Origin of the sequence: Pseudomonas sp. YuFO20, assembly GCF_035064975.1 — a bacterium.
In the GTDB taxonomy this organism is placed as follows: Bacteria; Pseudomonadota; Gammaproteobacteria; order Pseudomonadales; family Pseudomonadaceae; genus Aquipseudomonas; species Aquipseudomonas putida_AE.
In genome coordinates this window covers 1-56,787 of record NZ_JAXDEO010000035.1, presented here as the reverse complement: position 1 = coordinate 56,787, position 56,787 = coordinate 1, and the positions used below count along the sequence as shown (strand labels likewise).

At 59.0% G+C, this 56,787-nt stretch carries 51 protein-coding genes and 6 pseudogenes (1 of these 57 only partly in view); 25 read left to right on the top strand and 32 right to left on the bottom strand.

Annotated features, from left to right (window positions below; genetic code table 11):
- Positions 1–478 carry the final stretch of a dermonecrotic toxin domain-containing protein gene (locus SOP85_RS19915; RefSeq protein WP_323627995.1) on the top strand. 4,055 nt of this gene lie to the left of the window's left edge, so the window shows 478 of its 4,533 coding nt (coding positions 4,056–4,533); its start codon lies off the left edge, out of view; its stop codon occupies positions 476–478.
- 2 nt (positions 479–480) lie between these two features.
- On the opposite strand, the gene pdxR is transcribed toward SOP85_RS19915, so the two are convergent.
- A complete protein-coding gene (gene pdxR, locus SOP85_RS19910) occupies positions 481–1,995 on the bottom strand; it encodes a MocR-like pyridoxine biosynthesis transcription factor PdxR (protein WP_323627993.1) in 1,515 nt (504 codons plus the stop codon).
- A gap of 90 nt (positions 1,996–2,085) precedes the next feature.
- On the opposite strand from pdxR, the gene SOP85_RS19905 reads away from it, so the two are divergent.
- From SOP85_RS19905 to SOP85_RS19890, 4 genes are all read left to right on the top strand, one after another.
- Complete coding sequence (locus SOP85_RS19905) at positions 2,086–2,709, top strand: FMN-binding negative transcriptional regulator (RefSeq protein ID WP_323627991.1); 624 nt, start codon at positions 2,086–2,088, stop codon at positions 2,707–2,709.
- Positions 2,710–2,718: 9 nt separating this feature from the next.
- A complete protein-coding gene (locus SOP85_RS19900) occupies positions 2,719–3,165 on the top strand; it encodes a GNAT family N-acetyltransferase (RefSeq protein ID WP_323627990.1) in 447 nt (148 codons plus the stop codon).
- 17 nt (positions 3,166–3,182) lie between these two features.
- Positions 3,183–3,863 (top strand): GNAT family N-acetyltransferase, encoded by a 681-nt coding sequence (locus SOP85_RS19895; RefSeq protein ID WP_323627989.1) that lies wholly within the window; start codon positions 3,183–3,185, stop codon positions 3,861–3,863.
- Positions 3,864–3,998: 135 nt separating this feature from the next.
- On the top strand, positions 3,999–4,400 hold the full coding sequence (locus SOP85_RS19890) for a hypothetical protein (protein WP_323627988.1): 402 nt from the start codon (positions 3,999–4,001) through the stop codon (positions 4,398–4,400).
- 12 nt (positions 4,401–4,412) lie between these two features.
- Here the strand turns inward: SOP85_RS19890 and SOP85_RS19885 are convergent, their stop codons facing one another.
- The 6 genes from SOP85_RS19885 to SOP85_RS19860 all read right to left on the bottom strand — a co-directional run bounded on the left by SOP85_RS19885 (position 4,413) and on the right by SOP85_RS19860 (position 11,654).
- Positions 4,413–5,411, bottom strand: coding sequence for a 3-hydroxybutyryl-CoA dehydrogenase (locus tag SOP85_RS19885; protein WP_323627987.1), 999 nt, complete (start codon positions 5,409–5,411; stop codon positions 4,413–4,415).
- A complete protein-coding gene (locus SOP85_RS19880; protein ID WP_323627986.1) occupies positions 5,408–6,517 on the bottom strand; it encodes an NAD/NADP-dependent octopine/nopaline dehydrogenase family protein in 1,110 nt (369 codons plus the stop codon). The genes SOP85_RS19885 and SOP85_RS19880 overlap by 4 nt, the downstream gene beginning before the upstream one ends.
- A 95-nt stretch (positions 6,518–6,612) precedes the next feature.
- Positions 6,613–7,587, bottom strand: coding sequence for an AraC family transcriptional regulator (locus SOP85_RS19875; RefSeq protein WP_323627985.1), 975 nt, complete (start codon positions 7,585–7,587; stop codon positions 6,613–6,615).
- Between the two features lie 78 nt (positions 7,588–7,665).
- A complete protein-coding gene (locus SOP85_RS19870) occupies positions 7,666–9,027 on the bottom strand; it encodes a spinster family MFS transporter (protein WP_323607552.1) in 1,362 nt (453 codons plus the stop codon).
- Positions 9,028–9,175: 148 nt separating this feature from the next.
- A complete protein-coding gene (locus tag SOP85_RS19865) occupies positions 9,176–10,420 on the bottom strand; it encodes an OprD family outer membrane porin (protein ID WP_323627984.1) in 1,245 nt (414 codons plus the stop codon).
- A gap of 307 nt (positions 10,421–10,727) precedes the next feature.
- Positions 10,728–11,654, bottom strand: coding sequence for a LysR family transcriptional regulator (locus SOP85_RS19860; protein ID WP_323627983.1), 927 nt, complete (start codon positions 11,652–11,654; stop codon positions 10,728–10,730).
- 119 nt (positions 11,655–11,773) lie between these two features.
- Here SOP85_RS19860 and SOP85_RS19855 point away from each other — a divergent pair, with 119 nt between their 5' ends.
- The gene (locus tag SOP85_RS19855) at positions 11,774–12,253 is read left to right on the top strand and encodes a (R)-mandelonitrile lyase (protein ID WP_274076460.1); all 480 of its coding nucleotides are present in this window, start codon (positions 11,774–11,776) and stop codon (positions 12,251–12,253) included.
- A 21-nt stretch (positions 12,254–12,274) separates the two neighbouring features.
- Positions 12,275–12,484 (top strand): annotated as a pseudogene (locus SOP85_RS19850) (SDR family NAD(P)-dependent oxidoreductase); the annotation flags it as partial.
- Positions 12,485–12,620: 136 nt separating this feature from the next.
- Here the strand turns inward: SOP85_RS19850 and SOP85_RS19845 are convergent.
- The 4 genes and pseudogenes from SOP85_RS19845 to SOP85_RS19830 all read right to left on the bottom strand — a co-directional run bounded on the left by SOP85_RS19845 (position 12,621) and on the right by SOP85_RS19830 (position 16,565).
- Positions 12,621–14,072: a DUF1254 domain-containing protein gene (locus SOP85_RS19845; protein ID WP_323628006.1), complete on the bottom strand. Its 1,452-nt coding sequence runs from the start codon at positions 14,070–14,072 to the stop codon at positions 12,621–12,623.
- 609 nt (positions 14,073–14,681) lie between these two features.
- Positions 14,682–14,873: pseudogene (locus SOP85_RS31430) on the bottom strand (IS5/IS1182 family transposase); the annotation flags it as partial.
- A gap of 230 nt (positions 14,874–15,103) precedes the next feature.
- Entirely contained in the window at positions 15,104–15,514 is a 411-nt protein-coding gene (gene fos, locus SOP85_RS19835; RefSeq protein WP_077182601.1) for a fosfomycin resistance glutathione transferase, read from the bottom strand.
- Positions 15,515–15,608: 94 nt separating this feature from the next.
- Positions 15,609–16,565: a GlxA family transcriptional regulator gene (locus SOP85_RS19830; protein WP_323627980.1), complete on the bottom strand. Its 957-nt coding sequence runs from the start codon at positions 16,563–16,565 to the stop codon at positions 15,609–15,611.
- Between the two features lie 115 nt (positions 16,566–16,680).
- On the opposite strand from SOP85_RS19830, the gene SOP85_RS19825 reads away from it, so the two are divergent.
- Both SOP85_RS19825 and SOP85_RS19820 read left to right on the top strand, forming a co-directional pair.
- Positions 16,681–17,682, top strand: coding sequence for an SLAC1 anion channel family protein (locus SOP85_RS19825; RefSeq protein WP_323627979.1), 1,002 nt, complete (start codon positions 16,681–16,683; stop codon positions 17,680–17,682).
- Positions 17,683–17,746: 64 nt separating this feature from the next.
- Complete coding sequence (locus tag SOP85_RS19820) at positions 17,747–18,073, top strand: DMT family transporter (protein ID WP_323627978.1); 327 nt, start codon at positions 17,747–17,749, stop codon at positions 18,071–18,073.
- A gap of 345 nt (positions 18,074–18,418) precedes the next feature.
- Here SOP85_RS19820 and SOP85_RS19815 read toward each other — a convergent pair whose 3' ends face one another.
- Positions 18,419–19,585: an MFS transporter gene (locus tag SOP85_RS19815; RefSeq protein ID WP_274076457.1), complete on the bottom strand. Its 1,167-nt coding sequence runs from the start codon at positions 19,583–19,585 to the stop codon at positions 18,419–18,421.
- A gap of 94 nt (positions 19,586–19,679) precedes the next feature.
- Between SOP85_RS19815 and SOP85_RS19810 the strand changes: the two genes are divergently transcribed.
- From SOP85_RS19810 to SOP85_RS19790, 5 genes and pseudogenes are all read left to right on the top strand, one after another.
- Positions 19,680–20,573 (top strand): LysR family transcriptional regulator, encoded by an 894-nt coding sequence (locus SOP85_RS19810; RefSeq protein ID WP_274076456.1) that lies wholly within the window; start codon positions 19,680–19,682, stop codon positions 20,571–20,573.
- 276 nt (positions 20,574–20,849) lie between these two features.
- On the top strand, positions 20,850–21,305 hold the full coding sequence (locus SOP85_RS19805; RefSeq protein WP_323627975.1) for a GNAT family N-acetyltransferase: 456 nt from the start codon (positions 20,850–20,852) through the stop codon (positions 21,303–21,305).
- A gap of 119 nt (positions 21,306–21,424) precedes the next feature.
- Positions 21,425–21,649, top strand: a pseudogene (locus SOP85_RS19800) (FAD-dependent oxidoreductase); the annotation flags it as partial.
- A gap of 161 nt (positions 21,650–21,810) precedes the next feature.
- Positions 21,811–23,487, top strand: coding sequence for a class II poly(R)-hydroxyalkanoic acid synthase (phaC, locus tag SOP85_RS19795; RefSeq protein WP_323627974.1), 1,677 nt, complete (start codon positions 21,811–21,813; stop codon positions 23,485–23,487).
- Between the two features lie 47 nt (positions 23,488–23,534).
- Positions 23,535–24,275 (top strand): Mut7-C RNAse domain-containing protein, encoded by a 741-nt coding sequence (locus SOP85_RS19790; protein WP_323627973.1) that lies wholly within the window; start codon positions 23,535–23,537, stop codon positions 24,273–24,275.
- Positions 24,276–24,544: 269 nt separating this feature from the next.
- Here the strand turns inward: SOP85_RS19790 and SOP85_RS19785 are convergent, their stop codons facing one another.
- The 11 genes and pseudogenes from SOP85_RS19785 to SOP85_RS19735 all read right to left on the bottom strand — a co-directional run bounded on the left by SOP85_RS19785 (position 24,545) and on the right by SOP85_RS19735 (position 32,580).
- Positions 24,545–24,778: a hypothetical protein gene (locus SOP85_RS19785; RefSeq protein WP_323627972.1), complete on the bottom strand. Its 234-nt coding sequence runs from the start codon at positions 24,776–24,778 to the stop codon at positions 24,545–24,547.
- A gap of 201 nt (positions 24,779–24,979) precedes the next feature.
- The gene (locus SOP85_RS19780; protein ID WP_274076451.1) at positions 24,980–25,411 is read right to left on the bottom strand and encodes a DNA methylase; all 432 of its coding nucleotides are present in this window, start codon (positions 25,409–25,411) and stop codon (positions 24,980–24,982) included.
- 50 nt (positions 25,412–25,461) lie between these two features.
- Positions 25,462–25,694, bottom strand: a pseudogene (locus SOP85_RS19775) (ZIP family metal transporter); the annotation flags it as partial.
- A 5-nt stretch (positions 25,695–25,699) separates the two neighbouring features.
- Positions 25,700–25,954, bottom strand: a pseudogene (locus tag SOP85_RS31425) (manganese catalase family protein); the annotation flags it as partial.
- Positions 25,955–25,975: 21 nt separating this feature from the next.
- A complete protein-coding gene (locus SOP85_RS19765) occupies positions 25,976–26,320 on the bottom strand; it encodes a LysR substrate-binding domain-containing protein (protein ID WP_323628005.1) in 345 nt (114 codons plus the stop codon).
- The gene (locus tag SOP85_RS19760) at positions 26,212–27,282 is read right to left on the bottom strand and encodes a threonine aldolase family protein (RefSeq protein WP_323627971.1); all 1,071 of its coding nucleotides are present in this window, start codon (positions 27,280–27,282) and stop codon (positions 26,212–26,214) included. Before SOP85_RS19760 ends, SOP85_RS19765 begins: the two co-directional genes overlap by 109 nt.
- A 112-nt stretch (positions 27,283–27,394) precedes the next feature.
- Positions 27,395–28,210 carry an AraC family transcriptional regulator gene (locus SOP85_RS19755; RefSeq protein WP_274076448.1) on the bottom strand — a complete coding sequence of 272 codons (816 nt, stop codon included), beginning with the start codon at positions 28,208–28,210 and terminating at the stop codon, positions 27,395–27,397.
- A 233-nt stretch (positions 28,211–28,443) separates the two neighbouring features.
- Positions 28,444–28,758, bottom strand: coding sequence for a hypothetical protein (locus SOP85_RS19750; RefSeq protein ID WP_274076447.1), 315 nt, complete (start codon positions 28,756–28,758; stop codon positions 28,444–28,446).
- 117 nt (positions 28,759–28,875) lie between these two features.
- Complete coding sequence (locus SOP85_RS19745; protein WP_323627970.1) at positions 28,876–30,039, bottom strand: hypothetical protein; 1,164 nt, start codon at positions 30,037–30,039, stop codon at positions 28,876–28,878.
- Positions 30,026–31,222, bottom strand: coding sequence for an LssY C-terminal domain-containing protein (locus tag SOP85_RS19740; RefSeq protein ID WP_323627969.1), 1,197 nt, complete (start codon positions 31,220–31,222; stop codon positions 30,026–30,028). Before SOP85_RS19740 ends, SOP85_RS19745 begins: the two co-directional genes overlap by 14 nt.
- Positions 31,223–31,290: 68 nt before the next feature.
- Positions 31,291–32,580 (bottom strand): LssY C-terminal domain-containing protein, encoded by a 1,290-nt coding sequence (locus SOP85_RS19735; RefSeq protein ID WP_323627968.1) that lies wholly within the window; start codon positions 32,578–32,580, stop codon positions 31,291–31,293.
- Positions 32,581–32,949: 369 nt separating this feature from the next.
- Here SOP85_RS19735 and SOP85_RS19730 point away from each other — a divergent pair, with 369 nt between their 5' ends.
- From SOP85_RS19730 to SOP85_RS19715, 4 genes are all read left to right on the top strand, one after another.
- Complete coding sequence (locus SOP85_RS19730) at positions 32,950–33,885, top strand: LysR family transcriptional regulator (RefSeq protein WP_323627966.1); 936 nt, start codon at positions 32,950–32,952, stop codon at positions 33,883–33,885.
- A 168-nt stretch (positions 33,886–34,053) separates the two neighbouring features.
- Complete coding sequence (gene tcuA, locus SOP85_RS19725; protein ID WP_323627965.1) at positions 34,054–35,508, top strand: FAD-dependent tricarballylate dehydrogenase TcuA; 1,455 nt, start codon at positions 34,054–34,056, stop codon at positions 35,506–35,508.
- Positions 35,495–36,652, top strand: coding sequence for a tricarballylate utilization 4Fe-4S protein TcuB (gene tcuB, locus SOP85_RS19720; protein WP_323627963.1), 1,158 nt, complete (start codon positions 35,495–35,497; stop codon positions 36,650–36,652). The genes tcuA and tcuB overlap by 14 nt, the downstream gene beginning before the upstream one ends.
- A 47-nt stretch (positions 36,653–36,699) precedes the next feature.
- Complete coding sequence (locus tag SOP85_RS19715; RefSeq protein WP_323627962.1) at positions 36,700–38,001, top strand: MFS transporter; 1,302 nt, start codon at positions 36,700–36,702, stop codon at positions 37,999–38,001.
- Between the two features lie 452 nt (positions 38,002–38,453).
- On the opposite strand, the gene SOP85_RS19710 is transcribed toward SOP85_RS19715, so the two are convergent.
- The gene (locus tag SOP85_RS19710; RefSeq protein ID WP_274076458.1) at positions 38,454–39,950 is read right to left on the bottom strand and encodes a Fic family protein; all 1,497 of its coding nucleotides are present in this window, start codon (positions 39,948–39,950) and stop codon (positions 38,454–38,456) included.
- 504 nt (positions 39,951–40,454) lie between these two features.
- On the opposite strand from SOP85_RS19710, the pseudogene SOP85_RS19705 reads away from it, so the two are divergent.
- A pseudogene (locus tag SOP85_RS19705) lies at positions 40,455–41,345 on the top strand (transposase); the annotation flags it as partial.
- Between the two features lie 307 nt (positions 41,346–41,652).
- Here SOP85_RS19705 and SOP85_RS19700 read toward each other — a convergent pair.
- The 4 genes from SOP85_RS19700 to SOP85_RS19685 are packed head-to-tail and all read right to left on the bottom strand — an operon-like array spanning position 41,653 to position 48,309.
- A complete protein-coding gene (locus SOP85_RS19700; protein WP_323627961.1) occupies positions 41,653–44,070 on the bottom strand; it encodes an efflux RND transporter permease subunit in 2,418 nt (805 codons plus the stop codon).
- Entirely contained in the window at positions 44,067–45,254 is a 1,188-nt protein-coding gene (locus SOP85_RS19695; protein ID WP_323627959.1) for a YCF48-related protein, read from the bottom strand. The genes SOP85_RS19700 and SOP85_RS19695 overlap by 4 nt, the downstream gene beginning before the upstream one ends.
- A 25-nt stretch (positions 45,255–45,279) precedes the next feature.
- Positions 45,280–46,632 carry a DUF1329 domain-containing protein gene (locus tag SOP85_RS19690; protein WP_323627958.1) on the bottom strand — a complete coding sequence of 451 codons (1,353 nt, stop codon included), beginning with the start codon at positions 46,630–46,632 and terminating at the stop codon, positions 45,280–45,282.
- A 24-nt stretch (positions 46,633–46,656) separates the two neighbouring features.
- On the bottom strand, positions 46,657–48,309 hold the full coding sequence (locus tag SOP85_RS19685) for a DUF1302 domain-containing protein (RefSeq protein ID WP_323627957.1): 1,653 nt from the start codon (positions 48,307–48,309) through the stop codon (positions 46,657–46,659).
- A gap of 455 nt (positions 48,310–48,764) precedes the next feature.
- Here SOP85_RS19685 and SOP85_RS19680 point away from each other — a divergent pair, with 455 nt between their 5' ends.
- Positions 48,765–49,451: a GntR family transcriptional regulator gene (locus SOP85_RS19680; protein WP_323627956.1), complete on the top strand. Its 687-nt coding sequence runs from the start codon at positions 48,765–48,767 to the stop codon at positions 49,449–49,451.
- A 74-nt stretch (positions 49,452–49,525) separates the two neighbouring features.
- Here the strand turns inward: SOP85_RS19680 and SOP85_RS19675 are convergent, their stop codons facing one another.
- The 3 genes from SOP85_RS19675 to SOP85_RS19665 all read right to left on the bottom strand — a co-directional run bounded on the left by SOP85_RS19675 (position 49,526) and on the right by SOP85_RS19665 (position 52,742).
- Positions 49,526–51,172 carry a bifunctional 3-(3-hydroxy-phenyl)propionate/3-hydroxycinnamic acid hydroxylase gene (locus tag SOP85_RS19675; protein ID WP_323627954.1) on the bottom strand — a complete coding sequence of 549 codons (1,647 nt, stop codon included), beginning with the start codon at positions 51,170–51,172 and terminating at the stop codon, positions 49,526–49,528.
- A gap of 92 nt (positions 51,173–51,264) precedes the next feature.
- Entirely contained in the window at positions 51,265–51,825 is a 561-nt protein-coding gene (locus SOP85_RS19670) for a VOC family protein (RefSeq protein WP_323627953.1), read from the bottom strand.
- A 41-nt stretch (positions 51,826–51,866) separates the two neighbouring features.
- A complete protein-coding gene (locus SOP85_RS19665) occupies positions 51,867–52,742 on the bottom strand; it encodes a fumarylacetoacetate hydrolase family protein (protein WP_323627952.1) in 876 nt (291 codons plus the stop codon).
- Between the two features lie 103 nt (positions 52,743–52,845).
- Between SOP85_RS19665 and SOP85_RS19660 the strand changes: the two genes are divergently transcribed.
- The 5 genes from SOP85_RS19660 (at position 52,846) to SOP85_RS19640 (ending at position 56,411) form a co-directional block, all read left to right on the top strand.
- Positions 52,846–53,427 (top strand): amino acid synthesis family protein, encoded by a 582-nt coding sequence (locus tag SOP85_RS19660; protein WP_323627951.1) that lies wholly within the window; start codon positions 52,846–52,848, stop codon positions 53,425–53,427.
- A 58-nt stretch (positions 53,428–53,485) separates the two neighbouring features.
- Positions 53,486–54,601, top strand: coding sequence for an alcohol dehydrogenase catalytic domain-containing protein (locus SOP85_RS19655; protein WP_323627949.1), 1,116 nt, complete (start codon positions 53,486–53,488; stop codon positions 54,599–54,601).
- Between the two features lie 69 nt (positions 54,602–54,670).
- The gene (locus tag SOP85_RS19650; protein ID WP_323627947.1) at positions 54,671–55,222 is read left to right on the top strand and encodes a cupin domain-containing protein; all 552 of its coding nucleotides are present in this window, start codon (positions 54,671–54,673) and stop codon (positions 55,220–55,222) included.
- Positions 55,223–55,260: 38 nt separating this feature from the next.
- A complete protein-coding gene (locus SOP85_RS19645; protein WP_323627946.1) occupies positions 55,261–55,833 on the top strand; it encodes an NADPH-dependent FMN reductase in 573 nt (190 codons plus the stop codon).
- A gap of 62 nt (positions 55,834–55,895) precedes the next feature.
- Complete coding sequence (locus SOP85_RS19640) at positions 55,896–56,411, top strand: DUF1097 domain-containing protein (RefSeq protein ID WP_323627945.1); 516 nt, start codon at positions 55,896–55,898, stop codon at positions 56,409–56,411.
- Positions 56,412–56,616: 205 nt separating this feature from the next.
- Here the strand turns inward: SOP85_RS19640 and SOP85_RS31420 are convergent, their stop codons facing one another.
- Positions 56,617–56,787, bottom strand: a complete 171-nt coding sequence (locus SOP85_RS31420) for a helix-turn-helix domain-containing protein (RefSeq protein WP_442967927.1) — start codon at positions 56,785–56,787, stop codon at positions 56,617–56,619.

Here is a 56,787-nt window from a genome sequence, read left to right as displayed (position 1 = left end):
AAAACGGGACGGCGAACCGCTGCCGGTCGCGACCCTGAGCCTCGAGATGCGTGCAGCCGCGCGTCAAATGCGTGAAGAAGGCATCAGCGTTCGAGCGAAGTTATACAAGCTGCGCAAACCGACTCAAACGGCTTTCAAATGGATGCACGAACACCAGCAGGTCGACGTCGCCGCCGACCCACGAGGGCGAATCCAGACCACAGGGATGGGCGACTTCTTTCAGGAGTACCGGATACTCGACAAGGCCAACGGCAAGGCGATCTGGGTGGCGCATTTTCATTATGAAAGCTTGGTCAGCCCCGCCGACCAGCCAACGGCAGCCCACCTGAAAATCGCCGATGACTATCTCAAAACCCTCTCCCCCGACCAGCAAACGGCATTGAACGCCTTCGAGCCCATCGATGGCGTCCTGCGCAAGCTCGTCGACCCCGAGCTGCGCAAGCTCTTCTGGGACATGGAACCGAAGGCCAAAACCTGACGCTAACGACGCCAAGCTTCTTCCAGACGCCCGAGCGCCGCGCTGATCGCCGCCTCGGGCACCGCCGCAAAACCGAGGACCAGCCCCGCACGCTGGTCTCCCGGTTCCCGGGAGTCCGGCAACCAGTAGCTGCTCAGCCCGTTGATTTCGACGTCGACCCTGGCCGCTTTCTCGATCAGTTCACGCTCACGGGCCAGGGAGTCGACCGCGACAGTCAGGTGCAGCCCTGCCGCGACGTTCGGCAGGCTGCCGACACCGGCGATGTCCCGGGGCCAACCCGTCAACAAGGTGTTACGGCGGCTCAATGCGGCGCGGCGCATGCGCCGGATGTGTCGCTGAAAGTGCCCGGCGGCCATGAATTCGGCCATCACCGCCTGGGTGCTGACCTCGGAATGACGCACGTCCACCGCTCGACGTTGCGAGAACGCGTCCACCAGCGCCGGCGGCAACACCAGATAACCCAGGCGCAGCGCCGGAAAGGCGACCTTGCCGAACGTGCCGACGTACAGCACCCGTCCCTGCCGATCGAGTGCTGCCAGCGGCGCCAGGGGTGCGCCGCTGTAGCGGTATTCGCCATCGTAGTCGTCCTCGACGATCCAGCCGTTGGCGCGCTCGGCCCAGGCCAGCAACTCCAGGCGCCGGGCCAGGCTCATCACCACCCCCGTGGGGTACTGATGCGATGGCGTCACATAGGCCAGGCGACAATCGCCCAACCCCGCCAATGCCTGGCAATCGATGCCCTCGCTGTCCACCGCCACGCCGTGCAAGCGCGCGCCGGCCACCGCGAACGCATGACCCGCCGCGCGATAACCCGGGTTTTCAATCGCCACCCCGTCCCCCGGTTCCACCAGCAACTGCGCACAGAGGCTGATCCCCTGCTGCGCGCCACTGGTGATGACGATTTGTTCGGCGCTGCACTGCATGCCTCGGGAACTGCGCAAATACGCCGCGATCATCCCGCGCAACCGCGCGTCCCCTTCAGGAGCGCCGTAACACAGCTGCTGCAGATCCGGTTTGCGCCAGAACGCTGCGTTCAGTTTGGCCCACACCTCGAACGGAAACAGATCGAACGCCGGCACACCGACCCGAAAAGCCCGGGGCGGACCACTGGGTGGCGTGGGCAAATGGTTGTTTTCGACACGCTGCAAGGCGCCGTTGTGGATGACCTTGTCAGGTACAACCACCGGTAGATCCAGCCATTGCGTCGGCGCTTTTTTCGAGGACTTCCTGACCGGCAACGACGCCTGGGGCAATTGCGCGACATAAGTCCCGTCCCCCACCCGCCCCTCGATAAACCCTTCGGCGTAAAGCTGATCGTAGGCGCGCACCACGCTGTTACGCGAGATCGCCAATGCCGCCGCCAGGTCCCGACTGGCGGGCAAGCGCGTACCACTGGCCAGTCGTCCGTCCAGCACCCTCGCCCGCAACGCCTGATAAAGCTGGCGACTCAGCCCCTGACGACGGTCGAGCTCGATGCCGGCGGGGTTGAAGGACAAGGACAGCGGCGTATTCGTCATGACAATGGACCCATGAAATTCGACGTTAATGGCTCTTACAACAGACCAATAGCCTGCCTAGGATGCAGACATTCGCCAAGGAATAATTCCATGTATACGCCCAGTGGTTTCGCCTTCAATGATTTGTCCGAGCTGCAGCAACAGATCCTCGGTACCCGACTCGCCCTGTTGGTCACCCATGGCGAACAGGGTCTGCAAGCCAGTCACCTGCCCTTGCTGCTGAACACCGACGAGGGGCCCAATGGCACCCTGTACGGCCATTTCGCCAAGGCCAATCCGCAGTGGAAGGAACTGCAGAACGGTGCCGAAGCAATGGTCATTTTCGCCGGTGCCGATGCCTATGTGAGCCCCGGTTTCTACCCGAGCAAGGCCGAGCACGGCAAAGTCGTGCCGACCTGGAATTACGTCGCCGTGCATGCCTATGGCAGCGCCGAAGTCTTCACCGACGCCGATCGCCTGCGCTCGCTGGTCAGTGCCTTGACCGATCGCCATGAAGCCGGTCGCGCCCAGCCGTGGAAAGTCGCCGACGCGCCCGCCGACTACATCGATGGCATGCTCAGGGCCATCGTCGGGTTTGCCTTGCCGATCCAGCGCCTGGAAGGCAAACGCAAGCTCAGCCAGAACCGCAGCACCGCAGACATCGCCGGCGTGCGCGAGGGGCTGGCCGCCAGCCCCGATGCCCACGACCAGGCCCTCGCCCACTTGATGCGTTAAGGAATCAGCATGAGTCAACTCGAAATCCGCCAGGTCTACGCCGAGGACCACGCCGCCTGGCTGCCGTTGTGGCAGGCTTACCTGCGCTTCTACAACACCGAATTGCCGGACGCCGTCAGCCAAAGCACCTGGCAGCGCATGCTCGACCCGAACGAGCCGACCCACGCCGCCCTCGCCTGGGCTGACGGCAAACCAGTGGGCATGGTGCATTTCATTTACCATCGTTCAAACTGGAGCATCGAAAACTCGTGCTACCTGCAGGACCTGCTGGTGGTGCCGGAAACCCGAGGCACTGGCGTTGGCCGCCAGTTGATCGAGTTCGTCTACGCCACGGCCAAGGCCGACGGTTGCAACAAGGTGCACTGGCTGACCCACGAAACCAACGCCACCGCGATCCAGCTCTACGAGCGCATCGCCGAGCGTCCGGGTTTGATCCAGTTTCGCAAAGCCATTTAAGGTTCAAGGAGAACAGCATGTCGATTTCACTCGCCGACTGGAAAGGCGTCCCGGCCCCGACCGTCCAACTGATCGAAGGGCGCTTCATCCGCCTGGAGAGACTCGACCCGACGCGCCACGGCGACGACTTGTTCAACGCCCTGCAAGGCCCCGGTGCCGACCCGAAACTGTGGGACTACCTGCCTTACGGGCCCTTCCCGGAGCGCGGCGCCTTCAACGACTGGCTGAACAATCATGCCGCCAGCAGCGATCCCTATTTCTTCAGCGTGATCGACCGCGCCAGCGGCGAGGTGCAAGGCCTCCTCAGCCTGATGTCGATCGTCCCGGCCCAGGGCCGCATCGAAATCGGCCACGTGACCTTTGGCGCGCCGATGCAACGCTCACCGAAAAGCACCGAGGCGGTCTACCTGCTGGCCAAGGAGTCGTTCGCCCTCGGCTACCGGCGCCTGGAGTGGAAATGCAACAACGGCAACGCCCGCTCCAAATACGCCGCCGAGCGGCTGGGCTTCAGTTTCGAAGGGGTCTTCCGCCAGCACATGGTGGTCAAGGGACAGAACCGCGACACCGCCTGGTATTCGATCATCGATTCGGAGTGGCCGGCGATTGGCGCGGGGTTCGAGCGCTGGTTGAGTGATGAAAACCAGGCGGCTTCGGGGCAGGTAAAGGGGCTGGTGGAGTGTCGGGGCACAGCTATTTAAACAACGGCTCCCTAGAACTTTTCTCTGTTTGCCGGTCTATTTGGATAGGCACATCCGCTCGGCAAGTGCGAACCCGCAGCTTGCCGCAGCCGGATGGCCACACGACCAATTGTCAATCAGAGGTTGCCTTCGCGCATGAAATTCCATGACCCTCGGATGGTGCTCTTCGGCCTGTTCGCGTTCGCGGCAATGGGCTCGGCATCAGCCACACAGATAAAGCCCGCAACCCCTGTTTTCCCCACTGAAGCCACAGCCATCCAGGCGCCTGCCAAGGCCGCCGAGAACCCTTGGCCGACCTTGGCCAGCATGGCCGACAAGCAGCCTGGGCCATTGCTGGCCCATGACGACCGGAACTGGCACGATCATCGAGACGATTGGCGCCGGGACCAATGGCGTAGAGACCAGTGGCGCCGGGACCAGTGGCGTCGAGAGCAAGCCCGCCGGGAAGCGGAACGCCATCGTGATTGGGAGCGCCACCACCGGGATCGTGTCATGGGCCACCGCTACGACGACGATCGCCGCTACTATCGTCGCTAAATCAATCCGCCTTCAGGCCTGCCTCAAGGCGCCCTCGAACGCAGGCGTCAATCCCGACAACTCCAGCTTGCGCACGAAGGCGCCGAGACGCTCTTGCCTGTAGGCGTCCACGTCCAGGTCACGGTAATCGTAGAAACCCTGGCCATCGCGCAAGCCATTGCGGCCGTTTTGCATGTTGTCGGTTATCACCTGAGGCGACTCGAAACGCGGTGACAGTGCGCCGCTCAAGTAACGCGAGGCGTAGTAGAGAATGTCGCCGCCGCCCCAGTCGATGAACTCCAGCAGGCCCAGCACCGAGAAGCGCAAACCGAAGCCGACGCGCACTGCGGTGTCGATATCTTCGGCGCTGGCCACGCCCTCTTCCACCATCCGTGCCGCTTCGTTCATCGCCAGTGCCTGGATGCGCGGCACGATATAACCCGCCACCGGATTGCACACCACGGGCACCTTGCCGATGCGCTTGAGCAGTTGCAGCAGCCGCTCGACCACCTGCGGGCAGGTCGCCTCGCTCCGACTGACTTCCACCAGCGGCATCAGGTGCGCGGGATTGAGCCAGTGCGCGTTGACGAAGCGCTGCGGCCCGCTGACCATTTCGCTCAACTCGGTGACCAGGAAGGTCGAGGTGGTCGAGGCAATGATGGCCGACGCCGGGACATGCTCGCTGACCCAGGCGAAGGTCTGCTGCTTGACCTCGATGACTTCCGGCACGGCTTCGAACACCAGGTCGCACCCGCGCAATGCCTCGGCGGCCCGGGATCGGGTTTGCAGGGTCAACCGCGACAGCGCGATGTCCGCCTGTTCCGGCTGGAGCATGCCAAGGCGAACCAGCATCTGCAGTTCGCTGCGGACGTTGTTGCGCACGCGCTCGAAGTAGCCGTGGCGCTCATTCTCGGCGCGATCCTTGATGTCGATGAGGGTGACCGGCAGGCCCGCATGGATGAAGGCCAGGGCAATGCCCTCGCCCATCCGGCCGGCGCCGACCACGCTGACGTGCGGCAGCGCGGCGTTCATCGGTTGCAGCCCTCGGTCAGCAGTTCGCTCATCTGTGCTCGACTCAACCCGGCCAGGCCGAGGTTCTCCAGAGTGCGGCCCTCGGCGTAGAGATCGCGCCCGGCGACGACCGAGGCAATGCTCAACAGGCCTTGGGCAATCGGGGTTGGCACACCGGCCCAACGGCCGACGGACACCAGGAAGGACAGGCCCAGGCGGGTGTCTTCGAGCATGTAGCGATGTGTTTGCAGGTCGATGTCTTCGCGCCAGTCGCCGCTGTCGGTCAGCTTGCCATGGGCGCCGCGACCGTACATCCACGCATCGCCTTCGCTGCGGTTGTAGTGATCGGCCAGGGGAAAATGCGGTGCGCCGTAGGTCAGTGCTTCGCGCACGGCCATGCGCTCGGCATCGAGCTGGTTGGTCACGCGGCGAATCGACGGTTGGGTGCCTTCGTTGTGGATGTCCCAGGCCTCGAAATGCTCCAGGGGACCGGCATTCATCATGATCAGCGGCGGGTGGATGATGGGACCTGCGTTCATCAGCGCACCGCTCAGGGCGTCTTCGATCGGTTCGACGCTCGGGTAGGCCTCGCGCAGCACGGCGAAGGCGTGTTCGGACAGGTTGCCGGGGAATACGCCCGTCGGCAGGCGGGTGGCGTAGCAACTGATCACCAGGTCGCTGGCGCCATGCTTGCGCACCAGGTACGGCAGCGTGCCGGTCTCGGCGAAAGCGACTTTGCTGCGGTTGCCCGCATCGGCCAGGGCCTTGGCGAACACGTAGCTGCCGAAAGTGCCCGGTGGCAGGAACACCACCTGACCGTCGCGCAGGTGCGGCGCCACCTGTTTGGCCAGGTCTTCGTGGGACGTCGAGGGCAGCGGGATGATGATCAGTTGCGCGTCGGCCAAGGCTTCAGCCAGATCGTCGGTCAATGAGAGCTTGTCGCCCGGTTTACCGACCGAGAGCTGACGAGTGCCCCGGTAGTCCTTGATGGTCAGGCTGCCGATCGCCAGCAGCTCCTTGAGCGCCGCCGAGTCGCGACGCCACAGGCGGGTCTGATGCCCTTTCTCAGCCATTTCGACAGCGGCGGCGTAACAGCCGTGTCCACCACCCAGCACGGTAATATTCATCGAGTCACTCCTCTGGTAAGAGACTCGATGCTAGCGAGCGGTGCCGCCCCAGGCTTATCCGAATGCGCAGCCGACTCACGGATTGCGCAGAAGTCTCAATGCTTCTGTCGTCGCAGGGTGTCCGACGGCAGGCAGCCATAACGTTGCCGATAGGCACTGGAAAAATGCCCGAAGCTGTTGATGCCGTGGCGCAAGAGGATATCGGTGACGGTCTCAAAGGCGTTGCCCCGCTGCAGCGACTCGTGGACCAGCGCCAGGCGACGGTCACGAATGTACTCCACCGGTGCCTGCTGGAGAAACTGCCTGAAGCCGTTCTGCAAGGTGCGCACCGAAACCCCACACAGCTCGCTCAGGGTGGCCATGCTGATTAGTTGGTCGATGTGTTCCTCGATGTAGTCACGGGCCTTTTTCACGTGGTGCGGCAGTGGCGCGCGGGAATCGTGCAACAGATCCGTCGAGTAGTTATGCGGCAGCTGTGTGAGCAGCAGTTGCATCAGGTAGTCGGACAGGCCGCTGGCGAGGCGCGAGCCGTCCACGCCGCTGCCGTACAGCCGGCAGATGTAGTCCAGGGTGTGATAGAGGCTGACGACGCCGGCGCCCAGGTGATCGACGCTGACATCGAAGATCACCGATTGCCGCAGGCTGCGGCCGAGAAGATGTTGCAATTGCGTCTGCAGGGCATCACGGTCGACCCGCAGGATCAGGTTGCGGCACTCGCCATCGGTGACGATGCGGCTTTGCGCGAACGGCGAGGACACGCTCAGGCAGCCCGACTGCATCGCCGCGCTGCGCCGCCCGTGGGCCACCTGGCAATGCCCCTGCAAGGTGATGCGAAACAGGTACTGATCGGCAATGTCGCCGATGGTGATCTCCACCGGCGTGCCATAGCGCAAGTCGAGCAGCGCCGAAGTGCCGAAGAACACGCCGTTGAGCCGGGTATGAATCGGCTCGTCACGCAGCACGTTGAAGCTGTGCGGGCACAGGTAGTGGCTGACCTTGTCCTGGATCTCGCGGCAGTCGGCCGAGCTGAGCAGGCTGTGCCGTTCCAGCAGGTGTACGTCATTCAACATCAGAGACTCTCCTGACCTGAAGCGGATCGACCCCGCTGCGTCTAAACGCAGCGGGGTCGTTGCACCGACATATTCATGTCATGCGTGGGTCGGGTACTCCCGGGCATAACTTTCGCGGAAACGCCGGCAACCGCGCCACAGCAAAAGCACGGTCAACGCCGATGCACCGGCGATCACCAGCGACATCGAAGAGCCCACTGCTGCTGGCGATCCGAAGTAGCGATCGGTCAACAACGCCACCAGCGTGGTGCCCAGGCCCAACCCCAGCAGATTGCTGATCAGCAGGAACACCGCCGAGACCTGTGCGCGCACCTGGTTCGGCGCGAGGATCTGCATCGCCGCCGTTGAAGCCGGCATCGGGAACGAAGCGAAGAACATCGCCGGCACCAATAGCGTCACCGACAGCCACAGTTGATCGACTTGCGGAAACAGCACGGCCGGCACCGCCATGCCCAGGGCGCCGATCACGCCGGTGCGCATCGCGGCATCCTGGTGACCTTTCTTGGCCAGGTAATCGGTGAGCCAGCCACCGAACAGCACACCGGCGGTGTTGGCCAGCAACAGCACGGTGCCGAGCATGTAGCCCGCTTCCATCGGGGTCAGGCCGAACTTGCGGATGTACAGCGCCGGGCTCCAGCTCATCATGCAGAACAGCACCATGGCGTAGAACGAAAAGCCCAGGTAATGGCAGGTGAAGGTGGCACGGTGGCGCCCGAGAAAGCGCAGGCCATCGCTCATTCCAACCTTCTTGGCCCTACCCTGCGCATCGACCTGCAGGCCCTTGCGCGCAGGGTCGCGCACGGTGAGCCAGATCAGCAGGCCGACCACGATGCCAGGCAGACCGACGATGAAGAACGCCAGTTGCCAGGCCTTCATCGCACCGAGAAAAGCCACCTCGATGGTGTTCATGTCCTTGAGCATGGCGATCACATAGCCGCCCACCAGGAAGGCCAGGCCACCACCGACGAACGAACCGATCGAGTAGATGCCGACGGCGCGTCCGAGTTTCTCCTTGGGGAACATGTCGCTGAACATCGAGTAGGCCGAGGGCGACAGCGCCGCTTCGCCGACGCCGACGCCGATGCGCGCGAGGAACATGTGCAGGAAGTTTTTGCTCAGGCCGCAGGCGGCCGTCGCCAGGCTCCAGAACACCACCCCGACGGCAATGATCTTCGGCCTGGAGAAGCGATCGGCCAGGTAGGCGATGGGCATGCCCATGAAGGCGTAGAACAAAGAAAAGGCCAGCCCGTGCAGCAGGCTGAACTGGGTGTCGCTGATCTGCAGGTCGGCCTTGATAGGCTCGATCATCAGCGCCAGGATCTGCCGATCCACGAATGAAAAGATGTAGGCGATCATGCACAGGCCGACCACGTACCACTCGTAGATATAGGTTTTCTTTTTCTGTTGTTGCAGGACCGCATTATCGACCTGGATATTCACTAGTGTTTGCTCCTTCTCGAATCCGCTCATGGGCGCAGCGCGCCGGGTGACGGTGCACGGCGCACCGACTGGATAGTTGCGGGGCAGATGCAAAGGACAATGGGTTCGAACATGGTCAGGCCTCTTATTGTTATGGGGGTAGGCACGCTTACCAGAACTTCCAGGTGTAGGTCGTGGCGACACGGAACTCGTTGTAGTCGTAGCCGTACTTCTGTTTCACATCGATGTTGCGCAGGTCCAGCCCGAGGCCTGCCAGCGCCCCGCTCTGCACCACGTAGCTGAGCCCCAGGAAACGTTCGCTTTCCTGGTTGTCGCTCAGGTTGCCGCCACGGTCCCAGTTCGTGCCCTTGATGTAGCGGGTATAGAACTTCAGCCCAGGCATTCCCATCCCGGCAAAGTCGTAGCTGTAGCGTGCGCCCCAGGATTTTTCATCCGGGCGGACAAACCCCAGGGACGACCAGTGCACCAGGTAAGGTTGCGGGATATAGCCGTTCATGGTCGGGAACACGCTGTCACCGAGCATGCGCTGGTAACTGAGGCCAAACATGTGCGCGCCCTTGAGCAGGGAGAACAAGGCACCGTAGGAACGGTTGTCGATCTCACCGTTCAAGGCATTGCCGTCTTCATTGTTATTGAAGTAGCGCAGGTCGGTCTTGAGTTTGTAGCCATTGCCCAAATCAGCCATATGCATCAGGCCGAAATAGTGCTGCTGATAAATGTCGTGCAACACGCCGTAGAAATAACTGGCTTGCAGAGTCTTGGTAATGTCGTAAGTAACTCCGCCAAAATCCAGGCCGTCACTGTCGAGATTGTCGGTGGAGCCGAATTTATAAAGTTTCTCGTGGTTGGAAGATTCCCGTGTCACGGCGGACCAGAACCGACCACCGGTCATCGTCAAGCCGTCCACTTCCTTGGACTCGACCACCGCCCCTTGGTAGATGGTATCCAGCTGCCGACTGGTGTCATCGAACGCCACCGGCAATTGCGGGCGAAGGTCACCGACTTTCAACTCGGTCTTGCTGTAGCGCATCTTGAAGGTGGCACCGGCGCGGCTGTAGTCATCGGCCGTCTGCTGCTCACTGACGCTGTAGGGCAATGAACCGTCGTTGCCCGACGAATCCAGGCGCACGGCGTATTGCGCATCCACATCGAGGCCGATGGCCAAGGCCGTGTCGGTATACCCGGAAGTAAATTGCGCATCGAAACCCTGGGACCAACTGTGGACTTCGGAAACCGGTGCATCGGTGTTGGTGTAGTTGCGATGCAAGTAGAAGTTACGCGTATCCACTTTGAAGTGACTGTCATCGATGAGATCTGCATGGGACGGCGAACAGATCATCCCCAACACGCTGGCAATACCGAGCCCACGGCAAGACTGCTTTACCTGATACATCCAACATCTCCACATCTGTATGTGCCTGGGCACTGTATTTATAGGAGCAGTGTCAAACGAAGAACGAAAACGCTTTCTTGTTGTTATGGCGCCAGGCGAGCCCGATGGAACAATCCACTACGACGGCACGCCCAAGGTCTACGCACGGTAAGCGAGTGGACGCCGCGCCGGTATCAAGACGAACAGCATCCGAAGGGGGGAAATCTCCAACGCGGCTAAAGGTTTCCCTTAGTCGATTGCGAGCGGGCGGCCATTTCCAGACGTACGGCCGCGAGGGAAATCGAGAAGACTCGGTCGTCGCACTACATCAACGGGAGATGTCGCGTATCGGCGATGAGGATGGGTTCTTGTAACGCAACGCCTCCACCAGCAACGCAAACGCGGGCGACGCCTGGCGCCTGCTCGGGTAATAGAGATGAAAACCGGCAAACCATGGCGACCAGTCTTCCAGCACTTGAATCAGGCGCCCGGCTTCGAGGTGAGGCGCGACCAGGTCATGGGGAATGTAGCTCAACCCGAATCCGTCCAGCGCCGCTGCCAACAGCTGATAAACACCGTTGTAGGTCACCTGGCCTGTCACGCGAACCTTGAGACGTTCGCCATCCTTGGCGAACTCCCAGGCATACAGGCCGCCGTTGGTGGGCAAGCGCAGGTTATTGCACAAGTGATCTGTGAGCGCCCGAGGCGTCGTGGGTAGTTCACGGTTGGCAAAGTAGCCAGGAGACCCCACCACCGACATGCGCATGTCCGGCCCGATACGCGTGGCAATCATGCCTTGCGCCACGTCCTCGCCCAGCCTGACCCCGGCATCAAAGCCCTGTGCGGCGATGTCGACGAAGCTGTAGTCGCAACAGACTTCCACCGAGATGTCCGGATACCTGGGGAGGAAGTCTTTGAGCACGGGCCGAATGATCTGGTCCAGCACATGGTCCATTGCGTTGATACGGATATTGCCTGCGGGGGTGTCGCGCAGATCACTCAGGTCAGCCAGCTCCAGTTCGATTTCCTCGAAGTGGGGCCCCACCCTGCTCATCAGACGCTCGCCGGCCTCGGTGGGCGAAACGCTGCGCGTGGTGCGCGTCAACAAACGCAGTCCAAGGCGCGCTTCCAGGCCACGAATCGTATGGCTCAGCGCTGATTGGGAGACGCCGAGCCTGGCAGCGGCCTTGGTAAAGCTTCGCTCCTTTGCCACGGCGAGGAATGCAAGCAGATCACTGGCGTTTTCCCTGAGCATTGATGAGAACCTCACATAAATATTTTCGGATTCTAGCCTCTAATCATATTAATGAGCAGCTGATAGATTTTAGATCCATTCAGGTCGTCACCGACGGCTGGTGCCTCAAGGGAACCGTCATGAAAAATCTCGCGGCCACGGCGTTGTCGCTGTCATTGCTCGCTTTCGATGTAACCGCAGAAGGGGAAAAACCCATGCTCGTCATTAACCCGAACGGCTCGCAGCCTTCCGCCAAGGGACCCGCCGATTACTTTACCGGCACTGTTCGGGTCGACGCGCCGTTCAAGGGGACACAAGAGGCGCGGGTCAGCGGCGCCACCGTGACCTTTGAACCGGGCGCTCGCACTGCCTGGCACACTCACCCGTTGGGCCAGACCTTGATCGTCACCGCGGGATCCGGACTGGTGCAGGCGTTGGGGCAACCGGTTCGTTCAATCAAACCGGGAGACACCGTGTGGATTCCACCAAACATCAAACACTGGCACGGCGCGACCGCCACCACTGCAATGACGCATATCGCCATTGCCGAAGTGCTGGACGGCAAAGTGGTCGACTGGATGGAACAGGTCAGCGACGAACAGTACGCCCAAGGGCGTTGATCGAATTCACATGAGGTCCTCATGAAAAACACCCGCAAAGTCATAGTCGTCATTGGAGCAGGTTCGATTGGCCAGGCGATTGCCCGCCGCGTAAGCACGGGTAAACATGTCCTGCTGGCCGACCTGCGCCAGGAGAACGCTGACGCAGCGGCCAAGGTGCTGCTCGACGCAGGCTTCGAAGTCAGCACGACCGTCGTCGACGTTTCTTCGCGCGAAGCGGTCGAGGCACTGTAGGCTCATCAGCCGCAGCATGATGGGACAATTGTCGAGTGGGCAAGAGACCAATAGCAGCCCTTCATGATCGGCTGCTATTGGCAAAAAAGGTAGCACTGGCCGACACCGACCTACGTGTCAGCAATGGGTCGCACTACTTCGATACCACCAGCGCCGGTGGCTGCCAGCTGCCTTCGCCAGCGGGAAGAATCGAAGGGGGGGCGGTCTTTGGCCAATAGAGGCGCATTACCAGAAAGACGGTGTCGTCAGGCGCGGGCAACCAGTTTGCCTCCTTGGCCTTGCCGGGGGAGTCTTTCTGGATGTACAGCGTCAGTGAACCATCCGTGTTTTTCTTCATCGCCGACAGCATCGGCGAATTGATCAGGTAACGGTTGAGCGGATTCTTGACCAGCAGCTGGCTCTTGCCGTCGTACATGGTCACTGACCAGAAGGCATTGACTGGCGGCAGTTTGCCGGCCGGGAAAGTCAGCGTGTACTTGCGCTTGCTGGTATCCAGCGTATGGCCGGTGCCATCGGTGCGCGTGTTGGGATACATCGCCTCGACGGCGTCGTTGCCGTAAAGGCCGCCTTTCGCAGCACCAGCACGCTTCAGCCAGTCAGCCTTGTAGAACGTTTGGTCGCCGAAGTACGCGCCTACGTTCCAGCCGTTGATTATCTTCGTCCCGCTCGCGAGGAACTTGTCGACCTTCTCGTCACCGGCCTTCATCCCGAGCAGGACCACGGCCTTGTGCTCGAGCGAGAGGTCCTTGAATTCGAAGGTGCGACCAGGTCCCACCCCAATGCTCGCCAGCTTGGCCCGGATCTCCTGGTCGTCGGCCGATGGCGGCACATACTCCATCGCGGCCGACAAGTACTCGTAGAAGTTGGCCTTGATGCCTTCCGTCGTAGCCGGCACGAAATCAATCTTCGGCGCAGTGGGCGGCGCGGGTTGATGGAGGAAGGCGGAGAGCGGCTGGACCTTATAGCCCGCTTGCACCTTCTCGACATTCGGCATGTCCTTGGCATTGTAGAGCTGAGTCCGAATGGCGCTCACGGCAAAGGGGGTGGTCGAGGTGAAGACTTTTTTGATACCGGGAGGGGGCGCGCCTTTCCAATCGGGACCGACCACCATGTAGTCGCCCGCTTCGTTGCCGGTGGCACGGCTGCCGATGTAACCGTAGTTGTAAGTGTTGCCGTCGATCATCTGCACCGAGTAGTAACGCCGCTTGTCCACTGCCGGCACCGAGATAACCATCGGCTCCGCGCGCAGGTCCAGCCAGACAAATGAGTACGGGGTGTCGCTGTTCGGAGTGATGATGGCCGTATCTTGGTAGGTGAAGACGCGAGGCTCGTTCTTGATCTGGTTGAACGGCGCCTTGTATTGCGGGCCGCCCTTGTCGACGGCATATTCGTGCATCACGGCGTAGTTCATCACCAGCGGCAAGCCGTAGATGAAACCTTCCTCGGCGATCGCCTTGGTCTGCTCGAGACTTGGTGCGGGTACGCCCTTGGACACATCGGCCTTGTTTGCCTGTGTGATCGGATCGTTCTTGCTCGCACACCCAGCAAATACCGTTGAACCCACTACGACGAGTGCCGCAGCCATCGTCCAGCCCCGGTTTGACTTCCTGTTCATTTTCACCTCGTTGGTTTAGTGCAAGCTGGCGTCGTGAGTTTTCATGCCGACGGTTAGATACCAGGCATGACACATGAAACGCTCTTGGATTTTTCTCAGCAGCGCCAAGTCGTGTTGGCGGTCAGGGCTTGAATTTAGGCGTTGTCGAACTCGCCTGATACACGATAGCCAGACAAGGTTTTTACTGATCGACTGGCATGCCCCCATCCACACGCCCAAGGAGTGTAGATCACAATAAGCCGGCATCCCCCTTGCGAGCTAAAGGCGAACAGTCAGAAAACTACTGTTGTGTGTCCGATATCATTAATGAGGGCTGCCTGCGACTGCAATGGGTCGATTGTGTTGAAAAAGTCGGATTTTCAATTCACCTGAACTCAGGTACGACCACTACCGGAGAACCGACTCACCACATTGAGTGGTTTCTCGGCCCTTCGTTGACCTTTGCTGCTCTGTTAATGGGTTAGTTTGAGGTTTTTTGCTTCGTGCAGGCGCACCTATCCCGTAGAAGGTGGCCCTTGAGATGCAAGTTTGGCAAGCCGTCGCAGGTTCTGTACCGCGGCCGCCAGCGTGAACTCATCAGGCCAGCATCGGCGCGGTACCGTAAGCGGTGTCGCCAATGAGGCGCTCTGACTTGATGTCGAACTGCGCTTCGACCCGATCGATCATCGTCTTGGTGCTCTCGACTTCTGCGGTTCGATGAGCCGGTGTGGGCTCGACATCCATGATCACGCCGTGCTTGGTATCGATCAGATAATTCGTGGATCGGGCTATAGAAATCGGCGAGGTAATGGCGCAGGTCGCTCAGATCGAGACACCGATCAATGCTGCGTAGAAGGTGATTGGCTGGAATGTGATCTTCAAGGTTGAACGAGTAAAACAGCCGCTCCTGCCCACTCGAAAACTGTCCCATCATGCTGCGTGCTTCCCTGCTGGCCAATGTAGAGATTTTGCCGCAGGCCAGATAGCAGAGCTACTTTTTCAATAAAATCAGACGAAACCGGTCAGTCAAAAAACTCCATACCTGCATACGGATGGCGCCGACATTGCTCAAGCCTTGAAGCGAGGCTGCCTACATGCACTTCCAGACGATGCCCATCGGGATCCGAAAAATAAAATGAGTTACCTTCGCTCGAATTGGATTTCCACTCAATAACGTTACGAAGCCGCAAGTAAGCGGTGACTTCTTCAAAATCATCCTGCCCCACCGAAAACGCATAGTGGGTGTAATCAGGCTGTTTTTCCGCCACACGGCTCTCATCGAGAGACAGACAAAGCCAGAGATCACCGAGGGAAAGATAAGCCCCCGTCTCCCAGCGGGCAGCCAATCTAAACCCGGGTAGCGCCACATAAAACTCAATGCTGCGAGAGAGGTTCACAACCGCCAACGTAAAATGATTCAAGCCAGTCAACATGAGCATCTATCCAGAGTCAGTCCACGAGAACCGTTGAGGATATCAACATCGACTTTTTCAACACAATCGGCCAAAAGCGGACGCTGAAGTAACATCACACCGATGAAAAACGCTTTCGATAATCACTTGGTCCCACTCCGAGACGCCGCATAAATGCCCTTCTGAACCCATCCGTATTGGCATAGCCGACTGTATCGGCCAAGCGTTTGAGTGATACGTTCGAGTCTTCGATCAGCCGTCTGGCCGCATCAATGCGCGCCAGTTCGACAAATTCCGCCGGGGTCGAGCCGGCTTCGGCCTTGAAAGTTCGGGAGAAGTTGCGCTCGCTCATACCGGCGCGGCTGGCCAGGATGGGAACGCTCAAGTCGGCCTTCAGGTGCTCCACCACATAATCCTGCACGTCTCTGATCACGCTACGTTCGGCGGTTTGCGCTGCCAGTTGCGCGCTGAACTGCGATTGCCCGCCAGGTCGCTTGAAGAACATCACCATTTCACGGGCAACGCTGAGCGCCAGTTCTCTGCCGTGGTCCTCTTCAACCAGCGCCAGCGCAAGATCCATGCCTGCCGTCACACCCGCCGAGGTGTAGACGTTGCCATCCTTGATAAAGATGCTGTCCGGATCGACGTGGATTTGTGGGTGTTCTCTGGCCAGCTTTGCGCTGGAATTCCAGTGAGTGGTGACACGGCGTCCGTCGAGCAGCCCAGCGGCGGCAAGCAAGAATGCACCACTACAGACGGAGCCGATACGACGTACGGATTTCGCCTGTCGGCGTAGCCAATCTTGCAACACAGGGTCATGCGCAATTTCGACGATGTGTGGGCTGCCGGCCACGAGCAAGGTGTCGATCTTGCCTTTGTAAGTTTCGAAGGTTTCGTCGATGCCAAGCTTCAAACCACTTGAGCCTTTGATCAACCCTCTGCAGGTACCGATGACTTCGACCCGATAAGCGCGTGGATTGCCCAGTTGCCTGGCTGCTTCGGCGAAGACGTCGGCAGGTCCGACGACGTCCAGCAGTTGCACGCGGGGGAATGCCAGGAGGGTTATGCGCATGATGTCTGTCCTCGTCGAATCATTGGCTGAATACGTCGCTTTATGACTATTTCAGCCAGCGGTTGTTTGGCTGAAAATAGCTCCAACAGCAAATTCAGTCAAACGAGAGACTGCCATGAACACTGCATATACCCCCCCCGTCGCTGCAGCTCAATCGGTACAAACCGGCACGACGTCCATCAAAAACTTGCCTATTAATCTGTTCGGCTCTGTCATGGGCTTGGCCGGCCTGGGCCTGGCATGGCGCTTGAGTGATCAGTATTACGGCGTCGGTGGCGTGTTGGGTGAAGCGATTGGCGCGCTGGGCGGCCTGGTATTCGTGCTGCTGACCTTGGGTTACCTGACCAAATGGGTGAAACATCCAGAAGCGGTAAGGGCCGAGTTCAACCATCCGATTGCCAGCAACTTTTTTGGCACCTTCACCATTGCAGTGTTGCTGCTTTCGGCAGTCGCGGCGCCCTACAATGAATTGCTCGGACAGGCTCTATGGATACTGGGAAGCGCACTGACAGTGTTGCTCGCGGGCCTCGTAGTTTCCCGCCTGTTGTCGGGTAACCAGGATTCGTTAAATGCCGTACCTGCCTGGCTGATTCCAGGTGTTGCCACCCTCGATATCGCGGTAACCGGAGCGCACATGCCTATGGCTTGGGCTGCTGAGTTCAACAAGTTTGCGCTCGCCGTGGGTGCGGTGCTGGCGCTGGTTTTCTTTACCCGGATCTTTTCGCGACTGGTGCATGAGGCAACTCTGGCCAAAGGCATGGTGCCTTCGCTGATGGTCCTGATTGCACCGTTTGAAGTCGGTTTCCTGGCGTACACCAACGTGTTCGGCGAGATCGACCGATTTGCCAGCGTGTTGTTCTACTTCGGCCTGTTCCTGTTCGTGGTGTTGAGCTTCAAAGTGTTCCGACGCGATGTGCCCTTTGCTCCTTCGTGGTGGGCAATCAGCTTTCCCATCGCTGCCCTGAGCAATGCCGCGCTGAAATATGCACATGCCCAGGACAACACCGTGCTGATGATCATCGCCGCTGTGATTCTGCTGTTCCTCACTGTGGCACTTACCGTGTTGTTGGTGAAAACCCTGATCAGCCTGTTCAGCGGCAAACTTTTGGCCAACTGACCTTTTACCTCACTTTGGCGAGCCTTTATCGGCTCGCTTTTTTTGCCCATACAGGTTTCATCGAATGACTTACAACACATCGTGGTTACTGCTGATCGTTGCCGGCTTTCTGGAGATTTTCTTTGCGGTCGGCTTGAAATCTGCAAACGGCTTTGAACGACCCTGGCTGCTGGCCGGCACGGTCGTAGTGTTGGCCGGTAGTTTGTGCTTGTTGACGATGGCGCTGCGGGTGCTGCCCGTAGGAACCGCCTATGCGGTCTGGACCGGCATCGGCGCTGCTGGCACAGCAATCGTTGGAATGTATTGGTTGGGTGATACGGTATCGTTCTGGAAACTTGTCTGGATTGGCTTGATCCTCTTGAGTGTCGCCGGACTACGCTGGGCGACCTGAACAGAGCGAATACTTAATTGAATCAATAAATAACCCTATGTTGAAGAGCATTGTGAAAGAAGGACTGTTCTCGCTCCTGACAGGAAGCAACGGCCAAAAGCATTCCTTTGGCGAACGGCATATGGGTCGATTGTGTTGAAAAAGTCGGATTTTCAATTCACCTGAACTCAGGTACGACCTCTACCGGAGAACCGACTCACCACATTGAGTGGTTTCTCGGCCCTTCGTTGACCTTTGCTGCTCTGTTAATGGGTTAGCTTGAGGTTTTTTGCTTCGTGCAGGCGCACCTATCGCGTCGAAGGAGGCCCTTGAGATGCAAGTTTGGCCAGCCGTCGCAGGTTCTGCTCACACCACCGCAGCTGCAATCGTTCTGGAACGCCAGGCAAAAGCCAACACCATCAGCAGCCCCAGACCCGCCACTGCCGCTCCGGCCAGGGAAATCGCCGGATAACCCAGACCGGCATTGATCACCGCTCCACCCAGCGCCGCACCAATCGCGTTGCCCAGGTTGAAGGCACCGATGTTCACCGCCGAGGCCAGATTGGGCGCGTCCTTGGCAGCCTCCATGACGCGCATCTGTAGCGGCGGCACCAGGGCGAAGCTGGCGATACCCCATATCAGGATGGCAACGGCGGCCGGCAGCGGCCAACGCATCAGCACGGTGAACGCCAGCAAGACGAGAATCAGCACACTCAGCGAAACGATCAGTGTGCGATCTATCGAGCGGTCGGCGGCCTTGCCGCCCCACATGTTGCCCAGCGTCAACCCCACACCGAACAGCACCAGCATGGCGGTGATGTAGGCGGTGGACGCATGGGTCTCGCTGCTGAGGATTGGCGCGATGTAGGTGAAGACGGTAAACATTGCCCCCGAGCCGACGACGGTCAGGGCCAACGCCCCCAGCACCGGGCCACGGCCCAGTACCCGAATTTCGGCCATAACGCCGACGCTTTTCGGCGCCGGCAGGTTCGGCAGGGCGAACCACAACGCGGTCATGGCCACCACGCCGAGGCCGGTGATACCCCAGAATGCGGTGCGCCAGCCGAACAGTTCGCCAAACCAGGCGGCCAGCGGCACACCGCCGATGGTTGCCAGGGTAAGGCCCATGAACATCGCCGCAACCGCCCCGGCTCGTTTCTGCGGAGCGACGACGCTGGCGGCGACGATGGAGCCAACGCCAAAGAACGCCCCATGGTTCAGTGAAGTCACCACTCTGGCGACCATGAGGCTGTAGTAATCGGTGGCCAGGGCTGACATCAGATTACCCAGGGTGAAAATCGCCATGAGTCCGATCAGCAGATAGCGCCGGGGAATCCTGCCGGTGGTCAGGGTCATCAGCGGCGCGCCGAGCAGTACGCCCAGGGCGTAAGCACTGACCAACAGACCTGCGGCGGGAATGGAAACGCCGAGATCCGCAGCGATGCCTGGCAACATGCCCATGGGGGCGAACTCGGTAACGCCGATGCCAAAAGCACCGATGGCGAGTGCGACAAGTGGTGGATTGATACGCATGGAAGGCTCCTTATCTATGCCGCCAATGCTACGATCCAACCTTTTCAGGCGGTAGATAGCATTTTCGGCAATCACCTTTGCGTAAGAGGCACAAATGGACTTCAACGGCAGGTCAGGTGAAATGGAAGTGTTCGCCACCGTGGCGCAGGAAGGCAGCCTGTCGGCCGCCGCGCGTGCATTGGGGCTGACACCCTCGGCGGTCAGCCGGATCATCGCGCGTACCGAACAACGTCTTGGCACGCGCCTGCTGTTGCGCACCACCCGAGCGATCACCTTCACCGCCGAGGGCGAGGCTTTCCTGCGCGGCGCCCGGCGTATCCTGGCCGACATGGCCGAGGTTGAAGAAGCCATCGCCGACCAGGGCGTACCAAGGGGCCGATTGCGGGTCAGCGCTGCCCTTGGCCATGGGCGACTGGCCATCGTTCCCTTGGTGGCAGCATTCAGCGCCCGCTACCCGAACATCGTCGTCGACCTCACCCTCGGCGACGAAGTGGTCGACATTCTCGGCGGCCAGGCCGACGTCGCGGTGCGCTTTGGCCATCTGCCCGACAGCCCGCTGACCGCGCGCAGGATCGGCAACACCGGCCAGGTAGTGGTGGCATCGCCCGAGTATCTGCAGCGGCACGGCATCCCCCAGGAACCGGAAGACCTGCTACGGCACAACTGCCTACGCTTCAACTTCCGGCGTGCCGAACCCAACTGGCCGTTCATCCGTGACACAAGAGAGTTTTCCCTGAAGGTCAGCGGCAACATCGAATGCAGCAGTGGTGAAGCGCTGGCACAACTCGCGCGAGTAGGTGCCGGCATTGCGCGTATCGGCGAGTTCAGCGTGAGCGAGGATCTGCAGCGCGGTGACCTGATACCGCTGCTGGAAGCCTGGAACCCCGGCGACCAGGAGCCGATTCATGCGGTGTTCGTAGGCGGCTCGGCAATGCCGGCTCGGGTGCGGTTGTTCGTGGACTTCTTGTTGGAACATCACCGGATGTAAGCGGTGGCGTCACTTGATTCTTCCGGCTGCTCGTGAAGCTGTACGTATCAAGCAAGTAGTGAACAGCCCATCGTTGGGCGCGCTATCAGTGGGTGGTCTGCCTGACTGGAACAATCGGGAGTCCATAACAAACAAAAAAAAACGGCCAAAAGCAGTCATCTGAACGAGTCAATGTCCAATCGATGCAGCGTTCGCAATACATCAGGCGCCTTTCATACTCGCCAGTAACGCCACATCTCTTTACGATCAAGGGATCACACGCAAGGAGCCACCTGAATGAGTTTCCTGATACGAAACGCAACGAATGCAGATGCACTGGCAATCAGTCGGATCATCATTGGCACCCTTCGCGAGTCCAATACCCTGGACTATTCATCCGCAATCATCGATCAAGTGGAGTCAAGTTTTTCTCCATCGGCGATCCTTGATTTGTTGACCCGGCGTCAGGTGCTAGTAGCAACAACCGACAGTCATATCGTTGCAACAGCCAGTCTTGATAAGGACGTCGTCCGAAGCGTGTTTGTCGACCCAACCTGGCAAGGGAAAGGCATCGGAAGACAGTTGATGGCGATGATTCAATCGATCGCCATAAAAGATGGCGTCAGCCTCCTGCGTGTCCCCTCTTCAATCACTGCGCAAGGTTTTTACGCTGCGCTTGGCTTCAAGAAAATCCGCGACGAATTTCACCAATCCGAGCGCACCATCATCATGGCGAAGACATTGGAGCACTAGCCCGGATCCAGTACTTTAATCAGGCCAACAGAACGGAAGCTGTCATGGAAAATAACGCAGGCAAGCGAGTGGTCGTCATCGGGGCAGGCATTGTGGGCGCGTCCCTGGCGTATCACCTGGCTGGACTCAGGCCAATGCCTGTCGATGGCATCCCCATCATCGGCTATCTGCCCGATATCGATGGAGTGTACGTTTGCGCCATGCATCCTGGCGTCACGCTGGCGGCGATCGTGGGCCGACTTGCCAGCGAGGAAATAGTCGACGACAAGGTATCCCCTGCCCTTGAATCCTGTCGTCCCGAGCGATTCAGCAAATCGCGGATAAAAGGTCATGGATTGTCATGAAGTGAAAAGGCGTTGTCGTCAAATGAAATGTTTGCCATTCCCCCCTCGATAAGCTGCTGCTCAAGATCTGCGTGGCCAGCCGTGCCTTTTACGATGCACGGCTTGCTCGCAGCCCTTTAACTGCCGGGCGCCCGTCTTCGGGGCCTTTCCGGAGCAGCACAATGAACAAGAAAAATAAAGAACTCTCCCAGCAAGCCGCAATGCAAACGTTGAACCTCAATCCGGCGGTCGGCCCTCGCGGGCGCGACCTGCTCGGTACCGCCCGCATGGTCCTGCGACAAGTGTTGAAGCAGCCCGTGCACAGCGCTCGGCACATGGCCGCATTCGGTATCGAGCTGAAAAATGTATTGCTCGACCGCTCGCCGCTCAAGCCCGCGGCGGGAGACAAGCGCTTCGACGAGCTGACCTGGCAGCGCAACCCGCTCTACCGTCGCTACATGAAGACTTACCTGGCCTGGTGCCAGGAGATGAACGACTGGATCAGCACCAGCAGCCTCAGCGAACAGGACGCTCAGCGTGGTCAGTTCGTCATCGGCCTGCTGACCGATGCGATGGCGCCGACCAACACCCTGGCCAACCCGGTCGCACTGAAGCGCTTCTTTGAAACCGGCGGCAAGAGCATCCTCGATGGCTTCTCGCAGCTGACCCGGGACCTGCTCGAAAACGGCGGCATGCCCAGCCAGGTGGACAAGACGGCGTTCGAGGTAGGCCACAACCTGGGCATCACCGAAGGTGCGGTGGTGTTTCGCAATGAGGTGCTGGAGTTGATCCAGTACAAGCCCCGTACCGAGCAGGTGCAGGTGCGTCCGTTTCTGGTGGTGCCGCCGCAGATCAACAAGTTCTACCTGTTTGACCTGACGCCGGAGAAGAGCCTGATCCGTTTTCTGCTCGGCAGCGGTATCCAGACCTTCGCCATCAGTTGGCGCAACCCGGGCAAGGCCCAGCGCGAATGGGGTTTGACCAGCTACGTGGAAGCCCTGAAGGAAGCGATCGACGCGGTGCTTGCGATCACCGGCAGCGCCGACCTGAACACCTTCGGCGCCTGTTCCGGAGGCTGCACCCTGTCCTCGCTGCTGGGTCACTACGCCGCCCTGGACGAGAAAAAGATCAATGCCTTTACCCTGGCGGTCAGCATGCTGGACATCCGCCCCGACACCCAGGTCGGGCTGTTCGCCGACGAGAAGACCCTGACGGCCGCCAAGCGCCGTTCCTGTCAGGCGGGCGTGCTCGAGGGCCGCGAGCTGGCCAAGGTCTTTGCCTGGATGCGCCCCAATGACTTGATCTGGAGTTACTGGATCAACAACTACCTGCTCGGCAACGAGCCGCCGGCCTTCGATGTCCTCTACTGGAACAACGACACGACCAACCTGCCCGCCACGCTGCACGGCGAATTCATCGATATGTACCAGACCAACCCGTTCGCCCGCGCCGGCGCCCTGGAGGTCGGCGGCACACCGATAGACCTCAGCCAGGTCACCAGTGACTTCTACTGCATCGCAGGCATGAGCGACCACATCACCCCGTGGGACGCCTGCTATCGCTCCATGCATCTGTTTGGCGGCAAGGGCGAGTTCGTGGTGTCCAACAGCGGGCATATCCAGAGCATCCTCAACCCGCCGGGCAACCCCAAGGCGCGCTTCATGACCAACAGCAACCTGCCCGTCGAGGCTCAGGAGTGGATGGATACTGCCAGTCAACAGGCCGGGTCCTGGTGGCCCCACTGGCTGGCCTGGCTGCAGGCACGCTCGGGCGATCACAAAAAGGCTCCGCGCAAACTCGGCAACAGGGCCTATGCCGCTGCCGAGGCTGCGCCGGGTACCTACGTGCACCTGCGCTGAATCGGTTGGCAGGGCTGTGTGCCTGCAGCCCTGCCATACTGTTGAGCATGACCAGCGCAACCTTCCGCTTCTATGAGGAGCTCAACGATTTCCTGCCCGCCGAACGGCGGCGGCAACCCTTTACCTGCGAGTGTGCGCGAGGGGCGACGGTCAAGCACATGATCGAGGCCCTCGGGGTACCGCACACCGAGGTCGAGTTGGTGCTGCTGAACGGCGAGTCGGTGGGCTTCGAGCGGGTGATCCTCGACAGCGACCGGCTGGCGGTGTATCCCAAGTTCGAAGCGCTGGACATCAGCCCGCTGCTCAAGGTGCGTGCGCAACCTTTACGGGTGCTGCGCTTCGTCGCGGACGCACACCTTGGCGGGCTGGCCCGGCTGCTGCGCATGAGCGGCTTCGACACCCTCTACGACAATGGTTTCGAGGATGGCGAAATCGCCGAGATCGCTGCGCAGCACGGACGCATCGTGCTGACGCGCGACCGCGACCTGCTCAAGCGCCGAATCATCAGCCACGGCTGTTATGTGCATGCCCTTAAACCATCGCTGCAGCTGCGCGAATTGTTCGAGCGCCTCGACCTGGCGCGTTGTGCGCGACCCTTCAGCCTGTGCCTTCACTGCAACCTGCCGCTGCACGAGCTCAGCCCGGAACGGGCTCGGCCACGGGTGCCGCCACGCATTGCGGCCCTCCATTCGCACTTCCTGCACTGCGACGCCTGCCAACGGGTTTACTGGGAGGGGTCGCACTGGCGCGATATGAGTGCATTGCTGGCAGCTCTGCTGAAACGATAGCCGCGTGCATCGGGCCGACTGCGCAGCTTGGGAAAGCAGGGCGCGGCAGACGCATCGGCCAGCGGGGCATTTGCGATTTTCCGACCCCGGGCACGTCCAGCGTAATGGTCCTGAAATCCATCAGTTCATCGCGCAGGGGATCGAAGGTACGGATCAAACCACCCAGGCCGTTGAGCAAGAGCAGCGGTGAGCCTTGGCCGCGGATTGAAACATTCAACTGCAAGCCTTCAACGGTTATTTTTTGCGTTGGCATGGCTTGCGCGACCCTATCAAGGCACCAGTAGCGCCTCATGGATTTCAATTGTCGGAATAGCATCCTCCAGACGCCGGCCATTGAGCATATCCCTCGTCTTGCTGACGTCGAAGATCTGCCCCTGATCAATCAAGGCCAGGATGAGCTCATCTGAAACACGGTAGCGACCACAGTCCGGACAGTCTCTTTCTTCCCATGGGCCGTCGCATTGAATGCGCTGTGCGACACCGACACAAATAAGACAATTCATCGCGATCACCATTTTTTAATATTTGTTCTGGATCCATCGCGAGCCACTAGCCAAGGCTTGCGCACCCTCTACTGTTGCGCATGAGGCTGATAGCTAATCGACTTGGTAGATCGAAAGAAAGTTCGCCATGTTGAGATTGTCTCCGGTGCTTTTTTTGAACGACTTGCTCTGCCAGGCCTGACCCTCGTCGCTATTGCGCGTTCACAGGATCACTCGTGACGCCTCGCGCATGAAAATTTCGACCGTCTTGGGACCAATACCTTCAAAGGCAATGAGCCGATTCTCAAAGTCCCGGCGATCCGCGCTCGCGCTGACGATATTACTCACCTTCCCTGCGTACTCATTGTTGAGTTTGTGAGCCAAGGCCAACAGACGCGCAGAGGTAGTTTCGTCATATCGCACATAATGCGCCTCGCCCAACATGGCGACGAGTTCCCGATGGGTACTGTGGGCGAGCTTGCCCGGTGTGTCACGCTTATGCTTATCGACAATCACTCGATACGCTTGCGCGGCAATTCGGGCCTGAATCCTTTTGCCCATTAAAAAACTGGCGACCAGCCATTTGAACAAGCCCTCTTCATTGGCGCTTTGCAGGTCAATATTCAAATCCTGTGCACTGATAATCTCGTGCATTGAAATCTTCCCCTCTCAGGCGCCTTATCCGGTTCGAACGGGTAAGGCGGTCAGCCCAATGCCGTATCGAGAAACATCATGACCCCGAACCCCAGCATCAGCCCCAACGTCGCGGGCGTTTGGTGGCCAGCGATGTGTCTCGGGTATGACCTCATGGGAGACAACAAAGATCATCGCCCCCTGCTGCAAGGCCTAAAGCGAGGGGGTAGCCCAAGGCGAAACTGGTTGAAATGCCGAGGCCGACAACAGCGCCTAAAGGCTCCATCAGGCCTGATGCAACGGCAATCAGGACGGTTCGGACATGAGACCGGTATCGACGTAAGCTGCCGACCATGGCACTCCAGCAGAGTTGGTCAGTGGTGCACCGGCGCCGTACAGCAGACAGGTGATGTGCGAGTCATTACCGGCGCCATTGATTGCGCGATACAGCTCGCCCTCCTCTTCCACGCCTTCGGCCAGGCGGCCTTTGGCACCCTTGTTGAGCATCACGATGATTGAACCGACGATCTCCAGGTGACTGAGTTCTTCGGTGGCAATGCGTGGAGCTACATCGCCCCTCCATCATCAACCCCGACCAACCACCGGCGCATGCTCAGCCATCAATTCCATTACCCAATCGATAAAAACCCGTACCTTGGCACTGACATGGCGATTCGGCGGGAAGGCCAGGTACATCGGCATCGGCACCATGTGCCAGGCCTTGAACAGCGGCAGCAGCTCGCCGCTGACCAGGTGCGGTTTGGCCATGTACTGCGGTAGCCAGAGCATGCCCAGACCGACACTAACGGCGCGGCAAACGCTTACGTGCTCAGCGTATCGATCACTCGCCGGACCTGACTCAGCAGATGATCGACATCCTCGGCAGTGGTCGCGAACGAGGTGACAAAGCGCACGATGTTTGGCCCCCAGCGATCATGGTAGAACCCGAACCCGGCCTTCAGCAGGGCTTCGATGATTGCCGAATCCAGCTTGCAAAACAGGATGTTGGCCTCGGCGCCGGCCATGACTTCAACGCCTCGCAGACCCGCCAGCCCACGGGCCAGGCGCTGGGCGGCTGTGTTGGCCTGGCGTGCGTTACGTAGCCACAGGTCGTCGGTGAGGTACGCATCGATCTGCGCCGATATAAAACGCATCTTGGAGAGCAGATGGCCGGAGCGCTTGCGGCGATAGCTCATCTCGGTGGCAAGCGTGGGGTTGAACAGGACGATCGCTTCGGCGGCCAGCGCACCATTCTTGGTAGCCCCGAACGAGAGCGCATCCACCCCGGCTTTCCACGTCATCTGCGCCGGGGAGCAGCCCAGGGCAACCAACGCGTTGGCGAACCGCGAACCGTCCATGTGGAACCCCAGGGCGCTTGCCTTACACACCTCACCGATGGCGGCGATTTCGTCCAGGCTGTAGAGGCTACCGACTTCAGTGGCCTGGGTAATGCTGACGCAGGCAGGTTGAGTCGTGTGCACGTCTCCAACCTTTTCACCTGTCCGTTCGCGCAGGCGGGTGACATCCAGCTTGGCCGAGGGGCCGTCGATGGTCATCAGCTTTGCGCCGTTGGAAAAGAACTCGGGGGCGCCGCATTCATCGTTGTTGATATGGCTGGCGGGATGGCAATAGATGTTGCCCCAGGGTGGCGTCATCGCACTCAGGCACAGGCTGTTGGCGGCGGTGCCGGTAGGGACGAGAAAGACCTCCACGTCGCGCTCGAAGATCTCGCTGAGCTTGAGCTTGACCTTTAGGGAGAGTTCGTCCGTGCCGTACGCACTGGCCTGGCCGGTGCTGTGCCTGATCATGGCCTGCGCCACTTCCTTTGAGGCCCCCGCGATGTTGTCGCTGGCAAAACTCAATGCGAGCGGTTGGTTTGATTCAGCGTTCATCTACCTGTCCTCGGCTGCACGGGCGAAGAAGAGTCGCCCGGTTTTGCGCATCCTAGGGCGAGGGACAGTGCCCAGGCTTGTAAAAAATTGACGGCCAGCGAAACGCCGACACTCAATGCCTGTAGCGTGAAGGCGCGACGCCGAATGCGTGTCGAAACGCACGGTTGAAGTGGCTTTGATCGTAAAACCCGACCGCGTGGGCGACATCGATGATCGGCAGTTCGCTGCGCGACAGCAGGCCACAGGCTTGTTCAAGACGCAGTCGCAGCAGCCATGCGTGCGGTGTCATGCCGATGGTCCGTTTGAACTGCTTGAGGAACGAAAACCGGCCCAACCCGCAAAGACCGGCGAGGTCATCCAGGGTAATGCGCTGATCGATGTGGCTGAAACAATAGTCCCTGAGGCGTGACCATTGCAGGGGCGAGAGCGCTCCAGAAATCGCCTCGGGCACGATCACCCGCGACTGACGCAACAGACCCTCGACAAGGGTCAGCCATTGCGCCTGCACCGCGAGACCGCCAGGGCCGATGGCCTGCTGCATGGCCTCGTGCAAGCCGCGCAGGTGGCCGGCAAGCCCGGTGTTTTCGAGCAACATGCCGGCCAGCTCCAGCTCACTGGGCCGACCACTGATGTCCTCTGCGAGGCTCGCGACCAGCGCCTGGGACAAACGGAATGTCTTGAGCGTGTAGGCGCCGCCGCCTTCGGCCACACCGTCGTGGATTTCGCCCGGCGGCATCAGGGCAACATTGCCCGGCCCCAGCAGAAACGACTCGCCTTTGGATCGATGACGCTGGATGCCTTCGGTCACGAAGCCAACGTGGAAGTCGAGGTGGTAATGGCGATCGAAACCGGCATCCGTCAGGCGCGCCGAGCCCAGCACGAGGCCGGGAACTTCACTAACGTGGTGGTAACTTGCGTGCTCAGTCATGGAACCCGTACCAGGATCGGCGGCGAGGAAGGCCAACACATTCTAGATCTGCGCAAGATATGGATCTACAGGTTGTCAGCTAGTAACTGCCGCGAAGCACTGCTTATGGATGCCCGGAAAGTTACCCATTAGCTGTACTGCTGACCACTCAACAGTAAGGGCAGTTGTCACATCGCCGATTAATTCTGTTTTTTGGTGAATATCAGTGCAAGTTTAACTGAGAAATAGCTAATTTACGGTCTGACTTTTTTCATGATTTCCTCTATCATTTTAAGCGTGTCCGAGCCACGACCCTCGATAAGTTCAACATAAAAATTGCTATAAGCATCCGAAAGCTCCCGATATTTCCGAAGGCTTGACTCATCCATGATGCGATGGCCTGGTATATCCCTTGCTTCAACTTGGGTATTGATCTCACCACGCTCAGCTGCGGATATCAAATATTCCATTTGCCCGTACAAAGCCAGTGCTGCCGGCTCTTTGTCCTTATACAATTCCAGTTGTTTTCGCAATTCGATTGCGGTCTGTTTTAACGCTTGAATATCCATACTAATTCCTAATTGTCGATTTCGCCAATGAGCTTTGCTGCAGACCACTCTTGCCGATTAGGCACCAAATATTGTGCCGCCTCTCCCGTTCTCGTGATTCCACCCATTGTTGTTATTTTACTTAATGCTCAAATGCTCAGATGCCGCCAGATCCTCTTCGACGAAGCGCAGCATCGCCTCCGCCAGCGCCTCGCGCGGATAGGCATTCTGTGTCACCAATAGTGAACCGAGGGTCGAATGCGTGCGGGCGATCGGCACTGCCAGTGCCCAATGATCGGCGTTGATATAGCCCATCAGGCGGCTGCCCGGCACTATCTGATCGTAGAAAATCACTTGGCTGTCGTTACGGGCATCGATCTGCGCCAGCTTGTTGTAACTCGATTTCAGTATGGCCGAGATGTGATCCGGCTGCGGGAAGGTAACGAGCGAATAGTAGTTCAGTTCGGACGGCAGCCGGTGCTGCGCCAGCCAGTTCTTGCGCGTTGCGGGTCGCAGGCTGTCGATCGCGCCACCGTCGCCCGAATCGCAGGTCGAACCGGGAAAGTGTCGCAACAGGTCCGCCTGGTACTGCTCGGCATCGTTGGCCAGCGCCGAGCCGCCGACCGAGCCGGCTGCGCTGACCACTGCCGCCACGCGGCCGCGGATTTCCGGGTAATTCACCATCGCTTCGAGAATGTCGGGCGCGCCCTTCGAATAACCGATCAGGACGAGGCGCGGCGGTCCGGCTTCGGCTGGCATCGCCATGATTGCGTCGCGTATTTGCCGAGCGTTCTTTGCGGAACTCGACAAGGCGTCGACCTTCATCTGCACCAGGTCATAGCCGAATTGACGCAGATGAACCGCTACGCTGCCGGGCGCTTGCAGCCATTGCTCGAAGCATTCGTAGCCGACGCCGGCCACCATAGCGCCGATCAGACGGCGTTTCGATTGACCGAGATCGACGGGCTTGCCAGTGCCAGCAGGTTCGCTGCCGACGCGTGTCAGTGCCTCCTCGCAAGGGCGGCTATCGGGAATCTCGCTTCCTCGCGTATTGAGGATCGAGCAAAAAATCTCGCGAAAGCGCCCCCGCTTGTCCTGCACGCCGGCCTGCGACGCAGGGACCAGCACCAGCGGCGGTGTGTCCGGCGAGTAGGCCATCAGCGGCGCGGGTGCGCAGGCGGTGAGCCCATGGCAGGCAGCGATCATCAACCATGCCATGCCAGCGCTGCGCAACAGTGGGCAGGCACCGCAAAAACGGCCGGCCGAGTCATCCGGCCTGCCGAACAGTTTACTCGCGGGCATTGTCGACCTCCTTGCGTGCAGGCGATTCTCGCCAGTCCAGATACGGTTCCCAATCGAGCATCTGCACCTGCGACAGGCTCAGCGGTCGCGTCGCAAAGAACATGACCGCACGCAGACCGTCGCTGAAGTAATGGGCGCCGCTGAACGTCGTTCGCGGTTGTGCCTGGGACGCGGGACCGACGCCGGTGACGAACCCGAGCTTGTCCAGGCCGGCCGAGTACATCATGTCCTGGATCAGCAAATTTCTCGCCTCATCGACGTCCTCATGCAAGACCAGGGCTTGCGCCTCGCGCGGTGCAAAGCGTCCGCCGGTCGGTCGTGCGACCTGCGCGAGATAGACGGAGAGACCGTCGAAGCGCATAGGCGTTTTCCACACACGCACCCAGGTCGCCGGCGCACCGCCTTGCGATTGCTTGCGAACCACGGCATCGGGCATACGGCCGAATGCACGCTCGGTCGCATCCGCGGGGTGCGCGGCACGCCGGTAGCCGCGACGTACAAATGCGGTGGCGATATCGGCAAACTCGCCGATGAGAATCGCATTGAGCGGATCGCCGTTCGCCCTGCCGTTCGCGTCAGCGGCGCAGCAGGGAAGGCGCTCCAGCGCGGAACGCAACGCGGCCAGATCGTCATAGTCCTTGATCTCGGAACCTGGATGCTGGAACAAGCCTTCGGCAAACCATTTTTCCCCGGCATCGTCCGGCACGCGCAAGAAGAAGGAAAACGGAATCAGCGTCTTTCTCTGCAGCAGATCGATATTCAGCAGCCGCGTAACGCGCTCCGGGTTGATGAACAGCAAGCCCGCTTTCGTTTCGCCTGGCATGACGGGATTCTTGAACCCCAGTTGGTCCAGGTGTGCATTGATGCGCGCGTTCGCTGCCGGGGCGAATATCCCGTGCATGGACCAGGCGACTTCCAGTGGCGAGAAATAATCGGGATCGGTTCCCGGCCGCAGCAACAAGAGCGGCTCGGCAGACCGGTTCTGGACTTCGACCCACACGGGCTGCACACGCGTCCTGTCCAACTCGACCCCCAGCATTTGCCGCCTGTCTTCGGCACTGAGCACGGCGGCGCTGACGCGTATCTCGTGATGGGTGGCCGTCTGCGCACGTTCACGCAATCCGGAGGTACTGAAATCGGCAGGCGCCTGCCAGGTCGAACAAGCAACGGCGAGTGCAAGCATCGCTGCACAACCCAGGGTGCGCAAGCAGCGTATTGCACATCGCAGAGTCTCCCCCGACGGCAAGCGGCTCATGGCTTGACCCGCCCCGGTGGTTGTCCGCCCTTCTCGTAGATGCCCTGTGATAGAAAGAATTCGATTTGCCCCAGGGAGGTGTGCGTGGGGTCGAATACCAGGACACAGCGCAGTCCATCCGTGTAATAAGGATCGGTCGTCAGGTTCTCGCGCGGCGCGCTCTGGGGCGCGGCCCCCACCCCCTTCACAAAGCCGAATTTGGCCAGGGTCACCGAATACGCCATATCCTGTGTCAGCGCGCTGCGCGCTTCGTCGACGTCAGGGTCGATCTTGTGCGTCGTCAGCGTCGCAGTATGCACGGTCATCCGGCTGCCGATATCACGGCTGATCTGTCCGACCCACACCTGCTTGCCGTGATATTGCATCGGGCTCAGCCACAGCCTCAGGTGATTGCGCTGGTGGACGTTGTCACGCGCCTTTTGCAAGGCAAGGTCCTGAGCCCGCCCGAACAGATAGAGATCGCTCACTGGCGCATAGGGATAGCGCTCGCCGGAAAGCGCCGAATTGACCACTTTCATGATCGACCCCGACCACTTCTCCTCGGTCCCACGCCAGCCGCGACGTGCGAATGCAGGGAAGGCATCTTCGAGCCCGCCGACGACCACCAGGTTCAGCGGATCGCCGTTGCTGGAACCCTCCTCGTTGGTGACACAGCACGGCAGCGCCTCCAGCGCCGCCTGGAAACTGGCGTCATCCGTGTAATTCACAATGTCTTCGGGCGCGATGCCCTGCCTGAACACTTCGCTGATGTGGTAATCGGCGCGCAGCCCCGGCACGAGGGCCAGGACAGAGAAATGCCTCGACCGCCCGTTTGCCACCAGATCGAGGTTAACGAACTTGAACCCCTCGTCGAGATTGGTCAACACGAAGCCCGAGGTTGTCGTGCCAGGTGCGATAGGGTTGCGCAAGGCCAGCCGACGAAAGTGCCGGTCGAGCGCCGTCCGCTCGTCCTGAGGGGTCCCTGAGAAAAATGCTTCGGCCGCCTCGGATGTGGGGAAGAAATTTGGATCCAGGCCCGGCGAAAGCAGATAGTAGGCGCGATCTTCCTGATTGTTGACTTCGACCCAGACTGGCTGTATCGATCTATTCGCCAGGGGCACGCCGTAGACCGCCTCGCTCTCGGCGGCCGACAGTACGGCGGTCGACACGCGCAAGCCTCCATCGCTGCGCGTCACGGCGCGGCTCTTGTAGTCAAGGCTCGGCGTTGGCGCAGGCTGGGAGGCGCAGCCGGCGAGCGCAGCTGCGATGGCCGTTGCTGAGAGAACGTGTCTCACCATGCGATGCATCGCGTAACCTCATCAACTGGGGTTTACCAATCTTCGCTGGCCTGCCTACGTAATCCGTAGCGACTATGGACATTGGTTTCTACGTCGCAGCTTTTCATCAGGAACCGCACCGGGAGTTGCGCAGGCTTTTTGGGGTGAGTTTCGCCGCCATGGAAGAATAGTCGAACTATCGATAGCAGGCCGCTTCGGCCAGGAGCAGTCAATCGACACTCCCCGTGCGAACCGTCAAGTTGACCCATTCAGTTACGACAAAGCGCACGTGCTCAACGGTCAACCCAAACCTGCGACAATGCTGCCTCTTCGGGCTTCGTAACTTGCGTGGCAAAACGTTCAGGTATTTGAATAACAAATTCGCGGGGAGCAGCCACATTGGAATTAAGACAACTGCGCTATTTCGTAAAAATCATCGAGCTGGGCAGCCTGGGGCGTGCGGCACTTGAACTGGACGTTGGTGTGTCAGCCCTCAGTCAGCAAATCTCCAAGCTGGAAATCGAACTGTGCACCCGCCTCCTGAATCGAACCTCCACCGGCGTGACGCCCACTAGCGCCGGATTTGCGTTTTTACACCATGCCCAATTGACGCTACGCCAAGCGGAAAACGCAATCATGGCCGCCCATCGCGGGCGAATGAGCGGTTATGTCAGCGTCGGCTTACCGCCGACTACCGCGACGGTGCTCGCGTTGCCGTTGATCAACGCAATGCGTGCGCGTTATCCGGACATACAACTGCATTTGGTGGAAATGCTTTCCGGCCACTTGGCGGCGCAGCTCAACGCACGGCAAATTGACCTGGCCATCCTGTTCCAGCTCGAAGGGGGTAAACGCTGGAGCGTTACTCCGCTGCTGGATGAAAAACTGTTTGTCATTGCCTCGCCCAGCCTGCCTCAGGCGCCATCTGGTGACAGCGTGCAGTTAGCCGACCTCGGCGGCCTGCCGCTGGTGATGCCCAGCGCGCAACATGGATTGCGCTCGGCATTGATGAGTGCGTTCGAGCGGGTCGGGCTAACACCCAATGTCATTATGGAAGTCGACGGTCTTGCTGTTTTGATGAACGCCGTCCGGGCCGGTCATGCGGCAACTATACAACCGGGGGCGGCCGCTGCATTGAAAGACGGGTCCGGACTTTCACTGATCAGGATTGCCGACCCCCATGTGGGCCGGCGTAATCTTCTGGCGACGCTGGCTGACGACGAACTCTCTCCGGCGGCGCTGGCAACGCGGCTGGTCATCGTCGATGTGGCCCGACAGTTGGTCGTCGACAAACAGTGGCCTGGAGCTACGTGGATAGAAGGGGTCAACGCGTAATCCTCGTTCAACCCCGGACAAAAGAGTCTCTCCTGACGAAAAAGCCTTTAGAAAAACTAAACACCCCGCGTCAAAAGCAGCCTTTCGGCCACTCCGTCCCCACCCTATCGTTCTCCCCACTCGCAAGGAGCACTTCGTTCCCGCTTCCTTGCCAATCGAGGAGCGATAATGATCGATGTCTTAATCATAGGGGGTGGCAACGCTGCCTTGTGCGCCGCTCTGATGGCGCGAGAAGCGGGCGCCAGCGTGATGCTGCTGGAGGCCTCTCCGAAAATTTGGCGCGGTGGCAATTCCCAACACACCCGTAACCTGCGGTGCATGCACGACGAACCGCAGGACGTGCTGATCGATGCCTATCCGGAAGAAGAATACTGGCAAGACCTGTTGAAGGTTACCGGTGGTCTCACGGATGAAAAGCTTGCACGCATTGCCATTCGGGCATCGTCTTCTTGCCGCGACTGGATGCGTTCCCACGGCGTGCATTTTCAGCCACCGCTGTCCGGCGCACTGCACGTGGCGCGGACCAATGCATTTTTTATGGGCGGCGGCAAAGCGCTGGTCAATGCGTATTTCCGCAGCGCCGAGCGCCTGGGTGTAAAAGTTCGATACAACACGCAAGTGACCGACATCGAGTTGGATGAGGGGAAATTCGTCGCCGCCCATGTGGGTGAACACGAGGTCGATGGTCAGCGTTTCGCCGCAGAACGCATTGAAGCCCGGGCCTGCGTGTTGGCGGCCGGCGGCTTCGAATCCAACCGTGAATGGCTGCGCGAAGCCTGGGGTCAGAACGAACGCGGTGAATGGCCATCGGACAATTTCCTGATCCGGGGCACACGATTCAACACCGGCATTTTGCTACGGCGCATGCTCGACCTTGGCGCAGATGTAATCGGCGATCCAACGCAAGCACACATGGTCGCGATTGATGCCCGCGCGCCTCTCTACGACGGCGGCATCTGCACCCGAATCGACTGCGTATCGCTGGGTGTGGTGGTCAATCGTGATGGCGAACGCTTCTACGACGAAGGTGAGGATTTCTGGCCGAAACGTTATGCGATCTGGGGGCGTCTGGTGGCTGGACAACCCGGTCAGCAGGCGTATTCGATCATCGATCAACAAGCCATCGGCCGCTTCATGCCGCCGGTCTTTCCCGGAACCACCGCCAATACTCTGCAAGACCTTGCCCGCCAGTTGAAGCTGCCTCAAGAAAAATTCGTCAAGACTGTCGAGGACTACAACAGCGCCTGCCGCGTTGGCACGTTCGATCACACGGCGTTGGACGACTGCCACACCCAAGGACTGACGCCCGCCAAAACCCATTGGGCGCGGCCATTGGTGAAGCCACCTTTCTACGCCTACCCGCTTAAACCGGGTGTCACGTTCACCTACCTCGGCCTCGCCACCGACGAAACCGCTGCCGTGCATTTCAACGGCAAAGCGAGCCCCAACCTGTTCGTCGCGGGAGAAATGATGGCCGGCAATGTTCTGGGCAAGGGCTACACCGCTGGCATCGGCATGGCCATCGGTACCGCGTTTGGCCGCATCGCTGGCGTGCAGGCGGCCGCTTCGGTGGGCTTTGGCGTTTCATCTGTAAACACGGAGTCTCGACATGCAACTGTTTGATCCCCAAGCATCGGGCGGGTTGATCCCGGTGTTGAATCTTGACGAAAGTGAAGTCCAGCGGCAGATGACCATCTGCAATGCCTGCCGTTATTGCGAGGGTTTTTGCGCGGTATTTCCGGCGATGACCCGGCGCCTGGAATTCACTCAGGCCGACATCCATTACCTGGCGAACTTGTGCCATAACTGCGGCGCGTGCCTGCACGCCTGTCAGTACGCCGCCCCACACGAATTCGCCGTCAACATACCCAAAGCCATGGCCAAAGTGCGCCTGGATACTTACGCCGAATACGCCTGGCCGCAAGTGATGGGCAGGTTGTATCAGCGCAACGGCCTGACCCTGGCGCTGGCTTCCGGTGGGGGACTGGCGTTGTTTTTATGCCTGACCCTGATGCTCATGGGCAACCTGTTCACGGCCATTCCCAGTGGCAACTTCTACAAGATTTTCCCGCATAACACCCTGGCGCTGATGTTTGGCTCAGTGTTCGGCTTTGCGGTACTTGCCCTGACCATGGGTGTGCGGCGTTTCTGGCGCAACGTTTCACCGGTCGCAGCGCCACTGCCGTTGAAAACTTCCGCTGCATTGGAGGCTACGGCCAACGTCGCGAAGCTCAAGTACCTGGACGGCGGCCATGGCGAAGGGTGCAACAACGCCGACGATCAATTCACCTTGTGGCGACGTCGATTCCACCACCTCACCTTTTACGGTTTCATGCTGTGCTTCGCCGCCACCAGTGTCGCCACACTCTTTCACTATCTGCTGAAGTGGTCGGCGCCTTATCCGATCTTCAGCTTGCCGGTGATGTTGGGTATTGCCGGTGGCATCGGCCTGCTGATCGGCCCGGCGGGTCTTCTTTGGCTGAACCTGCGTCGCAACCCTGCGCACGGCGATGAGAACCAAAAACCCATGGATCGCGGCTTCATCGCGCTGCTGTTTCTGGTCAGCGCAAGCGGCCTGGCGCTACTGGCTTTGCGTGAAACCAGCGCCTTGGGCTTGATGTTGGCTATTCATCTCGGCCTGGTCATGGCGTTTTTCCTGACCATGCCCTACAGCAAATTCGCCCATGGAATCTTCCGCAGCGCAGCGCTGCTCAAACACGCCATCGAGAAACGTCAACCCAACCCGATCAACGCCGGCAGCGACTGACGGTTAAAGCACTCATTCCAAAAACAATAGTGAGCATAACGGTAGCCATGATGAAAACGACAACGGCAACAACCCGAACCAAGGGGTCCAAATTGGGCGCCATTTTGCGGGTCACCAGCGGTAACTTTCTCGAGCAGTTTGACTTCTTTTTGTTCGGTTTCTACGCGACCTACATTTCCCAGACCTTCTTTCCAGCCACCAGCGAGTTTGCCTCGCTGATGATGACCTTCGCGGTATTCGGCTCCGGGTTCCTGATGCGTCCGTTAGGCGCCATCGTGCTGGGGGCGTACATCGACAAGGTGGGCCGTCGCAAGGGGCTGATCGTGACGCTGTCGATCATGGCCGCCGGTACCGTATTGATCGCGTTGGTGCCGGGCTACGCCGCCATTGGCGTGGCGGCACCGATTCTGGTGTTGTTGGGCAGGCTGCTACAGGGCTTCTCCGCCGGCGCGGAAATGGGCGGTGTTTCCGTGTACCTGGCGGAAATTTCCACCCCCGGTCACACCGGTTTCTACACCAGTTGGCAATCGGCCAGCCAACAGGTGGCGATCGTCGTCGCGGCCGCGTTGGGCTATACGATCAATGCCACGATGCTAGCCGCTGAAATCGCCGATTGGGGCTGGCGTATTCCGTTCTTCATTGGCTGCGTGATCATCCCGTTCATTTTCATTATTCGCCGTTCACTGGAAGAAACCGCTGCCTTCACTGCTCGCAGCCATCGCCCAACCACTCGCGAAGTTTTTCGCTCGATGCGTGACAACTGGCGCACCGTACTGGCGGGCGGATTGCTGGCGTCCATGACCACCACCACGTTCTACCTGATTACGGTCTACACACCGACGTTTGGCAGGACAGTACTGAACCTGAGCACCACCGACAGCCTGGTGGTCACATTGCTGGTCGGCATCAGCAACTTTATCTGGCTGCCTATCGGCGGCGCCCTCTCCGACCGCATTGGCCGTCGGCCACTGTTGCTGGCGATATCGTTGCTGTGCATCTTCACCGCCTATCCCGCCATGCACTGGCTGGCAGAGGCGGCAAGTTTCGAACGACTGCTCGCTGTTCTGCTGTATTTCTCGTTCTTCTTTGGCATTTACAACGGCGCCATGGTCGCGGCACTGACCGAAGTCATGCCACAGAACGTGCGTGTAGTCGGGTTTTCACTGGCCTTCAGTTTGGCCACCGCGGTGTTTGGCGGTTTTACCCCAGCAATCTCGACGCTGCTTGTCCAGGCCACGGGCGACAAGGCATCACCCGCCTACTGGCTGATGTTCGCGGCGGTGTGCGGGTTCACGGCGACGACGATTCTGTATCGTCGGCAAAAAGCTTTGACAGTCAGAACCGTTTAGTTCCTCGATCGGCGACGCTTACCACGCGTCGATCCACGGCGGGAACCGAATTAGAGGGGCGATTACAGTCGTCAGGGCAGTAATCGGCCGCATCGGATTACGAGATCTAACTTGCGCATATTCGTATGGCCCACGACCGGCTGCTTTGGGTCGATTCTGTTGAAAAAGTAGATCTCCTGCCTGGCCTGCTTGAGCTATGAAATAAAGTCTGTCGGGAATAAATGGAGTCTGTCGCAGGCTGCTGATTGCTTTGATCAGCGCCTGTTACAGACTTGAGGTATTCCAGTGATGGTCACGTGGGTGAACGACCGCACGCTTTGGGCCTTTTCAAAGCTGAGGAGTTTGAAAGGTTGGGCCGCCTGATAGCTAGTGGAGATGGCGGGACTGAGATGGCCATGGCTTCACCCAAGGGATCTGCCACCGGTCATTCAACCGCCCCGGTCGCTAGACTATTAGTCGTCGGGCTCTGCGTAGGCTTCTGCCAGAAGGGCTTGGGCGTGACCTTCCAGGAAGTCGAAAACCTCCTCTTGGATATACCCGTTGTATTGCTTCCGCCGGCCCTTTGATACGACCCCATTCTGGTCTAAGCACTGCATTATCAGCTTGCTCAAGAGGCTGCCGCGCACGTCGTAGTTGTCATTAACCACCTTGAGCAACGTGTCGTATCGTTGCAGATACTCGGTTTCTTCCCTCAGTTCAATTTCCAATGCCCGCTTGGCCATTTCCAGCGTGAAGGCCACACATTCAGTCGCATCCCAGTAGCGATAGAGGCTTGGGTCGCCGGTGAAGTTAAGCGACATGTTGTCGGCATCGATCCAACGAACGTCCCAGAATTGCCGGGCAGGTTTCGAGAAGCTCTGCAGAGCTTCAAGGTAGCGTTGCTCCTCTCGCTTCATGGCAACGGAGACAGGGAGTAACAAACCGTTCTCCAGCGCACCGCTGCAGCACAATGCCTGGTGTATCAAGAAGCGCGACAGTCGGCCATTCCCATCCATGAAGGGATGCAAGAACACGAACCCGAATGAGGCAATGCCGGCGGCCACCAGCGGGTCAAGCTCCAACGGTGCACGGTTTGCGAAGGCCATGAGTTCGAACATCAGATCCCGGCAAAGGTCTGGAGGTGGGGGGATATAGGTGACCCCTGCCGCTCCTCGAAAGGAGTTGGTCAGGTGGTTTTGTTCATGCCGGAAGGCCACCGCCCATTCAAGCGGTTGGGAAATTGCATTGTTTTGCAGAGAGACCAAGTAGTCTTCGGTAAGCGGCTGGCGGTCATGTGCCTGGCGCAGCAACTGAACGAAACGCTCTGACTTCTGCTGGCTTGGTGCTTCCTTTTCAATCGCAAATGAGGAATCTGTTTCGCTCAGGTACGCCCAGTTGATGGTGCGATCCATCATTTCCTTAGGCAAGGAAGCAATGAACTCTTTCGAGCGCCCTAGAATGTCGTATTCAAGCAGGGCTTGGACCTCAGGCGTGCGCTCTACCGTCGCGCAATATTGGAGTGTCCCCAGCCCATTGAAGTCCACGCGCCAGCGGTTGTTTCGCACCGATGGGCCAGTGATGTAGCGCTCTGGATCAAAAAGGAGGACGCCGGGGCCCCGAGGCTTGTCCGTGTAGTCCAGTAAAGCGCCGGAGTAGACTTCCCAGAGGAAGCAGACTTTACGCAGATAGCCACTGCTGGGAGATTGGGTTATGGCCTCGACAAGGAGTTGACCTTCAATGCGAGGCAGAGCCTGCGCCAAAATAGAGAGATTGACGCCCTCATGTTTGAGCGCAAAGATGATGTGGGCGAGAAAATCCCCAGCCTCCGGTGCAACCGCTTGCGGCACTGCAAGCGCGCCGTTGATCCGCTCAATGCGGGTGACGGGTTGAACGAGTGCGGGCTTCTTTACCCCGATAGCCTTCAGCCCCATCGCATTGATCAAATGGGCGTAACCCACTAGATTTCCCATTTTTTCCCCAGTCGTTGGCTAGATTTTTTTAACCGAGCCAAGATTTTCTTAAAATACGCGCCGAACACTCAGAAAATATTAACCGAAAATGGCTGCGTAACCACTATTTTCGGGCTTTCTGATTTTCGGCGCGCCGGGAATCTGTGTAGTGGTCATCGTGTGTTGTTCTGTTGGCTGTATTACGGCCCCGGACTCTCAGCGTGGCAGCCTGAAGGTAGGCTCATCAGCGAAACCAGAGCCGGGGACGTGTTTTGTTTCGCGTCCTCCCAGGCCCAATTCTCGGCTGCTCGGCTGAGCAACTTGCACAGGGTTGATGTGCCCAACCTAAGTGTCGGTACATTGGAAAACTATTTTTAACCAATAGCTTGGCATGTCCCCGACAGGCTTCATTTCTGATTAGCCCGCTGACTAGTCCCTGAAATTGCTGAGCACAATCCGACAGACTTTATACCGTAGGATCACTGCGGCAAAATCAGGTCATCGGCCAGCGGGGGGATTCGCAGCATGATGGGACAATTGTCGAGTGGGCAAGAGGGACTGTTTTACTCGTTCAACATTGAAGATCACATCCCAGCCAATCACCTCCTGCGCAACATTGATCGATGCCTCGATCTAAACGATCTACGCCATTATCTCGCCGACTTTTATAGCCCAATCGGGCGTCCTTCGATTGATCCTGAACTGATTATTCGCCTGCTGATCGTGGGCTACTGCTACGGCATTCGCTCCGAACGCAGGTTGTGCGAAGAGGCTCATTTGAACCTGGCATATCGCTGGTTCTGTCGGTTGAGCCTCGAAGACGAAGTCCCCAATCACTCTACGTTTTCCAAGAATCGGTACGGTCGTTTTCGCGACAGCTCCTTGTTTCGCTGGCTGTTCAACGAAGGGCTGCGTCGTTGCATGGACGCAGGTCTGATCAAGGGCGAAGGTTTTGCTGTGGACGCCAGCCTCATCAAGGCGGACGCCGGTCGGCAACGTGGCGTACCCGGAAATGAAGAGATCAACTGGAGCGATCCGTCGCTTAGTACTCGCGCCGTCCGTGAGTACCTTGAAGCGCTGGATGAAGAAGCTTTGGCCGAAGCACTGCCCAAGCGTCTGTCGCTGACTGATCCGCTTTCTCGTTGGACCGCAGCGCCAGGAGGCCCGGCGTTCTTCGCTTATTCGACGAATTACCTGATTGATGTCGAGCATGGCGTGATCATGGATGTGGAACCGACGCCAGCTCATCGAACCGCCGAGGTCGAGAGCACCAAGACCATGATTGAGCGGGTCGAAGAGCACTTCGATATCAAGCCGGATCGACTCATCGGCGATACCGCTTATGGAACCGCACCGATGTTGGCCTGGATGGTCGACGAAAAAGACATCGAGCCGCATGTGCCGGTTTGGGACAAAAAACTGACCTCACAAGGGCCGCCGGCCACGGGATAGGTACGCCCGGAATCAGCAAAAACCCTCAAATTAACCCACTGACCAAGCTGCAAAGATCAACGCAGAACCCAAAAACCACCCAGCGTGGTGAACAGGTTCTGAAGTGACGGCCAACCCTAATGTCTTCCAGTCTGAAATTTCGACTTTTTCAACAGAATCGGTCGTTTTCCGCCTTGAGAGACGGGCTGAAAACGGCCAATTGCTGCCTGTCGAGAACGATCGCAATTGGCCGTTCATGAATGCTTCAACGTACATGCAAACAGGGGGCGATTCAGGCTTCGCCCCCCTTTCTGAGAGCTCGCTGCAACTGCGGCTTGAGCAGGAAGTGTCCGAGCGCTGGAACCAATATCAAGGCACCTACCATGTTCCAGATGAACATGAACCCAAGCAGGATCCCCATGTCTGCCTGAAACTTGATCGGAGACAGCACCCAGGTCAGAACCGCAATCCCCAGCGTGATCCCCGTCATCACCACCACTTTCCCCGTGGACAGCAGGGCCAGGTAGTAAGCATCGGACAGACTTGAGCCATTGCGCAGGTTGGCGAGCGTGACGCTGAGAATGTACAGCGCGTAATCCACACCGATGCCCACCCCCAACGCGATCACCGGCAGCGTCGCCACCTTGACCCCGATGTTCAGCCCCACCATCAAGGCCTCGCACAAAATCGAGGTCAGCATCAACGGCAGCACTGTACACACCACTGCGCGCCAGGATCTGAAGGTAATGAAACACAGGGCGATAACGGCGGCGTACACCATGAACAGCATCTGCACGTTCGACCGTTTCACGACGATGTTGGTGGCCGCCTCGATCCCGGCATTGCCTGCCGCGTTAAGGAACTGGATCTGATCGGTATTGTGGGTCGCCGCGAATCGCTCGACGGTCTGCACCACGCTGGTGAGGGTGTCCGCCTTGTGGTCCTTGAGGTAGACATACACTGTCAGCAAATCGCAGTTCTGGTTGAACAGCTCCCGCGGGGCGCGGGTGATGATCGCATTCAACAACCCCTGGTTACGGGGAATCTCGTACCAGGTCATGCTGCCTTCATTCATGCCCGCTGCAGCCTGCTTGCTCAGCGCCGCCAATGAGGTTGTGGACACCACCCCGGGCAGCTGTTGAAGCTGAGCCTCCAGCGCATCGACCGCCACCAGGGTCTGGTAATTGGCGCAGAAGTACTGCGGGGTTTTCACCATCACCACGTACTTGTCGCTACTGGCGGAAAAGTTGCTGACCATGAAGCGGTTGTCGCTGTTGTAGCGCGACTCCGCTCGCAGCTCCGGTGCCCCGGGATTCAGGTCACCGATCTTCACGTGCAGGCTGACGGCGAAACCGGCTACCCCCAGAATCACCGCGATTATGATTGCACCGCTGGCCCATTTGCGTTCGGTGAATCGATCCAGAAACGCCCAGAACGGGTGCCGCGCGTGTTGCGCGTCCAGCTGCGAGAACTTGTCGTTGGCCGCTTCACGTAGCGCCGCCGCTTTGCTGACGCCGGTATACGACAACAGGATGGGCAACAGAATCAGGTTAGTGAAAATCAGGGTCAACACGCCCAGTGTCGCGGCGACGGCCAGGTCCTGGATCACCGGAATCCTGATGATCATCAGCACGGCGAAACCCACGGCGTCGGCCACCAGCGCCATCAGCCCGGTCAGGAACAGCCGGCGAAAGGTGAAGCGCGCCGCCACCAGCTTGTCGGCACCGCGTCCGATGTCCTGCATGATGCCGTTCATTTTCTGCGCGCCATGGCTCAGGCCGATGGCAAACACCAGGAACGGCACCAGGATCGAGTACGGGTCCAGATCAAAGCCCAGGGTCGGCAGCAATCCCAACAACCAGACTACGGCGATGATCGAGCACAGCAACACCAACAGCGTGCTGCGAATGCAGCGGGTGTACCAGAACAACACGATGCCGCAGATCACCAGCGTTGCGGCGAAGAACAACTGCATCTGGCGCATGCCGTCAATCAGATCGCCCACCACCTTGGCGAAACCGGTGATGTGGATCTTGATGTTGTCGGTTTCGTACTTGGCACGAATCTGTTCGAGCTGGCTGGAAAGTGCGTTGTAGTCGAGCGGCTGCCCCTCATCGGACGCCGTTTCCTGAAGCGGCAACAGGACAATGCTGGACTTGAAGTTGGCGGCGACCAGACGGCCGATTTCGCCCGAGCGTTCGACGTTCTGTCGCACCTGTTCCAGGCTGCCGGCAGAGCCATCGTAGTTGTCAGGGACGACCGGGCCGCCATCGAAGCCCTCTTCCGTCACGCCAATCCAGCGGGTCGCCGGCGTCCACAGGGACTTCATGTATGAGCGGTCGACGCCGGGGAGCAAAAAAACCTCATCGTTGATTTTCTTGACCGTCTCCAGGTACGCAGCATCAAAGATGCTGCCCTGTCTGACCTCGATCGCAATCCGCAAGTTATTGCCACCCTCCCCCAGCTGGCCGCGATTCTGCAGGTAGTTCTGCACATACGGGTGATCGGTCGGGATCATCTTTTCGAAGGCGGCGTTGAGCTTGAGACCCAGTGCCTGGTAGCCGAGCAACAAACTGAGCAAGACACAAATGCCCAGAATGATGCGCCGGTGATTGAACAACAGCCGTTCAACCAGCGTGCCGGAAGCAGGGTCGAAGGTGCTGGTATCAGGGACGGTGTGAGGCTCGGCAGTATGGGTAAAACTGTTCATTGATCGTGCTCCGACGATTGCACTGCAACTGCGGACGACAACATGCCCCGTGCACTGCTGATGATCAGGTCGCCATTGGCGGCTTGCGCCATGCCGGTGAAGTAACCGGGTTGCGTCACTGGAAGCACTGACGCTGTACTGGCGCCATCGGTGAACCGCAGCACTCGGCCTGATTCGTCGGTGAGCAGTACCGAGCCATCGTCAAGCCGCAGGCCGCTGGTCAGGGTGATTGGTTGCAAGGTGTCCAGGTGCTGCCAGGTCTGGCCGCGATCCCTGGATTCGAAGGCCTTGCCGCGCAGACCGAACGCCACTATCGAGCCGCTGCCGGTCGCCTGCAGTCCAAAGGTTGTGCCCTCATAAGGGGACGCCAGCGACTCGAAGGACTGGCCCTCGTCACTGGAGCGCAGCAGCGTGCCCTGTTCGCCGGCGATGAACAGGTCCGGCCCTGCCCGCTCGATGCTGTAGAGGTGCAAGCCGTTGGGGTTATCGATTCGGGAACGGATCGATTGCCAGCTGAGTCCGCCATCGTGGGTGGCAAACGCCAGGCCGTAAGCGCCTGTCACCAGCCCGTTTCTGGCGTCGAGAAACAGCAGGTCAAGCAACGGTTTGTCGGGGCCATCGTCCACCAGCTGTTGTGCCTGCGAAAGCCGTTCGCGGGCTTTTTCCGCATCGCCAGGGTTCTCCAGGGCCTGCCTGGCCTCCTGCAGTTCAATCTCGGCCGCCTGCACGCCATCCAGCTGTTTGTTCCAGCTCAGCCCGCCATCCTGGCTGTGCAGGATCACACCGGCATGGCCGACCGCCCAGCCTTGGCGATCATCGATGAAACGTACTTTGACCAGGGTCATGCTGACCGGAGAACTGACTTGCCTCCAGGTGCTGCCATTGTCGTCCGAGACGATGATGAAGCCTCTTTCGCCCACGGCGACAAGTCGTTGCCCTGCCCGCGCAACGCTCAGCATCACGGACTGCACCGCCATGGCGCTGGTGATCGAGGGTTGCAGCGGCAAGCCGTCGCTGGGTGCCGCCATTGCCGGACCAGCCAGCGTCGTCACGATCGACACGCTCAGCGTCAACGCCTTGAACAGATGCCGGTGAAAAAACCCGGGAGTATGAATACGCATTTTCGAGCCTCGATGATGCGGTTTAATGAACGCCGCGTCAGTGCCACGGCGTCCATTGAACACAAAGTTGAACAAGTAGTTGCGAGGCTCAGCGCACCGATCCGGATGCTACCGAGTTACCGGTGAAGAAGTTCTCGGGCTTGCGCGGTATGACGCTGTAGGTTTCGCCGTTGAGACCCTGAACGACGCTGTAGGTCTTGGCTTGCAGGTTGTAGATCACCACGGGTTTGACCACCACCGCCGGAATGGAAGGCACTACGAATGGCAGCACCTGGGACACGCGCCACAGCTTGCCTTCGGCGTCATAGCCGTCGACCAGCGACACCGTCCAGCTGTCTTCATCGATGAAGAATTTGCGCTTGGGCACGGCATGGCGTTTGCCCGGGGCGACCGTAGCCTCCAGCTCCCAGACGCGATGCAACTCCCAGCGCACCTTGTCCGGATTGATGTGGTTGGCGACAAAGGCATCTTCGCGTTTTTCGGCGTTGAATTTGTTGTCGTTGTACGGGATGTACATCTCTTTCTTGCCGACCAGCTTCCAGTCATAACGATCCGGATGACCGATGAAGCCATGCACCTCATCGAAGTAGTTGGCACCGGACGCGACGAAGTCCGGGGTGTCGTAACCCACGGTCGGGGCGCGGCGCACTCGACGCTGGCCGACCAGATACTGCCAGGCTTCCCGAGGTTCCTGGGCGTTGATACTGTCGTGTGTCACCAGGGATTCGCCGGCCTTGAACGGGGGTTCGTTGGTCAGGAAACGCAGCAGCGCATACTGCCCGTTCCATTTTTCCACTGCGCCGTCTTTGAAGTAGTACGGGTATTGCCAGTTCTCGACGCCACGGCTGGCCAAGGTGCGAGTGCCGTCGGCATTGCCGATGATGTTGGTGTAGCCCATCTGGATGGATTCGGCCTCGACGCGCAGCAGGAAATTCCAGATGACCTCATTCCCGGTTTTCGGAATCGGGAACGGAATACCGCCATAACAGCCCTCCACCGACAGGCCGTTACTGGTGGTCTTGCACCGAGTCGCGTTAGCGAAGGTGTTCTGATAAACGCTGTCGGGGGCCGCGGCAGTTCGATGGGTCGGGTACACATCAAGGTGGAAGGTCTCGGGGTATTTGGCCAGCAAGGCTTTGGTCCCTTCACTCAACTTGTCCGAGTACTGCGCCGCGTTTTTCGCAGTGATCTGCAACAGCGGTTTTTCACCTGGGAACGGATCGACCGGCACATCGCCGAATTTGGCCCCGGCCACGTCCTTGGTCAGCCCGCCTGTCCAGGCCGGAATCGAGCCATCGGCATTGCCGGCTTTTTCTGCCCCAAGGGGGGTCAAGCTGGTCTTGAGCTTCGCCGCCTCGTCAGGACTCACCGCCGCAAATGCGCTGTTGGCGCACAGGGAGATCGACAGGGTGGAAAGCAACAGCAGTTTAATTTTTGTCATTATCAGAGCCCGCCTGTTCTTTGCTTAAAAAGTTCGCTGGATCGAGAACGCCACGAAGTCCCGGTCCTTCATGTTTTGCTGGTAGGTGTACGAATTGGAGGCGTCGATGATCGGTCCGGTCTCACCGAAAAAGTTGGTGTAGGTCAGCGAGGCGTACCACTGTTTCTTGTAATCTGCCTTGAGGCCCAGGGTCAGGTCCCCGCCGTGTTCCGGGCCGAACGCCTGGGGCGTGACCGAAGAGCGCCCGGAGGGGTTGTAGCCGACGGTGACAGGGGCCTGGATGTCGATGCCAGGAAAGACCTGGAAGTATTGCGGTTCGAAAGTGAAGCGCAGGGCAAAGGCATCGCGCGTGCTGTTGGGCTCCAGCTGATCGGCATTTTTGGTCACGCTCAGTCGCCGGTTGAACGCCAGCTCACCGATCAACGATGCACCATCCCACAGCGCCGAGCCTCCGTAGACATTGACCATCGACACCTGGGCATGCCACGACCGGCCAATGGGATAGGCCGGGTTTGAATCGTTGTCGGAACCCAAGCCGGTAATGATCGTGCCGCCGACGCCGGCTAACGGCGTATCAACCCGAATCGAGGTTTCACCGGCAATGTTGGCTTCGCCGACCAGGGTGCTGAAACTCGCGCCAAAGACCTTGACGTCTTCGGGATACACGTTGACGAAGGTGTCATCGGCACCGGGGACCAGCGCGGCCGGGCGGAAGTAGAACACCGGGGTCTTTTCGTGATACTTGGCGGCGTACAGGCCGAACTCCCAGTCCTCGACAGCGAATTTCAGCTGTGCACCAAACTGCCCTGAATCCTTGGCATCGATGTCTTTGCCATGGCGCAGCTCGCCGGTAGGGAAGAACACCCGCTCCCCGCCTTCGCCGACAAAATCCGCACCGCTGAAATAGCTGCCAGCCGCAGGAAGTCGCGTCTTGTTCCACTTGAACTGGTAGTAGGCGCCGATGCTGACCGTATCGTTGAGCTGCCAGTTGCCGGAGACCTGCTGGGTGGGCATCAGGATTTCCTTGAACTGCGAGCTGGGTACGGATTGAAGCTTCACCAGGTCGACAGTGGACTGCGCATTGGCAATACCATTGGCTCCGTAGAACAGGCTTTCACCATAGATCTGGGTGAACTGCCCCAACCGCCCAGACAACGAAGTGCTGCCGATTTCCCGGGAGCCATAGACAAAGGCATCGAGGATTTCAGTGTGCTGTTCGTGGATGCGCCGGGTGTCGCTGGTGAACTCGTCGTACTCGACACTCAACGAGTTGGCGGTGCCGGGCGAGTCGTTGTCGTTATCGTGGCTGTAGACATCGTCGTACCAGGAGGCCGCGCTGAGACGGGCACCAACGTCCTTGTACTTGATGTCGAATTCGGACAAGACATCCAGCCGATTGGAGATCAGCCCGCGGTCAAAATTTCGATCACCGTCGTCCAGGTTGGGATTGCTGTTGTTTGTTCCTGGGCCGACCGCGACTTTGTGATCGAGTTTGTTCACGCGCCACGCGTTGCTGTACTTGATGGTGTTGTCCCAGGTCGCCGAAAGATCCGGGTTCCCCGTGTCGATCTGAAAGGCCTGCGATGGCGTCGAGAGGCTCAGTAGTACCGTGGCGCCGACTGCACAGGCGAGGCTCGAAACCGGCAATGGGCAGAGCCACTGGTTGGCTGTTTTCATGAAGATGTTCCTGTTTTTTTGTTTTTGTAAAAGGTCATCCACTCGCAGCGTTTGGCTGCGAATACCACGGGTGTTGCGGGGTTTCTTCCCTATGCGTTCCGGTCAGCTTCAAGAGCCGAACCATCTGTGCGTAAAATATGTTTTATTGCATTTCAAATGACTTTGTGCACAAAACGTAATCCTGCACAAATTCAATGTCAAGCAGATTCGGGAACCTATTTCGGATGATTGCGGCGGTCGGGCGGTCCATGGAGGCCGCAAAGGCGCGAGCATTGAAATGGATGGCGAGAAGGCGTTAGGAGGCAAAGGCCCGGTCTAGAGCGCCGGAAAAGTCTGCTCTTCAATTTTTCCCTTGCGGCGCAAGAAAATTTGTGCGCAAGGCGATATTCATCCTTTGCACCAAACAACTTTTTGCGCATAAAATCCGTTTAGTGCAAATTCCAGGATGACCGACCATGATCCCCTCCCCCAACAGTCCGCTGATCGAAGTCGCATTGACGAAGATGAAAAAGGCGATTGTTTGTTGCGAGCTGGCCCCCGGCGAAAAACTCAAAGTCGCCGAACTATCCAAAACCTACGGGCTCAGCAGTTCCCCTATCCGTGAGGCGCTAAATCGCCTGACGCAGGACGGCGTCGTCGAAGCCAGCGACAACAAGGGGTTCAGGGTTGCTCCGATTTCCACCACGGACTTTCGCGACATCACACGTATGCGCTGTCTACTGGAATGCGAGGCGTTGGGCGATGCCATCGAATACGGCGACGATGCGTGGGAGGCCGATGTGCTCGGCGCATTTCACCGCTTGAATCTGATTGAGAAAAAGCTGGGAAGTGGCGTGCTCGTACTCGACGATGAGTGGTCTACCCGGCACAAGGCTTTCCACTTCGCGTTGTTTGCGGCGTGCCCATCACAATTGATGCTGAAGATGATTGACTCGCTCTTCGACCGGGCCGAGCGCTACAGACGTTTCTCTGCCAAGCAGCGAATCCGCCAGAGGCATAAGGGCAACGAGCACCAGGACCTGATGGATGCGGCGCTTGCACGCGATGCAGACAAGGCGGTGACGCTGCTGCGCAACCACATCCAGGACACCCTGGAGCGAACCATCGAAGCGATAGAGCGCCAACAAGCCACGCTTCAATAACGCGATTGCAAAAAAAGTCCTTCGCCCTGCAACTGCTTTCGTGGACAGTGCAAGGCGAAGGACTTTTTTGTCCGTTACTGGCTCTGTACCTGCGCAAACCTGATCATCGGGTCGCTGGTGCCACCCTCGCTTCGGGCAGCCTGTTCGGGCGTCTTGCACCACAGCGCCAGCTCCATTGCTTCCAGCAGCTCCATCGCCCAAGCAACGGTGACCGCCCCGCCATACACGTAGTGATCCGGCCGCACGATGACGACATTACAGCCTCGACGCTCAAGCCATTGCGCCAGCAATCCGTCGACCTCCTGGTAATCATCGGCGGTGCATGGGCCTGACTGTTCAGGACCGACCAACCGCACGACATGGATGGGCAGGCCTTTAAGCGATTGACTGCTGTGCAGGCACCTCAGTAACGCGCTGGCATCAAACCCTGGGGCAATGACCACCCGGAAGGACTGGCCGGTGAACTCATCCAGTAGCGCCTTCTTGCCGGCATGGTTAATGACCATCGGTTGCGGGAACAACTCACCGGCAGGCGCGACCTGGGAGACAAACCCCTGGGTCAATCCTGGAATCAACGATTGCCTGATCGTACCTGCGGGGTTCTCGGTCATTTGCTGGATCATCCGCGTGTCGCGGATCGCAGCTTTTTCGCTATCGCGTTCGCAGATCACCACACCGAACTCTTTGGCCGCCAAAGTAGTTTGGCGGACATGAGGAACCCGTTCGGCCTGGTAGGTGTGCAGGAATGCCGGCGCTGCCAGCCCTCCTTTCACCAGCGCGAGTTTCCAGACCAGGTTCAGTGCATCGCGAATCCCCTGGCACATGCCCTGCGCGAGAAACGGTGGCGTCATGTGCGCCGCGTCCCCAAGGAAGAACACCCGTTCGCACTGCCACTGCTCCAGGATCAGGGCGTGGAATCGATAAGCGGATGCTCGCCATAACTGATAATCGCCTTCAGGCAACCAGCGGGAGATGAGCTTCCTGATCGCTTCGGGCTGGGAAATTTCCGTCGGCTGTTCGTCGGGATTGATCATGAATTCCCAGCGCCGATGCTGCCCTGGCCCGACGACAAAGGTACAAGGCCGGGCCAGTTCACAAAACTGCACGTTAGTCTTCGGTAGATGCTCGCCCGCCCCTTCGTTGAGGATCACATCGACCACAAGCCACGGCTCATCGAAAGCCAGATCCTCCATCTTTAACCCTAGCCGGGTGCGGATCGGGCTGGTGCCGCCATCACAGGCCAGCACATAGTCTGCCGTGACCGTGCGCTCGGTCCCGTCCTTGGCCAGAATGCGTACCTCAGCTTGCGAGCTCTTGGAATCGACCGACAGAACTTCTGAACCGAGCTCCACAGTGACGGACTTCAAATCGGCAATCCTGCCGCGCAGTGCACGCTCGACGGGGGGTTGCGAGAACACATAATTGGGTGCCCAGCCCAGCGCAAAAGGAGGCTTGGCGGCATCAATGCGCTTGATCAGCCGAGAACCCGTGGTGTGGTACTCCGAGGGACGATAAGGCATGACGTGTTCGGCAATCTTATCGGCCAGGCCAATGTTGCCAAAGACACGCATCACTTCATGATCAAAACCCATGGCCCTGGGGTTGGTGTACACCGTTTCGGACTTGTCCACGACATGGGCCTTGAGGCCCCACATGCCAGCCAGGTTCGCGCACAGGGCACCCACCGGACCCATTCCAACAATGATGACATCGTAGTCCATCGTCTACTCCGCTTTTTGTTTTATCCCGTGCGGCGCAGGGTTGATGAACAGGCCTGCGCGCGCCCATCAACCCTTCACAGATCAGCACATTGTCAACCGATTCGAACCCGCTGCTCTTCGATCTTCGCCCGAATGGAATTCTTCCATTGCTCTCGCGTCTGGAAGCCAGGGCGGCGCTTACACATGGCTTCGGTCTGGGCCAGGATGACCTCGCTCGGCAGTTCGAGATCAAGGGGTTCCTTGCAGGGTTGTGCGGTGTAGAACGGTGCATCGACATACATTTCGATGGGGTTGCCTTCAGGGTCTTTGAAATACATCGACCAGGCGTTGCCGTGGTCCACTTGTGCGATCCCTTCAATGCCGCTTTTTTTGGCGAACTGGTAGTAGGTTTTCAGGTCATCCAGCGAATTGAGCAGAAACGACAACTGATTGATCGGGTTGAAGGGCAGGTCGATGGGTTTACCATCGAAGAGCACGACCTGGTGATGCAACTCGGGATTCTGCGTCATGAAAAACAGCCGATGGCCCGTTGAGGCGACACCTTTGTCACTGACGATGAAACCCAAGGTGCGGCAGTAGAAATCGACCATACGATCGAGGTCTGCGCAAAACACGCCGGAGTGGGTGAAATTGATGGTCGGTAAGGCGGGCATTTGGAACCTCCAGATTCTTATGATTGTGCAGAGGACGACGCTCAGGCTTCGTCGATAACGCCGTTCGATAGCGTGCCGATCTCGGTAATAACCACTTCGAAAACGTCACCGGGTTTGAGAAAGATCGGCGGATTGCGCTTGAAGCCGATCCCGCTCGGCGTACCGGTTGCCAGGATGTCGCCCGGGTTCCATGACAGTGCTTTCGACACATAGGAAATCAGATGCGGAATGTCGAAGGCCAACTCTGAAAGACTGCCCTCCTGCAACTGCTCGCCATTGAGTACGCCCCTGACTACCAGCTTACGGTAATCGGAAATTTCCGAGGCCGGAATGAGCCATGGGCCCAACGCCCCGGTTTTCCTGAACGTCTTGCCCATGCCGTATTGGTGCGTATGGAATTGCCAGTCGCGAACGCTGGCGTCGTTGAAGCAGGTGTACCCGGCGACATGGTTCATCGCATCGGCCGGATCGATATGTGCCCCCCCCTTGCCGATCACCACCGCCAGTTCGGCTTCGAAATCGAACTGCTCTGACACCTGCGGCCGCACCAGTGGTTCGCCATGGGGCAGCAACGTTTCGGCGAAGCGCTGGAAAATCACCGGGAACTCCCCGACCTTTCTGCCGGCCTCCTCTGCGTGGGCTACGTAGTTGATGCCCACGCAAATCACTTTGCCGGGATTGGGTATGACCGCTTCCAGCTGAACGCTTGAAAAGGGGTAATCAGGTTGAGCGGCTTCTACTATCTTGCGTGCCTCCTGCAACAGGGCAGGCTCGGCCAGGAAGGAAGCGAGATCCGCAACCTGCGCAAATCGACCGGTCAGCTCGACCACCCCATCCCCGGACACGGCGCCGTAATGCGCCTTTCCCTCTTTGCGGTACGAAATAAGCTTCATCTTGCTCTCCTGTTTTTTATGCACAAAAACTAATTTCTTGCACCATACATCATTAAATGCATAATGCGGAAGACCGGTACAAAAAAATAACGAGCTGCATGAAGCTCTCGGTTCTGGAGATGACGGTATGTCGCTGGTGATGGTTCGCAAGATCAAGCTGGACGTCGAAGAGGTATTCCACGAAGGCGGGCCGCGCTCGTCGGTTCCCCTCAGGATAGCGGTCGCCACCGCCGTGGTCGCCAACCCTTATGCAGGTCGGTATGTCGAGGATCTGCTGCCGTTCATGCAGGAATTAAGGGGGCTGGGCGCGCAACTGTCCGAGCAACTGATCCACGCCCTGGGCGGCGCCGGGCATGTACAGGCTTATGGCAAGGGCGCCATCGTCGGCGAAGACGGCGAGTTGGAACATGGGGCGGTCTGGCATGAAGCCGGGGGCTGGGCCATGCGCGAAGCGCTCGGCAATCCGAAGGCGATTGTGCCGGCGGCAAAGACCATCGGCGGCCCCGGTTGCCGGGTGATGATCCCGCTCGGACACGTCCAGGCCGCCTACGTTCGTAGCCACTTCGGCGTGGCGGAAATGACCGTATGGGACGGCCCTCGTCGTGGCGAGATCGCTTTTGGCTTGGCCATGGCCACCGGCGGGAGGATTCATGCGCGACTGGGTGGCCTGGCCGCCGCCGACGTGAAGGGCGAAGACGGGTTGCGTTGAATGCCGAAGATTTGAAGCTTGCACCACTACAAAAACAATATGTGTGTTGGAGAACATCATGACAGCAAAAACTATGCGCGCCGCACGTCTGTATGAAGGCGGTAAACCCATGGTCATCGAGCAAGTGGCCGTACCCGCAATTCGTCCGACCGAAGTATTGGTCAAGGTCAAGGCCTGCGGGATCGTGCCGAACCTGCACAACATCCTCACCAACTGGGTCAAATGGTTCCCGCAGAACCCGCTGCCGAAGCTCCCGGCGATTTTCGGGCTGGACCCCGCAGGTGTCGTCGAAGCCGTCGGCGCCCAGGTCTACGACTTCAAGGTCGGTGACCGGGTCTATGTCAACCCTGGCCGATACTGTGGTTCATGCCGGGCCTGCCGCGCAGGCAACACCATTGCCTGTACCGCCTATACGTTCAATGGCTATTTCGGCTTCACCCCCAAAAGCCCGCGCATGTTCGAAGACTACCCCTATGGTGGCCTTTGCGAGTACATCCCCGCACCGCAATACAGCCTGGTCAAACTGCCGGACAACATCAGTTTTGAAACCGCCGCACGCCTGGGTTACATGGGCACCGCCTACAAGGCCTTGCTCAAGGCCAACGTCGGCCCGGGCAGCACGGTGCTGATCAACGGGATCAGCGGCACACTCGGCCTGGGCGCCGCCGCGCTCGCGCTGGCCATGGGCGTTCGAAAGATTCTCGGCACCGCCAGAAACCAGGACCTGTTCCAGAAGGTGAAAGACCTGGCCGCCCCGGGCCGGATTGAAATCCATACCTTGGGTACGATTCCCACCAATGAATGGGCCTATGAAGTCACCCATGGCGAGGGCGTCGATGTGGTCATTGATGCCCTGGGCCCTGGCGCCCCCCATGAGAGCCTGACCCAGGCGTTGAAATCCCTTCATCGCGGCGGGCACCTGGTGAACGTCGGCGCCATCGCCGGCGAAGTCCCCATCGATCTGCACTGGATCATGGACAACGACATCCAGATCAGCGGATCGGCCTGGTTCACCACCGGCCAAGGCCAGGCTATGGCGGACATGGTTGAATCCGGAGTGCTCGATCTCTCGTTCTTCGAAAACACGGCTTTCCGCCTGGAGGACGTCAACAGCGCCATAACGGGTATCGAAAACCGTCATGGCGGCTTCAGCAACTACGTCATCTGCCCTTGATCAACTCCGGCGAGGGAAGCGGTTCGCCCTCCCCTCGCCAGCTCCCTGACTGCTCGTTGAGTACTCCACATGAAGATAAGAAGAATCGTGACCGGCCACGACGAACAGGGCAACTCGGTGTTCGTTTCAGATGACTTTGCCCCAAGGGCACAATCCTTTGCCTCGATACCGGGACACGCAATGGCGCAGCTGTGGACGACTCCCGCCCAGCCGACACTACTTGAAAACGAACGCGACCCGACGCTTGATCATGCGTCACTGATTCCCCCTCAGGGAGGCACCAGCATCGCCATGTTCGATTTCCCACCCGACACCGTCATGCACAATCCCGTCGACGGCGCCCAAGCTTTTGACGAGTTGGGTGCCGCACTGCCCGGCCTGATCGAAACGTTCGAACCGGACAACCCCGGCATGCACACCACCGCCACGATCGACTACGGAGTCATTCTGGAAGGTGAGATGTGGCTGGAGCTGGATAACGGTCAGAGCCGGCTCGTCAAAGCAGGCGACATCGTCATTCAAAACGGCACACGGCACGCGTGGCGCAACAAAAGCAAACGGATTGCCCGCGCACTGTTTGTAATGATCGGTGCACCGCTCTCAGAGAAACAAACCGGGTAGCTTTGCTGATTATTCATCGCTCGGATTCGAGGATTTCCATGACCACCGTCGCTTATCGTCTACTCGGTATTTCAGGCAGCCTGCGTTCACAGTCCACCAATACAGCGGTGCTCAAGACGCTCTCCACTCGATTGGATAATCGGGCAAGCATGAGCCTTTTCCCCCTGAACGATATCCCCCTGTACAACAGTGATCTGGAACAAGAGTCGTTGCCAGCCTCGGTGGTCATGCTGAAAGAGCAGATATCAAAGGCTGATGGCTTGATCATCTGCTCACCTGAATACAACTACGGCACCTCTGGCGTGCTGAAAAACGCGCTGGATTGGGCCTCGCGCCCAGGCTTCCAGTCACCACTGAAAAACAAACCGGTGCTGATCATGACGTCCTCGCCTGGCGTACTCGGCGGCGTACGCGCACAAGCACAGCTGCGAGAGACCCTGTCGGCCACCTTGTCCAGGGTCGTTTATAGCCCGCAGATTGTCATTGCGGGAGTCAATCAGAAGATTCATGACGGCCGCTTCGTCGACGAAATAACCATCGAATTCATGCTGGCAGCTGTCGATCATCTGGTAACCGAAATCAGGATGTTGGCGAGCGGTCCAGTCTCATAAAAGTGCCCGACAGGCTTTCCTCTACAAACTATCGATTAGGTGACATTGCCATGAGCCAATCCATGAGCATGAATCAATTCAAAGCCATTCTCGGCGAGTCGATTGTGGCTTGTCTCGCCGCTACCGTCTGTGCGCTGTTGATTGAGGGCCCGGTCTGGGCCATGTTCATTGGCTGGATCGCGTTTTTTACCCGCGGCATCACGGCGCGCGACGCAGCGATCAATCTGGCCTGCGTGCTCATCGGCCTGGCCATCGGCATCGTGGCCGGCATGGCCGGTGCCGCACTGGCCCCCCATCTCGGCGCTTGGAGCATCACCCCGCTGGTACTGGTTGTGACGCTGGTCGTGCTATCCCTGCAAATACTGCCCCTGATCAATAATGTGCTGGCATCCTTCCTGGGCCTGGTCGGCTACTTCGCCTCGCAGCTGCCGGCGACACTCACCACCTTCGTCGAGCTTTCCACGGCCTCGACGCTGGGCGTCATCGCCGGGCTATTAGCCAGCCTGGTGAAAAAATACTATGACAAACGAAAGGCCAGTCCCAACAATCTCGATAACAAGATAACGCTACCTCATTAACGTTTGAGGCGCGGACGAGGCATATTGATCGGCAATAGAACCTGCATCTGATCTCGAGGCGCTGGAAGAGGGTTTGCGTATCAGTGTGCAAGCCGTCGAGTATGAAAAATCCAACCCCTGCAGGCCCTTCGCGAGAGGCAACAATCGGCCAGAAGCGGACGGTCACGACTTGGCCGATATGGGCCAACCGTTTGCGCCGTAAGCCTTATGCGTTAATACGTCGCCATTCGCTTGGCGAAATCTTCTCCCACTGCCGGAAGGCCCGGAAGTAAGAATTGGCGTCTTCGTAACCGAGCAGATAGGCCACCTCTTTCAGTTCAAGGCTTGTATCAGCAAGCAAGTGAAACCCCACCTGGCGCCGGGCCTCATTGAGCAT

Excerpts from the sequence above, each read along its gene's own strand:
- pdxR (WP_323627993.1), bottom strand. The coding sequence starts at position 1,995 with ATGACGAATACGCCGCTGTCCTTGTCCTTCAACCCCGCCGGCATCGAG.
- SOP85_RS19905 (WP_323627991.1), top strand. The coding sequence starts at position 2,086 with ATGTATACGCCCAGTGGTTTCGCCTTCAATGATTTGTCCGAGCTGCAG.
- SOP85_RS19900 (WP_323627990.1), top strand. The coding sequence starts at position 2,719 with ATGAGTCAACTCGAAATCCGCCAGGTCTACGCCGAGGACCACGCCGCC.
- SOP85_RS19895 (WP_323627989.1), top strand. The coding sequence starts at position 3,183 with ATGTCGATTTCACTCGCCGACTGGAAAGGCGTCCCGGCCCCGACCGTC.
- SOP85_RS19890 (WP_323627988.1), top strand. The coding sequence starts at position 3,999 with ATGAAATTCCATGACCCTCGGATGGTGCTCTTCGGCCTGTTCGCGTTC.
- SOP85_RS19885 (WP_323627987.1), bottom strand. The coding sequence starts at position 5,411 with ATGAACGCCGCGCTGCCGCACGTCAGCGTGGTCGGCGCCGGCCGGATG.
- SOP85_RS19880 (WP_323627986.1), bottom strand. The coding sequence starts at position 6,517 with ATGAATATTACCGTGCTGGGTGGTGGACACGGCTGTTACGCCGCCGCT.
- SOP85_RS19875 (WP_323627985.1), bottom strand. The coding sequence starts at position 7,587 with ATGTTGAATGACGTACACCTGCTGGAACGGCACAGCCTGCTCAGCTCG.
- SOP85_RS19865 (WP_323627984.1), bottom strand. The coding sequence starts at position 10,420 with ATGTATCAGGTAAAGCAGTCTTGCCGTGGGCTCGGTATTGCCAGCGTG.
- SOP85_RS19860 (WP_323627983.1), bottom strand. The coding sequence starts at position 11,654 with ATGCTCAGGGAAAACGCCAGTGATCTGCTTGCATTCCTCGCCGTGGCA.
- SOP85_RS19855 (WP_274076460.1), top strand. The coding sequence starts at position 11,774 with ATGAAAAATCTCGCGGCCACGGCGTTGTCGCTGTCATTGCTCGCTTTC.
- SOP85_RS19845 (WP_323628006.1), bottom strand. The coding sequence starts at position 14,072 with ATGGCTGCGGCACTCGTCGTAGTGGGTTCAACGGTATTTGCTGGGTGT.
- fos (WP_077182601.1), bottom strand. The coding sequence starts at position 15,514 with ATGTTGACTGGCTTGAATCATTTTACGTTGGCGGTTGTGAACCTCTCT.
- SOP85_RS19830 (WP_323627980.1), bottom strand. The coding sequence starts at position 16,565 with ATGCGCATAACCCTCCTGGCATTCCCCCGCGTGCAACTGCTGGACGTC.
- SOP85_RS19825 (WP_323627979.1), top strand. The coding sequence starts at position 16,681 with ATGAACACTGCATATACCCCCCCCGTCGCTGCAGCTCAATCGGTACAA.
- SOP85_RS19820 (WP_323627978.1), top strand. The coding sequence starts at position 17,747 with ATGACTTACAACACATCGTGGTTACTGCTGATCGTTGCCGGCTTTCTG.
- SOP85_RS19815 (WP_274076457.1), bottom strand. The coding sequence starts at position 19,585 with ATGCGTATCAATCCACCACTTGTCGCACTCGCCATCGGTGCTTTTGGC.
- SOP85_RS19810 (WP_274076456.1), top strand. The coding sequence starts at position 19,680 with ATGGACTTCAACGGCAGGTCAGGTGAAATGGAAGTGTTCGCCACCGTG.
- SOP85_RS19805 (WP_323627975.1), top strand. The coding sequence starts at position 20,850 with ATGAGTTTCCTGATACGAAACGCAACGAATGCAGATGCACTGGCAATC.
- phaC (WP_323627974.1), top strand. The coding sequence starts at position 21,811 with ATGAACAAGAAAAATAAAGAACTCTCCCAGCAAGCCGCAATGCAAACG.
- SOP85_RS19790 (WP_323627973.1), top strand. The coding sequence starts at position 23,535 with ATGACCAGCGCAACCTTCCGCTTCTATGAGGAGCTCAACGATTTCCTG.
- SOP85_RS19785 (WP_323627972.1), bottom strand. The coding sequence starts at position 24,778 with ATGAATTGTCTTATTTGTGTCGGTGTCGCACAGCGCATTCAATGCGAC.
- SOP85_RS19780 (WP_274076451.1), bottom strand. The coding sequence starts at position 25,411 with ATGCACGAGATTATCAGTGCACAGGATTTGAATATTGACCTGCAAAGC.
- SOP85_RS19760 (WP_323627971.1), bottom strand. The coding sequence starts at position 27,282 with ATGAACGCTGAATCAAACCAACCGCTCGCATTGAGTTTTGCCAGCGAC.
- SOP85_RS19755 (WP_274076448.1), bottom strand. The coding sequence starts at position 28,210 with ATGACTGAGCACGCAAGTTACCACCACGTTAGTGAAGTTCCCGGCCTC.
- SOP85_RS19750 (WP_274076447.1), bottom strand. The coding sequence starts at position 28,758 with ATGGATATTCAAGCGTTAAAACAGACCGCAATCGAATTGCGAAAACAA.
- SOP85_RS19745 (WP_323627970.1), bottom strand. The coding sequence starts at position 30,039 with ATGCCCGCGAGTAAACTGTTCGGCAGGCCGGATGACTCGGCCGGCCGT.
- SOP85_RS19740 (WP_323627969.1), bottom strand. The coding sequence starts at position 31,222 with ATGCTTGCACTCGCCGTTGCTTGTTCGACCTGGCAGGCGCCTGCCGAT.
- SOP85_RS19735 (WP_323627968.1), bottom strand. The coding sequence starts at position 32,580 with ATGCATCGCATGGTGAGACACGTTCTCTCAGCAACGGCCATCGCAGCT.
- tcuA (WP_323627965.1), top strand. The coding sequence starts at position 34,054 with ATGATCGATGTCTTAATCATAGGGGGTGGCAACGCTGCCTTGTGCGCC.
- tcuB (WP_323627963.1), top strand. The coding sequence starts at position 35,495 with ATGCAACTGTTTGATCCCCAAGCATCGGGCGGGTTGATCCCGGTGTTG.
- SOP85_RS19715 (WP_323627962.1), top strand. The coding sequence starts at position 36,700 with ATGATGAAAACGACAACGGCAACAACCCGAACCAAGGGGTCCAAATTG.
- SOP85_RS19710 (WP_274076458.1), bottom strand. The coding sequence starts at position 39,950 with ATGGGAAATCTAGTGGGTTACGCCCATTTGATCAATGCGATGGGGCTG.
- SOP85_RS19700 (WP_323627961.1), bottom strand. The coding sequence starts at position 44,070 with ATGAACAGTTTTACCCATACTGCCGAGCCTCACACCGTCCCTGATACC.
- SOP85_RS19690 (WP_323627958.1), bottom strand. The coding sequence starts at position 46,632 with ATGACAAAAATTAAACTGCTGTTGCTTTCCACCCTGTCGATCTCCCTG.
- SOP85_RS19685 (WP_323627957.1), bottom strand. The coding sequence starts at position 48,309 with ATGAAAACAGCCAACCAGTGGCTCTGCCCATTGCCGGTTTCGAGCCTC.
- SOP85_RS19680 (WP_323627956.1), top strand. The coding sequence starts at position 48,765 with ATGATCCCCTCCCCCAACAGTCCGCTGATCGAAGTCGCATTGACGAAG.
- SOP85_RS19675 (WP_323627954.1), bottom strand. The coding sequence starts at position 51,172 with ATGGACTACGATGTCATCATTGTTGGAATGGGTCCGGTGGGTGCCCTG.
- SOP85_RS19670 (WP_323627953.1), bottom strand. The coding sequence starts at position 51,825 with ATGCCCGCCTTACCGACCATCAATTTCACCCACTCCGGCGTGTTTTGC.
- SOP85_RS19660 (WP_323627951.1), top strand. The coding sequence starts at position 52,846 with ATGTCGCTGGTGATGGTTCGCAAGATCAAGCTGGACGTCGAAGAGGTA.
- SOP85_RS19655 (WP_323627949.1), top strand. The coding sequence starts at position 53,486 with ATGACAGCAAAAACTATGCGCGCCGCACGTCTGTATGAAGGCGGTAAA.
- SOP85_RS19650 (WP_323627947.1), top strand. The coding sequence starts at position 54,671 with ATGAAGATAAGAAGAATCGTGACCGGCCACGACGAACAGGGCAACTCG.
- SOP85_RS19645 (WP_323627946.1), top strand. The coding sequence starts at position 55,261 with ATGACCACCGTCGCTTATCGTCTACTCGGTATTTCAGGCAGCCTGCGT.
- SOP85_RS19640 (WP_323627945.1), top strand. The coding sequence starts at position 55,896 with ATGAGCATGAATCAATTCAAAGCCATTCTCGGCGAGTCGATTGTGGCT.
- SOP85_RS31420 (WP_442967927.1), bottom strand. The coding sequence starts at position 56,787 with ATGCTCAATGAGGCCCGGCGCCAGGTGGGGTTTCACTTGCTTGCTGAT.